We start from the raw sequence: 57,671 nt of genomic DNA on the forward strand, positions 1-57,671 counted from the left end.
TCTTACTGCCTGTCATTATTTGCTTTGATCTGTCCGATTGACTTTTATATGATTACTCTTAGCCGTAATGAGTCTATAACACACTCTTATCTGCACTAGAATAAAAAAAAGTGAATCATTTTCGACGCTCACTTGTCTATAATATATCCCAACAAGAAAGGAGTACCGGAAGTGACCGAGCATGAACTCTTCAATACTTATAACAAAGATGTATATCGCACCTGCTTGTATATGCTCAAAAACATCCAAGATGCCGAGGATGTATGCCATGATGTGTTTGTAACTGTATTTCGGCAGGACTGGAGAAATGTCACACATTTAAAGACCTGGATTATGCGGATCGCCATGAACCATTGCCTTAACATTATTCGTAAAAACAAAGTCAAAAGTGATAAGCAAGATCAACTACAGAACTTACATGAACACGAGGCTCTTGCCAAAGGTTCAGTTGATGGAATCGTTATGGCTAAGCTATCTTTCGCGGAATTGGAGAAACAACTGCAAAAATTGCCGGACAAGCTGCTAAGTGTTGTAACCCTGCGGTACATTGGTGATCTCTCTGTTGCTGAGATCGCAGGAATCCTAAACATACGTCAGGGCACCGTTCGAACAAGGTTACACAAGGCCCTTAAACTGATGCGAAAGAAACTGGAGTACTACGAAAAGGTTAAAACGAGAGGAGAGAATCATTTTGAATACAGTAGAATCCAAGGTTAAGAACCACATGAATCATTCAGACCACATCGAATATCCGGATTTTGATAAGATGTTTAACAGCATTCAAAAGGACGAGCTGAGGGTAGTCCATGAGATCAAGCCTAACGCTCAGCGCGGTAAAACGAAAGTCGCCATTGTTCTGGGTGTATCTGTGGCAGTCATGGCCACGCCGGTATATGCTGCCTTTCAATATGATTGGAGCGACATTCTTTCCCACAAGTCAGGAATTGAGTCGGCTCTTCAAGCCGGGTATGGCCAGTCCATTGAACAAAGTGTCACGGCTCACGGAGTTACCCTAACAGTGCACAATGCTTTTGTGGATGATAACCGAACGGTTCTTCTCTACACGATTAAACCTGGCATGGAAACAGACGGAAAAGAAATCAGATATGATCAGATGGTTTTGAAAGACAGCGATGGAGAGCCTATTGAAGGCCATTATTATCAAAAATGGAACGAAGAGCAAGGTGTTTATCAGGGATACTTCGAAACGGACTGGGTAATGCCACAGAACCACCAATCAGGACTTCAATTCTCCATTACAGGTGTTCGTTATTTGCAAGACATTCAGGAGGACATTACACTCGATCCCCAAGATACTAATACTCAGAAATTCAATATTCAAAAGGACGGCATCGAAGCGGTAGAAGTACAATCCTTCCAGCACACGGAAGATCAAATCATGATTCGTTCCAACGTGACTTTTACAGATAAGGATTTGAAGGAACAGACTTGGGCCAGAATCACGGCTTATGATCAAAATGGGAACATCATTAAGGAAACGGAAAGCCCTGTCTATGGCACGGAGGGAGCAACGGGAGCCTACTCCAGCATGCAAATATTTAACGGGCAGCAGTTCAAAGAAAAGGCCAATCGTTTTACCTTCACTTATACACATGAGAAAGAACGAACTGATGGAACATGGAACCTCGATCTCTCCTTGTCTCAACAGCAGATGAAAACGGGAACGGTTAAGAAAGAAATGGACATTCCATTGAATTCTATGGGTGGAGAGGCTAGCATTCGTGGGATTGTAGTGACGCCAACACAGATTCGAGTAACCATTAATCACCAAGAAGACTATTTTAGAATTCCTTACCGGACCTATCAGCTGGATGTCGACGGAAAAACGATGGAAGGTTATGTTTCCCTTGAAGGTACAGTTAATCCTAACCAAACAGAACTGCGATTTGAGCAGACGGACTCACTCCTGATGGATGTTGGCTCTTTGGCCAACAAACCCATGACCTTGATCGCGAAGGATCGAGTAGATGAACATTCTGGAAGCCAGGCTTCTATTCGTCTAACGGATATCTCTACTCAGCCACAAACAATAGCGAGTGATTACGAAGGATTCCGTTTGAGTTGGACGTATTATCTCAAGGACGGTAACCTGTATGTTGAGTCGTTCAGCCCGGACACTACATTTGGCGGAATTAATCAATCCTATTTCCTTGATCAGGGAGAAAAGCATTACTTAACGCCGCTATATTTTAATGATTCGGATAATAAACATACGGAAGTGTACAAAGATTTTAAGGGTGAAAATATAGATCTGTATGTATGGAACTATACAACCAAAAAGCCGGATGAAGAATTACGAATTCCACTGACAAGCAATAAGTAGTTTCTAAAAAAACTTTATATAAAAATACAATTACACATGAAAACTAAAATGCCCTAGTACAAGGGCATTTTTAATTTTCATGTTCGAGCAAGGCGAAAGCCCAGGTCATCAATGCCAAAGGTAGGGTGGCTTCGACGTCGGCACGTCGAGCCGCAACCTCTGGCCTCTTCTGCCCAGCTGCCACCACGGAACACACGGTAGGAACCATACACTTCTTCATCATACTGATCCCAGCACCACTCCCAGACGTTCCCAAGCATATCGTAGAGCCCCCACGCATTCGCTTCCTTTGTACCGACCTCGTGAACACTTCCTTGCGAATTCTCCTCAAACCAGGCGATGTCATTCAGCTCTCCATAACGATAACTGCTGGTGCCAGCCTTACACGCATACTGCCACTCCGCTTCCGTAGGGAGACGATAGCCATCTGCTCCCAAGTTACGGCTAACTCTCTCCCCGTCTTGGCTGACTTCGTAATATTCTTGTAGCCCTGATTGCTGGGATAACAAATTACAAAAGAGTATCGCTTCATTCCATGAAACATTGGTAACCGGTGAGAGGGGATGATTATCTCGCTCAGCGTTCCTCTGCACAATGGAGTGGTATAACTCATTCGTCACTGGAATCGAGGCAAGCCAAAAGGAATCGACATCCACCGTCCATGTCTTTTTAACCCGATCGTCTCGTAATTCAACACTACCTGCTGGGATCAGAACCATTGGATAACGTGCAGCATGATGACCTTCTTTGAACACGATGCTTCCTCCCCTCTATGCTCTAAATTCTTCCACTTTTCTGTAGTTAAATTCCCGATGTAGCTCTCAGTCATATAACGGTTGTCCACATCCAGTAATCGTGGGTACGCCGGCTTCTGGAAAAAAACATACCAACAACCATTGCCATCAGTCCATAAGTGGTACTGTATGTATTCTTAACGCAGAATTATACTGTCATGTTACCGTAATCAAAAATTCAGCTATAACCCTGAAGATCACGGTTTAACTTTTCGTTATCACTTCATGCAAACGTGGGTCCACTGCTGAGATTTCCTAAGGATGTTATGAGCAAATTCTCCACGTTCAGGACTTCAGTTCTAAACGATCATCTATGTTTGATCACCGAACTGAAGTCCGCAATAATGAACAGGGACGCCTTCTTCTCGGCCGCAAGGAATGCTGCTACATTTGAATCAAAATGTTATCTAGCCCTTGTGTACCCTGCCGGAGTGATACTTTGTGGATTATTGAACACATTTTTCGGGTCATATTTGGCTTTTACTCTCCGTAATCTGGCATAGTTAGCTCCATAGTAAACCGGTCCGGAGTTTTTAATTCCCTGGTCTGGAACGTTAATATAGGACCCGACGATATAAGGTTGTAATTTCTTGCGTGTTGTACGAACGATGGCGATATTTTTGGTGGCTTCCGATGGTTTGATCCATGAACTGTTCCATTCCACATAAAATTTCGCTTTACGCCAGTAGAATGCCGTCGACTTAGGTGACTTGCGGCTTACTGCACCGCCCCAGTTAAGGAAGAAGAAGCCTGCATCTTCCCCTTCTACGTTCTCCAAAAATTCTCGCATGGACTTAATCGCTTTGTCCGGAAACGGACGCTTACCAAATCCGGAAGAAAATTGGTTGCTGTATTTTTGGGTTAGCACTGGATCGGGAGGTAATAAGAACTTCACTGCTTCAGTGTACGGTAATAGCCGGATGATAGAAGTTGTGGGTGTCCCAACACTCGTGATGGGCTTTAGCAGGCGAAGGGCCTCTGTTTTGGAGCCCAGGAACAGCCCCTCCATGCTGACATTACCGCCCTTTTTGGGTCCGATCGTTAGTTCACTGCCTAATTTGAAATTAACGGAAGGAGCCCATTTTTGCCATACTTTGAGTACTTTTACGAATTGGCTCCAGGGCCAAGTTATGCGGAATACGGTGGCCTTAGCTGGAGCACGATGTACTTTGAATTTGTACTTGGTGTACACTCCGAAATTACCGCCGCCACCCCCTCGGGAAGCCCAGAAAAGATCTGAATTACAGTTTTTGTTGGCACGAATCACTTTCCCGTTCGCATCAACCATTTCGACTTCAAGAAGATTATCACTGATGAGACCAATCGACCGCTGGAGAGGTCCAATTCCCCCACCTAGTGTAATCCCACCAATCCCGACAGTAGGGCTATCACCGAAGGGAGCGATGAACCCTTGTCTTGCCAGCGTATTTGCGATTCTTCCTACACGGTTACCCGTCCCCACAACAACCGTTCCATTTTTTTTATCCAGCTTAATACTATTCATATCACTTACATCGATGACCATTCCACCGTTAACCTGTGAAAGATTAATTTCCAGGGAGTGTCTTCCACTCCTTGGTCGGATGGGTACCTTGTTTTCCCGAGCCCATTTGATCGCATTGGAAACATCTTTTGTTTTCTGAGCAAACACAAATACTTTAGGAAATCTGTCGGTATGAGGATCCCAGTTCTTGCGTGCTGCTTCATAGCCCGGATCTCCTTTAAAAATAACTCGCCCCGTAAGCGCCGTTTTCGATTTCAATATATCCCTCTCCCCATCAAGCAAATGTTGTTCTGTCATTCGACATCAGGCACCTTATAGTGTATGAGGGACATTCGCGGAGGGAATGGGCTAATGAGGCGAAAACTTTATGTATGAAATGAGATTGTTTATACAAAAAAAGCCGATCTTTTCAGATCGGCTTTTTCATACTCTATGGAGCCTAGGGGGATCGAACCCCTGACCTCATCGCTGCCAGCGATGCGCTCTCCCAGCTGAGCTAAGGCCCCACATTATATATAAGACGCTTGTCCTTCTGCAGCTGCTTCGCAGGCGACTCCTATATCATATAAAATGCAGCATTAGCTGTCAACATCTTTTTAAGAACGCAAAGTGTTGGAGAAGAACAACCTCTGGACTGGCTACTCGTGTCAAAAGCTCAGACTGCTCTTCTCCCATGATCCACTTCTCTAATCTTCGAGATCCTCTTTGGACAACAACGATTTCAATTCCTTCATGAACATATTGATGTCTTTGAATTGGCGATACACGGATGCAAAACGCACGTAGGCCACTTCATCAACCGGAAACAGTTGTTCCATCAACAGTTCACCAATCTGACGACTCTCAACTTCAGCTTCAGCTGTGTTGCGCAGTGACTTCTCCACCTCGGAAACCATCATCTCCAGCTTCTCTACAGAGACTGGTCGTTTCTCACAAGCCCGAATCAGACCACGGAGAATCTTGTCACGACTAAACTCTTCCCGGCTGCCGTCTTTCTTGATGACGATCAGCGGTGTCTCTTCCACCATTTCAAATGTTGTAAAGCGGCGACTGCACTGCTCGCATTCACGACGACGGCGGATTGATTTGGATTCATTGGCTGGCCGTGAATCCAGCACCTTTGTGCCTAGGTAGGCGCAATAAGGACATTTCAATTCAGATCACTTCCCATGTTTTACTTTTACCATAAATTCCCTGAAACATCTAGTTATGAAAATCGCATTGAAGACACATAATACTTTTACCAACCGCGAGGAGGTGAACAGCAATGGCCCAAAACAGCAACGGTAACTCCAACAACTTGGTAGTAACTCGCGCTTCCGCAGCACTGGAGCAATTGAAATATGAAGTTGCTCAAGAACTCGGAATCAGCATCCCACAAGACGGATACCAAGGTAACATGACTTCTTACGAGAACGGTTCGATCGGTGGATACATCACGAAACGTCTGGTAACAATTGCAGAACAGCAATTGGCTGGTCAATACCAATAATATCTGCATCGTAATATGTTACACAGAGGAGCATGGAGCGGCCGGTGAATTACCGGCCTGCTCTGTGCTTCTGCTTTTCAATTCAGCTACAGACATGGATATAGAAGATAATCGATTCAGATAGAAAACTTTTGACTACTGCGACAAATGCAAGCTGTCCGTCTTTAGAACGTATTATAGATCTTTACATATTGATTATAATAATAAATCACTCGTTGTACATAGTGCCGGGTTTCTCCAAAAGGAATATCCTTGACCGTTTCGAAGGAACCGTCCCATACTCCATCTCTAAGCCACCCGCTGACTTTGCCCGGTCCGGCATTATATGCGGCAATCATTGCCGTCTCATTGCCGTCAAACTGTTCTGAGAGGCTACGGAGGTACCATGTTCCAAGCTGGATGTTCCTTTCAGGTTCGTGCTTAAGTTCCTCCAGCGATGTCCCCGGAATTTTAGCCTGCTCCATGATCCAGTTTGCTGTATCCGGCATCAGCTGCATCAGCCCGATGGCACCTCTTCTGGATTCCTTGCTGGTCTTAAAATTGGTTTCCACCTTAATTATGGAAGCGATAAGAAAAGGGTCGACCTCATAGCTCTGAGATTGGGCACGAATCTCTTCCTTATAATGAATCGGATAAAACCACGCCATCCAGTTTGTATTCAGGAACAGCACCAATACAAATGAAACAAACATCAACAGGAGTACCCGTTTCTTGCGCAGTAACTTCATATCAGACCCTTACGATGCAAAAATGAAATAACCTGCTGCTCCGTATCCGACCATAAGCCGCTGTTATCAATGACCACATCTGCACGCTGCTTCTTATGTTCAATATCCATCTGTGCATTAATGCGGGCGTCCGCCTGTTCCCCTGTCATTCCATCCCGGTTCATCAATCGTTCCCGCTGCACGGATCTGGGTACATATACAACCATAACCTCGTCAAATCCACTTTCCAGCCCTGATTCAAACAATAAAGGAATATCCGATACCACAAGCTTGTCCGGATATGCTTGCTCGTATGCAGCAGCACGCTCCCGCATCTCCTGCCGAATAGCTGGATGTGTAATCGCCTCAAGCGCTTTACGTTCCTCCGGATTCTGAAACACAATGCTTCCCAGCCTTTTCCGATCCAGTGTCCCATCCTCATTCAGTATGGCTTGTCCAAACCGCTCTACAGCAGCAGCTAAGACGGGATGCCCGGGCTTCATGACCTCCCGGGCAATCACGTCTGCATCGATCAGCAGCGCTCCCTTACTGGCAAGTAGGGCGGAAACACTGCTCTTTCCCGTTGCGATCCCGCCGGTTAAGCCAATATTCATCGTTTCACCTCATAACAGCTTCATTATTCCCATAATCATTAACAACAACGCAGGCAGCACGGACAGCCTCTTCATCCAGCGCAGAGCTGCAAAACGCAATCCGACTTTCATGCCCAGTAACAGAAATGCACCACTGAACAATGCGATGACAAGCGCAGTCCACAATGTGGGAAAACCCAGCAAAGCAGCTCCAAGTCCTGCACCGAAAGCGTCCAGTGACAGAGCAATCCCCAGCCACATCGCCTCCTGGGCAGAGATGCTGCCCGAATTGTCCATATCCGCTTTGGAAGGACTGCGTAAGATTTGAATAACGACACCTAACTTCCGCAGCTCCAGTGTAAACACCATTCGTTCCAGCGATCCGCCAGATTCAGATTGTTCAAGCTCAAGCGCTAGCACCTGATTTTTCCCTTTGACCAGTCTATCGTCTGTCGCCTGCCCTTTGACCCCGCTTCCTTCCGTCCCATCATCCGATTCAAGCCGATCCTTCCCTTGCTTTCGGATCAGCTGTATCAATGACCACGCGCCGATACCAATCAGAATAACTGCACCAACGATCGAAGCCACATCAGGAGATACCACATGGGATAGTAGAACGCCAACCTGCATGGACAGGGCAATGACCAATCCCGAACAAATGGAGATTACAGCAATGGATAACAGCGGGATCTTCGTCCTGCGCAGCCCGTATGTAATCCCGACACCAAAACCATCTAAACTAAGCGCCAAAGCAAGCGCCAGCAATGAAATAAAATGATGCAGCACCCCGGATTCCTCCCCTGTGCGGGAACTCATTTCAACCTACCGTTTCAAGTAGGTATTCGCCCGCTTATTTCTGCCATATCAGTATATGGAGGGAGTAATCCATGGGTGCTACGGTTTAATCATTTCGTTCATTTGATACAAATTCAAGCCGTTAGTGTGTAAACGACAATTTCAATTTGTATCTTCATTGGTTTTAGTTTAATGGTTGGCACTTCGGACAGTAATGCGTCCCGCGACCACCAACAACGCTTTTCTCAATTAATGTACCGCATGTTGTACAAGGCTCGGATTTGCGTCCATAGATTTTCAGTTGGTGCTGAAACATGCCCATCTCACCTTGTCCATTAACATACGATTTGATGGAAGATCCACCTGCATTCACGGCATCCTGCAGCGTAGCTACAATCGCCTCGTGCAGCACCGTCAATTGGGCTTCGGTCAACGTCTTGGCAATGGTTTCAGGGTGAATACCTGCGCGAAAAAGGGCTTCGTCCACATAAATATTCCCGATGCCAACGACATATGCCTGATTTAACAACACAGCCTTGATTTTGGTTGTCCGTTTGCCAACAGCATCACGGAAGGCTGCTACTGTAAATGCCGGATCCAACGGTTCCAAACCAAGCTTGAGCAAGGGTTTAGATACCAGTTCTTCACCCGCAGTAAACAGATGCATGGTCCCAAACTGACGTACATCCTTATAACGCAATTCAGTACCGTCCGTGAAGTGAAAGATAACATGGGTATGCTTCTCCACTTCTTCGTGCTGCTGGTATACGCCGTATCTTCCTTCCATCCGCAGATGGGAGACCAGTACCAGCCCGTCCAACAAAATCCGTAAAAATTTGCCTCTTCGTTCCACGCCGGTTATGGTGTGTCCTGTGAGTTCCAGTGCAAATGCATCTATATCGTCCGGCCGCTGAATGATGCGCGGCAAGCTAACGGTTACGCGTTCAATGGTCTTGCCTACAACAAGTTGATTCAATGTTCTTCTGACTGTTTCGACTTCCGGTAATTCCGGCATGATGTTCTCACCTCCCCTATATTATAACGGAAGATGAGCTTCAGCGGGACCCCTTCTTGTGTCGAATCCTTGTGAAGAAACGTTTGTAAAATAACGGAAACCCGCATGGGGCCTGCTATTTGGCTTCGTACCAGTTTTCCCCGAAGCTGACTTCCGCTTTCAGCGGTACAGAAAGCTCCAATGCTTTTTCCATAACGGATGGTACAAGCTCCTTCATCAGCTCCAGTTCATCCGCTGGCACTTCGAATACAAGTTCGTCATGCACCTGCAGCAGCATACGGCTCTTCAATTTACGTTCACGCAGTGCTTCATCCATCTGTACCATGGCAAGCTTGATAATATCTGCGGCTGTACCCTGGATAGGGGTATTCATCGCCGTACGCTCAGCGAAGGAACGCAGATTAAAGTTGCTTGCATTGATCTCAGGCAGATAGCGACGGCGCTCCAGCAGCGTTTTGACAAAGCCGTCCTGACGGGCTTCCTTCACAATATCGTCCATATATCGGCGAACACCCTGGAAAACTTCAAAGTACTGATCGATAAATTGAGCAGCCTCTTTTCGTGTAATGTTCAGATTTTGGGACAAACCGTAGTCACTAATGCCATATACGATTCCGAAGTTAACTGCCTTGGCTGAACGACGCATGTCGCTGTCCACCTCTTCGGCCTTAACCCCAAATACGTCAGACGCTGTCTTGGTGTGAATATCCATATCATGAACAAACGCTTCCTTCAGCCGCTCATCATCCGAGATGTGGGCAAGTACACGCAATTCAATCTGGGAATAGTCTGCCGCCAAAATGGACCAACCGGGCTCGGAAGGAACAAATACCTTCCGAATTTTGCGCCCTTCTTCCAGTCGAATCGGAATGTTCTGCAAGTTCGGAAACTGGCTGCTGAGACGCCCCGTTGCAGCTATTGTTTGACGGTAGAACGTATGCACCTTGCCGTCCCGGTCCGAAATCTCTTTCAGGAGACCCTCTACATAAGTGGACTGCAGCTTGGCAAGCTGGCGGTATTGCAGAATCAGCTGTACCACATCATGATACGGAGCCAGCTTCTCCAACACTTCAGCATCTGTGGAGTAGCCCGTTTTGGTTTTCTTCACTACAGGCAGGCCAAGCTTATCGAATAAAATCTCACCCAATTGTTTCGGGGAGTTCAGATTGAATTCCGTACCGGAAAGTTGGTAGATCTCCGCCATCAGCCTGCTGATCTGTTCTTCAAACTCACGACCGAGTGCCTGCAGATCCGCTGTATTGGCCTTGATCCCCTGTTTCTCCATATCAGCCAGAATTCGTGATAACGGCATCTCCAACTCATGAAAGAGCGCGTTCATCTCATCATTCTCAAGTGCCTTCTCCTGAAGAGGAATGATGGCAGCCACGGCAGCCGCCTTACGGCACAGGAAATCGCCCAGGACCTCGACATCAGGTACCTTGTATTTTGCTCCTTTACCCATAACGGTATCGTCCTCAGCCAGAGAAGGCAGACCATACTTCGAAGTCAGTCCGCTAATCGTCTGATTGGATTCCGTGGGATCAAGCAGGTAGGCTGCGAGCTGCACATCGAAGGATGCTCCGGCGAACTCAATACCATGCGCGTGCAGGGCAAGATCGATTCGATGCAGGTCATAACCACGTTTGGGCTTGTCCGGATTGCCAAGCCATTCGCGTACCGGAGCCGCTGCTTCGGATTGAAGCAACTCGGGAGACAGGAAGGTATATGTTCCTGCCGAACCCACAGCAAGTCCAATCAATTTTGCTTGATGCGGATTATCACCATGAGTCTCCACATGAAGCACGTCAATGGAATCCAGCGACTGGAACAGTTCACCAATCGTTTCTTCCGTAGCAATGGTGGATTCCACCTCGGCAGCGGGTACGGCTTCTGCTTCAGAACCTGCAGTGCCGCTGAACGACAAGCGTTCCAGCAAGGACTTGAATTCAAGCTTGGCCAGTGCTGGCCCTGCCTGTTCTTCTTTTAACCCCGCGAACTGCATGTCATCCCAAGTTTGCTCGAGCGGCACTTCGCGATGAATGGTTGCCAATTGTTTGCTCATCCGTGCATCTTCGGCGTGCGCCTCAATCTTCTCTTTCATTTTCCCCTTCAACTCACCTGTGCCGTTCAGTACTTCCTCCACAGAACCGAATTGATGCAGAAGTTTCAGTGCTGTCTTCTCACCGACTCCAGGAATCCCCGGAATGTTGTCTGAAGTATCGCCCATCAGACCTTTGAGATCGATAATCTGCAATGGCGTCAAGCCATAACGTTCCTGAATCTGAGCAGGGTCATACAGTTCGATTTCGGTTACCCCTTTGCGCGTGAGTCCGATATGTACATGTTCGGAGGCAAGCTGAAGCATGTCCTTGTCACCCGATACAACCAATACCTGTCTTCCCGCCTCGTCTGCGCGTTTGGTTAACGTTCCGATGATGTCATCCGCTTCAAACCCTGCCAGCTCAAACTGGGCAATCCCAAGTCCCTGCAGCAATTCTTTGAGTAACGGGAACTGTTCCGACAGCTCGGGTGGTGTTTTTTCCCGGCCGCCCTTATATTCCTGATATCCTTCGTGACGGAAGGTAACTTTACCAGCATCAAATGCCACCATGACATGTGTCGGCTTATGCTCTTCCAGCAATCGAAGTAACATGGTTGTAAAGCCATACACTGCATTGGTGTGCAGACCTTTCGAATTGGTCAGAGGAGGCATTGCAAAAAATGCTCTGTAGATAATGCTATTTCCATCTATGAGAATAAACTTTTCCATTCCAGCACCTCACGTATCGTATGGTCAAACCCTCAAGTACATCTACTCTCATGATAACATACACACCTGTTACAACAAAAAAGATTGGACATCTTTTTACACATTTCATCCAGCAAAAAAAGAACTCTCTCCATAGACAGCCTGATCTTGCAGGCTGCCGGGAGAAAGTCCCTTATTTTCGTTGCAAATAGTCCCCAATTCCAAATATTTGCTGTTTATTACTGGTTTAGATCCGGACGCTTGCCTGTGACCAGATAGACCGTGCTCTCTCCAATGTTGGTTGCATGATCACCTATACGTTCGATATAACGACCTACCAACATGAGCAGCATGGCCTGAGAGGCCTGATTCGGATGAGACGTCATGAAACTGTATAGATCGCCAATCATATGACTGTACAGTTGGTCAACCTGGTCATCCGTCTGTGCCATTTTGTAAGCCAGATCCGTATTTTCTTTCAGGAACGACTCAATGGACTCCTCAATCATCTCTTTGACGATTTCCGCCATACGCGGGATATCCACAAGCGGTTTAATCAGCTCCTGCCCTTCCATACGAAGCGTTACTTTGGCAACGTCCAAGGCGAGATCACCCATACGCTCCAAGTCACTCGAAATTTTGAACGCCACAATAATGCGACGCAGATCCTTCGCGACTGGCTGCTGGGTAATAATCAGCTTGGAACCAAGTTCCATGATTTTGTCTTCCAGGGCATTCAGATTCGCATCATTCTTGATGATGACCTGAGCTTTCTCGGCATCCAATGTCCGTAAACTTTCAATAGCACCATCCAGCGCCGTTCCTACATGCTCACCCATTTGCCGAAGCAAAATGCGCAGCTCTTCAAGCTCCTGATCAAATTCTTTCCTGCGAATCATAGCTTTTCACGTCCCCCTTGTCCATCATCTCCGGATATGCCGGGTTTGTTCGACTTCAGCTTGCTTAACCGAACCGGCCGGATATATAATCCTCGGTTCGGGAATCCTGGGGCGTGGAGAACAGCGTTTCGGTCTCAGCAGCCTCCACCACTTCTCCATTCAGGAAAAATACAGTTTTACCCGATACGCGTGCAGCCTGGTGCATGTTGTGGGTTACCATGACAATCGTGTACTTGTTGTGCAGTTCCTTAACCAATTCTTCGATCTTCAATGTGGAGATTGGGTCTAGGGCCGAAGTTGCTTCATCCATCAGCAACACATCAGGCTGGACCGCGAGTGCTCGTGCAATACACAAACGCTGCTGTTGTCCACCAGACAAACTAAGAGCCGATTTCTTGAGCACATCTTTTACTTCATCCCACAATGCAGCGTGAACAAGACTTTGCTCGACCAACTGGTCCAGCTCGGCCTTCTGGGTTACACCATGCAAACGCGGGCCATAAGCGACGTTATCATAAATTGATTTTGGAAACGGATTGGGCTGTTGAAACACCATTCCTACCCGTTTGCGCAGTGTCTCCACTTCGATTTCATTACTGTAAATGTCCGACCCATCGAGCAAAACTTGTCCTTCTACACGCACACCCGGAATCATGTCATTCATCCGGTTTAATGTGCGAAGCAACGTGGATTTCCCGCAACCTGACGGTCCGATGAACGCAGTAACGGTCCGCTCCGGCAGATCCATTGATATATTTTTAAGCGCATGGTGCGTATCATAGTATAGATTAAGTCCTTCAATGTGAATGAGTTCCTTCATGGATGTTCACTTCTCCTTCGCTGGAGGGACAAACCAAGCTCCCTTTACGTTGAGACCGGAGGCTAATCATTATTGTAAGCTTCTCGGTCATCCTTAATATCCTACCTTCTCATTGTAAAAACAGTATCACTTTCATGTTAACGGAATGTAAAAAGACATCTTTCACAAGCTATGACCTTCCCGGGACGGTCATAGATGGTAAATGATGTCTTGGTTCGTTTAAATTTCGTCTCCAGAGACCATGGCCTCAAGTTTTCTCCGAATGTACTCGGCCACTTCCCCAGCCTGCTTGCCTTCCTGTGCAATATTGGCAGCATTGCGAGACATGCCTTCTACAGCGGCGTTTAACTGGCTGAATGCTTCGCCACCTTCGGAGACATGTAAGGCGCTGTCTTCGATCTCTGCCGCACTGGCCCGAACCAGTTCAACGGTCTGTCTGGTTAATTCTCCGATCCCTTCAAGCAATGAAGTTATATCACCCGCAACCTCCCGGGTTTGCTTGGCCAGAGCACGAATCTCACTGGCTACCACCTGAAATCCTCGTCCATAGTCGCCTGCGTGGGCTGCCTCAATTGATGCATTCATGGCAAGCAATGCACTTTGATCCGCCAGAGAACGTATGGAACGTGCCATTCCGGCTCCGGTTTCGATTGAAGTCAGCATATCATTCGCATGTTGGCGTTGACCTCCCATGTGCTGATGCACGCGGTTATAGGAAGCCTTAACTTGCATGAGACTGCTCTCGCCCTGTTCAGACAAGTGAATAATCTGTTTTGCTTCTTCTCCAGTACTTCCGGCTGACACAACCAGTTTCGTAATCGATTCATGAATCCGGGATATCTCTTGCCGGCTCTCTGTAATGGTGTGAACACGCTCTTCTCCAGCCTCATGCTGAAGCCTTCTGGACAAAGACATGAGATCTCGCATCGTAAGCACACCAAGCAGTCTTTGCTCCTCTGTTATAATGATACAATCATAGAAGTGCTGCTCCGTTCGGGATAATGCTACATCTATAATCCCTGGGGCAGCTGCATGTACATCCACCACAACCGGGGAAGAATCAGCGACATGCGAAATGGGCTTGCGGTAGAACAGGTCGGCGGCAAAACGTCCATTCAGTATCCGGTATAATGTCTCCCGCATTAATAAACCCAGCGGGCGATTTTGATCATCACCCAGCACAACACATGGATAACTCTGATCCTGATTCAGCATACTTGCGGCTTCCCCACAAGTGGTATGTATCCCGACCATAGGAACCTCACGACAGTAGTCGCGGATGGACACCTGATTTTTGAGGGCAATATCTGCCGCATCCGCATCCTTCTGATTCAAATGGCTTGTGTCATCCTCATGCGTATATGTATCTTCTACGGGTAGGTCAGGCTTCACTTCGAGCAACATGGGCATAAATGCGCAATCTCCTTTACGTATGAGCTCCGTCCTGAGATGGGTTATATAGGTCCTAAGAATCAATCGGACAAGTTCATGCTACTCCCTCTATGTAAAGGAATATTTAGGTTTATGTAAAATGAACGTAAAATAAAACTCCCCGATCATTGCTAACTCGAATGATGGGGAGTTTTTCTTTTTACAACCAGCTTATAACCTACACCTCGAATGGAATCAATATGAACAGATTCCGGATCCAGCTCCAGCTTTTTACGCAAAGAACTGACATGGACGTCTACCGTGCGCTGACCTCCGATATAATCAAAGCCCCAGACTGCATTCATCAGGTCATCCCGTGTAAGCACAACGCCTGGCTTCTTGGCCAGATAAAGCAGTACTTCGAATTCTTTCGGACGCAGACTGATGGATTGTCCACCCAGTGTCACTTCATACTTCAATGGATAGATCTCAAGTTCACCGAGTACAATGCGGGAACCGTCCTTGTCCTCTGGCTGCGGCAAGTCATCGCCATTGGAATATCGTCTCAATACGGCATCCACTCTGGCAAGCAACTCTGACACTCCGAAGGGCTTCGTGATGTAATCGTCAGCTCCAGATTTCAGACCCTGTACAACTTCGGCTTCACCGTTCTTCGCCGTAAGAATGATGACGGGTGTAGTCACGCCCTGAACTCTTAATTTGTTTAAAATGTCGAGACCGTTCATTCCTGGAAGCATCAGATCCAGCAGAATCAGATCAAAATCCTGGGAAACTGCCCGGTCATATCCTGAAGATCCATGATCCTCAGCTGTAACGTCATAACCTTCTTGTGTCAGGTTATACGTAAGCAATCTTGATAATGTAGGCTCATCTTCAATAACAAGCAAACGCTGTGCCATGATACCCCTTCTCTCCTTATAGGTTGTCTGTTGCCACAACACTTTATCTATCATAGCACTTATTTGTTAACGCTGTGTAAAGCAAGTTGTTCGTTTTTACAATTCACTTCTCGAGGCCTAGATCTCTTCATCCTGAATTAATGGAAGGATAACCCGGAAGGTTGTCCCCATGCCGAGTTCACTTTCAACGGACAACTTGCCGTGATGCAGCTCAACCAGATGTTTTACAATGGACAATCCGAGCCCGGTTCCACCCGAGTTGCGCGACCTTCCTTTATCTACCCGATAGAAACGTTCAAAAATGCGCGGCAGGTCTTTCTTCGGGATGCCAATCCCGGTATCAGACACGGCAAACACAACCTGTTCCTCATCCTCACCATGTTCGACGGTTACCTGCAATTTCACACGTCCACCTTCTGGGGTGTAATTAATTCCGTTGGAGAGCAGATTGATGAAAATCTGTTTCATCTTATCCTCGTCAGCTTCGATATACAGTTCCTCCGGAACATGCATCTGCAGGCGAATCTGCTTCTTCTCGGCCACTTTGGATAGTGTGCCCAGGACCATCTCAAAGAAGGAGTGGACATGAACAGGCGAACATTGCAGCGGCGCCCGTTTGGATTCAATTTTGGATAACTCCAGAATATCCCCGATTAACCGGTTCAATCGATCACCTTCATCATAAATGATCTGCAAGAATGATCGTTCTGTCTCCTTGTCCTGAACCCCGCCACTCAGCAACGTCTCAGCAAACCCTTTGACCGCAGCTACAGGTGTCTTCAATTCATGGGATACATTCGCCACAAACTCGCTGCGCATCGACTCCAGTCTCCGTATCGCTGTAACATCCTGCAAAAGGAACAGCATCCCACGGTATCCGCCATCATCTTCTGACATTGGAACACCGTCAATACGAATGAGTCGTTCCTCCGGATTAAATATACTTACTTCTTCATGCATCCGTTCCTGAATAGCTACACTTTCTTCAATTGTACGAGTCAATTCATAATGTTTCTTCAGATCGATATACGGTTTACCCGTCACACGCTCGGCCTGAATACCCAGCATCCGCTCCGCTTCCCGGTTCACCAGTGCAATGGATTGACCCGCATCAATCATGACAATACCGCCCGCCATATTCGCCAGGACACTCTGAAGCAGTGCCTCATTGTCTCTAATTGTCTTCAGCTGGGTTTGAAGGCTGTCAGCCATCCCGTTAATGGCCAGTCCAAGCTGTCCGATCTCATCTCTGCGCGTCACTTCTACCCTGGCGTCATAATCCAGTTTGGTAATCTGGTGGGCCACCTTCGTAATGTGCTCGATCGGTGATGTCAGTCCTCGCGCAACCCGGTAGCTGACCAGAGCCACAATCAGGAACAACAGTCCCAGCGCTACAAACATAATCAACCAGCCACGCTGCAGTCCCTGGTCTACCGCAGCCAAACTCATTGACAATCTGATGTAACCATCGAATTCACCACCAGGCACTTCGACCATGTCGCTTTGATCCGAGTTCACGGGCAGAGCCACATATAACATATCCTGCCCCAGGGTCTCACTGTAACGGATGGACCGGCCATAACCATCGCCAACTGCACCCTTAATCTCTTCCCGATCCGAGTGATTATCCATCGTAGCAGGATCCGTCTCCGAATCTCCAATAACTGTTCCATCTCGATTAATGAACGTTACCCTTGAGTCGGTCAGCTTCTCCAGCTCTCCTGCACGTTCAGAATAATATCTTCTGGTTTCCGCTGCGTTTGGATCGGTTGCATCATGGAAAGGGAACGTCGCCTTCAGCAAGTTGATTTCACGCACCATCGTTTGTTCCAGTGCAGTGGTATGTGTCGTTTTAAATACTCTGCCCATCGTATATCCAGCCACAATGACAGATACACCTATCAGTATCATCATGATGATGGAGAGGCGAACTCGAAACGGTCTCATTGATCTCTTCCTTTTTATATAATCTCAATTACAGGTCATTCAGCTCTATTCGGTCGCCACGTGTACTTGGCAATGAAACGACCAGAAACTCCACTTCTTCTGAGCTATTATTTTGCATTTGATGAGGCACACCCGGCGGAATTTCCATTCCTTCATGTGGCTCAAGAGTATACTCTATTCCATCAAGTTCCATACAAGCCACCCCGCTAAGAATGAAGAAGAATTGGCGGCTTACGGAATGGTAATGGCGTATTTCAGCTGTACCTGCCGGCATTCGCTCGTGGATAATGCTTAATCCCTCGTTCTGGACGAGATGCCATCCATCACATTGTGCTCCCCATATGTAGTGCGCTGCATTTTGTTTGCTAATCTTCATGTTGTATCCCCCCGATGCTTATGTTCCGTCTATCATATCACAGATGCCTTCGGGACAAATCCTTTTTCCATTGAAATAAGATTGGGCTACCTTTGCTGCAGGGGTCAAGGAGAGCATTCATTTAAAATATCATGTAACTATCATTTCTGATCCTGACTTTTGTAAACAGAGCATAGAATTTTGGGTTGATTGTTAAAATCAAAAAGACGTATCGCCCAGCAGCAGCCGGAACGATACGCCTGATTTATTGAATTTGGAACACTGCACTTGTGTTATCCGTTTACGACTTCGCCGCCATTAATATGCATGACTTGTCCACTCACATAAGATGAATCATCCGATGCCAGATACACGTAAGCTGGGGCCAGCTCATCCGGTTGACCGGGACGTTTCATTGGCTGAGTTGCGCCAAACTCGCTCACCTTTTTCTCATCAAAGGTTGAAGGGATCAACGGTGTCCAGATTGGACCAGGAGCTACTGCATTTACACGAATACCCTTCTCAACTACATTCATGGATAGGGATCGCGTAAAGGATGTGATTGCTCCTTTGGTTGACGAGTAATCGATCAGGGTCGGATTACCGCGATAAGCTGTGATGGATGTCGTATTGATGATCGTGCTGCCTTTCTTCAGATGTGGCAGGGCTGCCTGTGTGACATAAAACATCCCGAATATGTTGGTACGGAACGTCCGCTCCAGCTGTTCAGGCGTAATATCCTCCAATTGCTGCTGCGGATGCTGCTCGGCAGCATTGTTTACCACAATATCCAGCTTGCCCAGCTGCTCCACCGTCTGCTGAACGGCTTTCTTGGCAAATGCGACGTCACCAATGTCCCCAGCAATCAGAATACACTTGCGTCCTTCCTGCTCCACTTGCCGCTTCGTCTCTTCGGCATCCTTGTGCTCACTCAGGTATACAATGGCCACATCCGCACCCTCTTTGGCATACGTAACGGCAACAGCACGTCCAATTCCACTGTCACCCCCGGTAATAAGGGCAACCTTGTCCAACAATTTGTCAGCCGCCTTATACTGCGGTTTCTCGAATTCCGGCTTTGGGTGCATCTCCGATTCAATTCCGGGACGCTGATCCTGATGTTGTGCCGGCATCGTTTTTTGCGTTTGTGTATTGGTTGACATTTCACATTCTCCTCTCAAAATGAATTGCTGTACAAGTTCTCATTCTGTAGGATGGCATGAACAGAACAGATTATTCCTCTGTAACTGACATCATCCAAGTCCACTACTGCTGTCTCGATACTTACTTACCACTCTCTTTCGGAGGTCAAACAGAAAATATGATTTAATTAAATTGGATTAAAATCCACTTTTTTTCGGAGATACACCGTTTCTAAATTCAATTTGTAATTCCTATGATGCTTGGGCTGATGTACAATGTACAGTATACAAATGTGTTTTTTTGTTCCTTTTATCGGTATAAACCAGCGTTCAACCAGGCATTTCAAATAACAGATTTTCAATCTGACATGGAGATCAAACAATGGAATCGCACATTAATGCATACATATCCCTTGTAGCCACTTCAGCCGTTCTGAATGTTTTTTTGTGTGTCTACACGTATTTTAGAAGAGCGGAAATTTCAAGAGCCAAAGTATTTATTCTCTATACGGCTGCATTATCCGTTTACACCTTTGGGTATGCCATTGAGCTCGCCAGCAATACACTGGAACAAATGAAATTTTGGACGGTAGTGGAGTACATGGGCATGCCTTTTTCGGCCTCCCTCGGTTTGATCCTGATGATCCAGTACACGGGAAAGTCTTTATCGAAAAAGGCGACTGCTGCGCTGTTTATCATTCCGACGATTACACTCTTTATGGTTGCTACCAATGACTATCACCATCTGTTCTACAAAAAAGTATGGCTTCGAACGGATAGTTCTGTTCCTCTGATGGATATTGCCGCTGGTCAATGGTATGTGGTTCACGGAGCATTTACGTTTTCATGTCTGTTATGTGCCTGTCTAATCCTGATTGCGCAATGGAAACACACGAAGAAAATGTATCACCGTCAGCTGCTCACATTGATTACCTCTCAGTTGATTCCGATGACGGGTGCATTTCTTTACTTAATGGGACTGACGCCAGGAGGAATGGATCCCGTTCCGGTGCTCATGTGTATCACTTCATCCATGTACATCTGGGCAATCCTCTCTTCGCGTCTTTTGACTATCGTCCCTATTGCCAAAGACAGTATCTTTGAGAGTATGCGCGAAGGTGTTATTGTTCTGGATGGTTCGAATCGTCTGGTCGATTACAACAAGGCCTTACGTAATATGCTGCCTGAACTTGAGCTGAGCATGGTTGGACAGCCCCTGAATGATATCTGGCTTACACTTGCCGGTGAGACTTTTCCTGTGGAATACGGGAAGGAAGGCCTGCAGACCGATCTGTATTGGCAGCTGCATGGACAGACGGTCTGTTACCAGGTCAGAACATCGTATGTGTACAACAAAAATGGAGAGGCCGTTGGCAGCCTGATCATGCTGATCGATATAACGGAGCAGCGGTTTCTGCAAGAACAATTGAAGCAACTCGCTTATTTCGATGGTCTGACCAAAATATACAATCGAACGCATTTTCTGCATAAAGGCCGGGAAATGCTGAACGAGGCTCAGCTTAATCATCAGCCTGCATCCTTTATTTTATTTGATATTGATTATTTCAAACGAATAAACGATACCTACGGACACGATGTTGGCGATCAGGCGATTGTTCATGTCGTTTCTGTATGTAATCGTTATCTGAATTCCGAAATGCTGTTTGCCCGGTATGGCGGAGAGGAATTTGTCATCGCACTCCCGAATGCCACTCTTCAGGAGGGTAAGCGATTAGCCGAGCAGTTACGTGTGGCATTGCTGAACGATCCGCTTGATGTGGAAGGCACTCTTATACCCATTACATCAAGCTTCGGCGTTGCCCAATACAGTGGTGTTACGGACTCACTGGAGTCATTGCTTCGAGATGCAGACAGTGCACTATACGAGTCAAAACGCAATGGCCGAAACGCCGTATTTGCTCATTCAGTCAGCCTCGCCTAATTAAAAAAGAATGCAAACAAAAAATAGACAGCCCTTTGGGGTTGTCTATTTTTTATGCCGACCTATTTACCCAGCAGGGCTTGTCCTATCCAATTTGCAAGCGTTTTAAGTTCAGGTTAGAACCTGCCTTAGATCGCATTCTTGCGTTAACCTCTTAGATTACAGTTCGATCAACCATAAGATAAATCATGATGAGCAGTAGCACAGCCAGCACTGTACTAAACGTGCGGATCTTGCTTTGCTCAGGGCTCACGTCACGGTTGCTTTTCACACCTTCTGCAGCCAACCGCAGCGGTTTACCCATAATGCCCCCAATGGCAGCGATTGCGAGCAATAAAACAACCACTACACCCATCCAAAGGTAGGAATATTCCCCCTTCGTCATCAGGTACCCCCCTGTGAGAAGCTGGATAACCAATCCATACTGGGCAAAACGGTTCAATGAACGAACCGACGTAAATGCGCCTTCTTGTGCCGCAGCATTCAGCGTGCGAATCTTACCAACGACAAACGGCAAGATCAGATAGAATCCCATCGACAGCGCTCCGATAATATGGAGCAAATACATAATCATTGTCAAAACTTCCATCCTCCTCAACATTTTCAATGTGCTATACATCACATCCCATTATACTGGGGAACTTATCCAAAGAAAAGAAAACCTCCGGGTTTTCCGGAGGTTTTCTCACTGTTTATGTTCAAGAAGTTTTCAAACTTAGATGGTTACGACAGAAATGACGTTTCGAACTGAGTCAGCGGATTTATCGAGTCCCGCCTTTTCCTCAGGCGTTAGTTCGAGTTCGAACACTTTTTCAATTCCGTTTCCGCCCAGAATGGTTGGTACTCCCAGGAACAAATCATTATAACCGTATTCACCCTCAAGGTAAGCAATCACTGGAATGATCCGTTTTTTGTCTTTCAGAATTGCTTCGGTCATCTGAACCAGTGAAGCTGCTGGCGCATAATACGCGCTTCCGTTACCAAGCAGATTGACAATCTCGCCACCACCAACACGAGTGCGCTGTACGATGGATTCGATGCGATCTGCCGGAATTAGTGTATCAATTGGAATACCACCCACGCTCGAATAACGAACAAGAGGTACCATATCGTCTCCGTGGCCACCAAGAACGAAACCACGGACATCCTCAACCGATACATTCAGCTCTTGCGCGATGAACGTGCAATAACGAGCTGTATCCAGGACACCGGATTGACCGATCACTCGGTTTTTAGGGAATCCTAGTGTCTTATATGCTGCATAAGTCATCGCATCTACCGGGTTGCTCAGAATAATGACGATGGAATCAGGGCAATATTTTTTCACATTTTCACACACGGACTTCACGATTCCTGCGTTGGTGTTCACCAGATCATCACGGCTCATTCCCGGTTTGCGGGCAATCCCAGCAGTGATAATCACAATGTCCGAACCTGCAGCGTCTTCGTAATTGGAAGTTCCGATGATATTGCTGTCAAAGCCTTGTACCGGGCTGGCCTCCAGCATATCGAGTGCTTTACCTTTAGTCGGGTTCTCCAATTGAGGAATATCAACCAGTACAACATCTCCGAGTTCCTTTTGGGCGAGCATCAGAGCTGTTGTCGCTCCGGTAAACCCGGCGCCGACTACTGTGATTTTTTTGCGCTGAATAGTCATGCTTCTCAACTCCCTTTACAGGTTTTTAATGATTTGATCAGCGAATTCAGAGCATTTCACTTCAGTAGCGCCATCCATCAGACGTGCAAAGTCATATGTTACCGTTTTGTTGTTGATGGAAGTTTCCATCCCTTTGTAGATCAGGTTTGCAGCTTCTTGCCATCCCAGGTGCTCAAGCAACATAACGCCGGACAGAATAACGGAACCAGGGTTCACGACATCTTTGTCCGCATATTTAGGTGCAGTACCGTGAGTAGCTTCGAAAATGGCATGGCCTGTTACATAGTTGATGTTAGCTCCTGGTGCAATACCAATACCACCAACTTGTGCTGCGAGTGCATCGGACAGGTAGTCACCGTTCAGGTTCAATGTAGCAATGACATCGAACTCGCCTGGACGAGTCAATACTTGTTGCAGAGCAATGTCGGCAATTGCATCTTTAACGATGATTTTACCCGCATCTTCAGCTGCTTTTTGTGCTGCATTCGCTGCATCCGTACCATCTTTTTCCTTGATGATATCGTATTGTGCCCAAGTGAACACTTTATCGCCGAATTCATCCTCAGCTACTTCATAACCCCAGTTTTTGAAGGCACCTTCAGTGAACTTCATGATGTTGCCTTTGTGTACCAATGTCACGCTCTTACGGTTGTGATCGATGGCATACTGAACGGCTGCACGTACCAAACGTTTGGAACCTTCGGAAGATACTGGCTTGATACCGATACCTGATGTTTCAGGGAAACGGATTTTGTTAACGCCCATTTCCTGTTGCAGGAACTGGATCACTTTTTTCACTTCATCCGAGCCTTCAGCATACTCGATACCTGCATAGATATCTTCCGTATTTTCACGGAAAATGACCATGTCTACCAGCTCAGGACGTTTCACCGGGGAAGGTACACCGTCGAAGTAACGTACAGGACGCAAGCAAGTGTACAGGTCAAGCTCTTGACGCAATGCTACGTTCAGGGAACGAATTCCGCCACCGATAGGCGTCGTCAGAGGTCCTTTGATGGCTACAATATACTCACGAATCGCTTCAAGCGTATCGTTTGGCAACCATTCACCGTATGTATTGAATGCTTTCTCACCAGCAAACACTTCATACCATGCAATTTTTTTGCTGCCATCATATGCTTTTTCTACAGCTGCATCCAATACACGTTTGGAAGCTTTCCAGATATCACGGCCTGTACCGTCACCTTCGATGAATGGAATGATTGGGTTATTGGGTACTTGCAGTGTACCGTTATCAATCTGAATTTTTTCCCCTTCAGTTGGATGAGCGAATTTTTCTAATTTCATAGTCATAATTCCTCCTTGAGTGTTGGTAGTATCCGGTATCATGATACCGCTTGTCTTATTGAAGGAAGGGTCTTGATCCTCTGACCGTATTGCTGCCAGATCTCGGGACCCTTCACCCCATCCCTGTTTATTATACTGGTTTTGAGGTCATTAGCGAAGTTCAACTGAAATGTAACGCTGATCCGTTGGACCTGTATATTCAGCACGCGGACGAATAATACGGTTATCGGAGAGTTGTTCCAGAATATGAGCTGTCCATCCGGACACCCGGCTGATGGCAAAGATCGGTGTAAACAGTTCCTGTTCAATCCCCAGTTGGGTATACACGGAAGCGGAATAGAAATCCACGTTCGGTTTCAACCCTTTTTGCCCGGTAACCAGCTCTTCGATCTTCACAGACATCTCATAGAGACGGGTATCATTGTTCATGCTGCCCAGTTCCTTGGACATCTTCTGCAGGTGTTTGGCACGCGGATCTCCATTTTTGTATACACGATGTCCGAAGCCCATGATTTTCTCACGGTTGTTCAGTTTCTCCTGAATTGCTGCTTCCAGACGATCCGGTGTACCAATTTCATTCAGCATTTTCATTACGGCTTCATTCGCACCGCCATGCAACGGTCCCTTCAGCGCGCCAATAGCGGAAGTTACACCTGAATAAATGTCGGAGAGCGTTGCTACGGTTACACGTGCTGCAAACGTGGACGCATTCAGCTCGTGATCGGCGTGCAGAACCAGAGCCTGATCCAGCGCTTTAACTGCCGTTTCGGAAGGTTCCTCACCTGTCATCATATACAGGAAGTTCTCTGCAATGGAAGCGCCTTCTTTAGGAGCCACAGGTTCCTTACCCTGACGAATACGGGCGATGGCTGCCACAATGGTTGGCAATTGAGCTTGCAATTTGACCGCTTTATTTTCATTGGCTTCAGCTGTCATCTCGTCAGCCTGCTCATCGTACAGTCCCAGAGCGGAAACTGCAGAACGCAGTGCTGCCATGGTACTCATGTTTTTCGGATACAATTGGATTTGTGCAATCAACTCGCTCGGAATCGGCGCGTAATCGCTCAGGCTTTTACGAAGGGATTTCAATTCATCCGTATTGGGCAATTTGCCAAACCACAGCAAATAAGCAACTTCTTCAAAGCTTGCATGTTCAGCCAAATCGTCAATATTGTAGCCACGGTATGTAAGCACACCGTCTACAATGGAACTGATCGAAGAGGTTGTTGCAACGATGCCTTCCAGACCTTTGGTAGCTGTCATATTACATCTCTCCTTTAATAAACGAAATCAAGAAACCACAAAGCATGATGAAGCTCTCTCAGAAACGCAAAATTGGTGTTGAAAACATTTACAATTCATTAAATAGTAAAACCGTCAAATTTCGGGTTTCTTATCTGTCAATCGGTATTTCCTTATATCATCATACTGGATTTTGTCGGTTATGTGAACATCACGAAAGCTCATTCGCACATCAAACTTCTTTATCACACCTATAAATCATTTTTGAAAGCCTTTACAAAAACAAGGTTGACATTTTATCCTATTTATATAATTCTGTGCGCTGACTCCATGATTATTGCTATAAATCACACCGATCTGGCATACTCTAGGCAAAAGAAAATAAATGATTCCCAGCAGGCCAATCCAACGTTTCAAAACGCTGCAATTGCTCTATATTAACTAGATAGCTTCCATGCTGTTCGAAATTGTTAGAAGGAGACGTGACGTTTGGACAGAATTATTATGAAACGCCTGCTGCGCGGCTTATGGGTCATTATTGCAACCGTTCTGATTGCCTTTGCCATATACTTGCTGTTCCCGCTTCTGTATCCTTTTGTGATTGCATGGATTATCGCCTATGCCATGAATCCGCTGGTGAAGCTGCTTCAGGACAAAGCCCGCTTTCCACGCTGGTTAGCCGTAACTCTCTCATTGATTGTTTATTTCGGGGCTATTGTAGTGGTGCTATCCGCCGCAGTGACCCGTATGGTAAAAGAAGTGATTTCACTCACCACAAGTTTTGACCTGCATGTGGATGAGATCAAGGAAACATTTGTCCGCTGGACTCAAAATGATTCGATTCAGAATCTGATCAGCGAGATTAACGAATTTTATAAGGAAAATCCCAATTATCAAGAAACGATTAACAGCAATATCAGTAAAACTACCGAGTCGGTAGGTACGGCAGTTAGCGATCTGGTTACTGGATTTTTCAACATGATCCTTGGCTTACTGTCTTCACTGCCTAATATGGGCGCTGTATTAATTGTCGTCCTGCTCTCCACCTTTTTTATTAGCAAAAGCTGGACACGGCATGGTATCACGGTGTCGGGATGGGTGCCTTCTTCGATTCGCAAACCGATCGCGGACATATGGAACGATCTGAAAAAGGCCTTGTTCGGTTACGCCAGAGCTCAGTTGATCATGATTTCCATTACCGCAGTGTTTGTCATGATCGGGTTGCTGATTTTGCAAGTAAAGTCCGCTTTTACCATCGCTTTGCTGATCGGTCTGGTTGATCTTCTGCCTTATCTTGGCGTTGGATTGGTCATGGTTCCCTGGGCGGCGTACCTGTTCATGAACGGTGACCTCTATCTGGGGATTGGTATTTCAGTTGTCTATCTCATCGTACTAATTGCCCGGCAGATCATTGAACCGAAGGTGCTGGCAAGCAGTGTTGGTTTGGATCCGCTTGCGACACTTGTGGGCATGTTTGTCGGATTGAAGCTCTTTGGTGTACTTGGACTAATCATCGGTCCTGTCAGCCTAGTCATCCTCGATGCATTCAACCGGGCGAATGTGCTGCGTGATCTTAGGACTTATATCATCAATGGTCGTGTCCGATAGCTTTAGTACAAGTTCATATGACAAAAGGCTCCGCCCCGCAGGAAATGATCTGCCAGGTGGAGCCTTTATAATGAGCCAACCATAAGATTACGGACGGCGGTAGAAGGTGATGCTGCCGTTTTTCATTTTTTTCTCAAGCCAACCCAGGAAAAATAAACGGTACACTGCACGTGTTAACGGAAACACCAGGGTAAATCCAATGATATCCGTCACAAACCCTGGAATCAGTAGCAGGAAACCACCCACAAAAATAAAAAGTCCGTCTACCATTTTCCGTCCAGGCACTTTACCGCGCTCCATCTCGGTTCTGGCATCGACGAGTACTTTTCGCCCTTCAAACTGCAGCATCGCTATACCAATCAAGGACGTGAGAATCATGAGAAGCAATGTCTTCCCGGCTCCGATCCAGTCACTCATCAAAATAAATCCAAACAACTCAATAACCGGAACGAATAATAGTATAGCCCACATCCATTTTCGCATTACCAATTACTCCTTTCCTGAGAGCCACACGTTCTCAAGTGCGCTGTAGAGCTCAGGGGCGGCCTTATCCAGCCTAACGGGTTTCCAGTTCCCATTCACCCACACATGTTGGGTAGAGCCTGTAACCAGTCGTTCTCCCGGAAGTGGTTCATCAGAAGTCCATACCTGTTCTCCAATGCCGATCTGTTTAGCAAGGTCTTCGGTCGTGCGTCTTACGTCGTACTCATAATTCAATCGCAGACCACTAAATGCAACAATTCGGGTGAATATCATAATCTCATCATCATACCTTGCAGGCTTATGATATTTCACATCCAGTCCGGTTACGGGAAGCAATAACCCCTGTTCCTCCATTTTACGATATGTATACCCCATTTGGCGAATCATCTCGGTTCGACCGATTTCAAACCAATTCAAATAATTGGCGTGATAAACCACACCCATCTGATCGCTCTCCTGATAGCGCACACGCAGACGTGCCGCGTACCAGTTTCCTTGGCTCTGTTCTTGCATGTTATCGGCCTCCTTGGTCTACCATTCATACGTACTCGTCAGGTAAAAAGTGTCATAAAGATGGAAAAAAGCAACGGGACAAATGCCCCATTGCTTCATTCCTGTTCATTTTCCAGCTAAAGCTTAATGCAATTAAGCGTTGTTTGGAATTTGGCTAACTTTGATCAGGTTAGTGGAACCGGAGCGTCCAAGAGGTACACCCGCAGTAATGACAACCAGATCTCCTTCTTTGACGATTCCGGATTTCACTCCGCCTTCGATAGCATTCTCAAACAAGGAATCCGTTGAATCGCAACGTCTGCCTTTGACCGGTGTAACACCCCAAGCTAGTGCAAGACGACGGGAAGTTCTATCTTCCGTTGTCACGGCAATGATTGGAGCTTCCGGACGATATTTGGAAACCATACGAGCCGTATGGCCAGATTCAGTCGAAGTAATAATCGCTTTTGCGTTCAAATCCTGAGCGGACAGGGCAACGGATTGGCTGATTGCTTCTGTAACGGTTGTTTGTTGTGCAACACGTTGTTTCAGATACAGCTCTTGGTAAGGCAGAGCAGACTCTGCTTTTTCCGCAATACGGGACATCGTCAGAACGGATTCCACAGGATATTTACCCGCAGCTGTCTCACCGGACAACATGATTGCATCTGTTCCGTCGAAGATCGCATTCGCTACGTCACTTGCTTCCGCACGTGTTGGACGCGGGTTGCGTTGCATGGAATCCAGCATTTGTGTTGCTGTGATAACCGGTTTGCCTGCAACATTACATTTTTCAATCATGCGTTTTTGTACCAATGGTACTTCTTCAGCAGGAATTTCTACGCCCAGGTCTCCACGAGCTACCATCAGGCCATCAGACACTTCAAGGATCTCATCCAGGTTGTCTACACCTTGTTGGTTCTCAATTTTGGAGATGATTTGGATATGTCCGGCATTGTGTTTTTCAAGCAGTTCACGAATTTCAAGCACGTCACTTGCTTTACGAACAAAAGAAGCCGCGATGAAATCGATACCTTGCTCAATACCAAATACGATATCGTTCGCATCTTTTTCAGTGATACCCGGCAGAGAAATGGCAACGCCCGGAACGTTAACACCTTTTTTGCTTTTGATCGTACCACCGTTAACGATACGGCATTTGATCTCGGTGCCTTGCACTTCCACCACAGTCAGTCCGATCAGACCGTCGTCGATCAGAATTGTAGATCCCGGCTCAACATCATTCGGCAGATCTGCATACGTAATGGAAAGACGTTCTTTGGTGCCCAGAATTTCTTCTGTTGTCAAAGTGATGTACTCGTCCTGAACCAATTCAATCGGTTCAACTTCAAGTTTACCTGTCCGAATTTCCGGTCCTTTGGTGTCCAAAAGGATTGCTACGGTTTTGTTCAACTCTTCGCATGCTTGGCGAATCGCTTTGATCCGTCCGCCGTGCTCATCGAAATCACCGTGGGAGAAGTTCAGACGGGCCACGTTCATACCGGCCATAATCAATTTTTTGGTATTCTCCAGTGATTCACTGGATGGACCGATTGTACATACAATTTTCGTTTTGCGCATTTTGGGTTTCCTCCGATTTTAAAAGGTCTCTCTGTATATGTCTTTTTTCTTTTTCCAACTATTAAATTTACTATACTTTCGTTCATTTGTATAGGAAATTCGTCACATCATTCTGCATTTACCGACAAATTATTCACTGCATCGGTTCGAACGGGTTCCTCAGGGGCTTCAACTGGGGCCGGTGGCGTTGACGATTCGAACGTAACGGATCCGATTTTGCGGAATTTTTCGTAACGATCCTGCTTCAGCTGATCCCCACTCCAGTCTTTCATCTCTTCCAGATGACGAACGAGAGCTTCGCTGATCGCTGATGCAGTACCTTCGTAATCCCGGTGTGCACCACCACGTGGTTCAGGAACAATTTCCTCAATCACTTCCATTTCAAGCAGATCCTTGGCTGTAATTTTCATCGCTTCAGCTGCCTGATCTGCCTTGGACGCATCCTTCCACAGAATAGATGCAGCACCATTAGGAGAGATCGCTGAATAAATGGCATGCTCCAGCATGAGTACACGATTGCCTACAGCCAGGGCGAGTGCGCCGCCGCTTCCACCTTCGCCAATGACCACAACAATAACAGGCACCGTGAGCTTCGCCATTTCAATCAGGTTACGGGCGATTGCTTCCGATTGACCTCTCTCTTCTGCAGTATTACCCGGATAGGCTCCTTTAGTATCAACAAATGTAATAATTGGACGACCAAATTTATTGGCCTGCTTCATCAGCCGCAGTCCTTTGCGGAAACCTTCCGGATGCGCGCTCCCGAAAAAGCGGGCGATATTATCTTTCGTATCTTTCCCCCGCTGTTGTCCGATGACGGTTACCGTTTTTCCATTCAGCTTCGCAAGGCCGCCAACGACAGCCAGATCGTCACCAAACATCCGATCACCGTGGAGTTCGATAAAATCGGTGAAAATCAGCTGGATCAGGTCCAGTGCAGTCGGACGCTGTTGATGACGCGCCAGATGCATTTTCTGAGCCGCTGTTATGCCGGAATAGATCTCTTCTTCAAGTCTATGATAACGTTCCTCCAGGCGGGCAATCTCATCCGTGAAATCAATGCCCTTTTCCTGTCCGAACTGTACAAGCTCCTCAATCTTTTTGCGCATCTCAACCAGAGGCGCTTCATATGGCAACTCACCCGCCATTTAGACCCCTCCTTTTTCGCTGTGCATATCCAGAAGCTTGGCAAGGGTCGTACGAAGTTCCTTCCGGTGAATCACCAAGTCCAACTGACCATGCTGCATATTAAATTCTGCCGTCTGGAAATCATCAGGCAGCTTCTGACGGATGGTTTGTTCGATGACAATTCGGCCGGCAAAGCCAAATACGGCGCCTGGCTCAGCAATATTGATATCGCCCAGACTGGCAAAACTCGCCGATACCCCGCCTGTTGTCGGATCCGTGATGACCGAAATATAAAGCCCTCCCTGTTCATCCAAACGAGACAGGGCCGCACTTGTTTTGGCCATCTGCATCAAACTGAGGATGCTCTCCTGCATCCGGGCTCCACCTGAAGTGGAGAATATAATCAGGGGAAGATGCTTTTCGGTCGCGTGCTCTACAGCACGGGTAATTTTCTCACCAACAACAGAACCCATGCTGCCTGTGAAGAAGTCAAAACTCATGACAGCAACAACCACAGGTAAACCTTCAATCGTTCCTTCACCCGTGATGACTGCTTCCTTCAGGCCCGATTTCAGGCGCTGCTGCTCCAGCTTGCTGCTGTATCCTGGAAAACCAAGCGGATCCACCGATACCATGTCGGCATCCAGTTCAACAAAGCCTTGCTCGTCCAAAACCATGGCAATACGCTCCATGGCATTCAAGCGCATGTGGTAGCCGCAAGCAGGACATACTTTCAGATTTTTCTCCAATTCCTTGCTATATTGAATCGTGCCGCATTTGCTGCACTTGTTCATAAGCCCTTCAGGGATTTCACGCTTTGGACGTTCTCCGGCTTCCTGGCCTTCGCCACGAACCGCACGCTCGGAAGGTATGGTAGCGTACTTCCGTTTTTTTTGGAATATATCTTTGAACACAACTACACCTCTCCAGCCGTTGATTTGATAGCCGCACCCTGCAGTACGTCGCTTAAAAGCCACTTCTACACAGGTACTGCGGTAAACCGCTTACGACCCACACGCTATAATGGGCCTTGTCCAGGCATTCACAACAAAAAAATCCGCCGGTATAAGGCAAGAATCAGCGGCTTCTGTCAGCACAATTGATGTTACCTGCAATAACCGAAAGATTGTTGCGCGGAAATGCTTGAACTTGTCTCGGTAGGGTCTCCGGGAGCAGCCTGGTCAGTCCATAGCCTAACAAAAAAAGAAGGAAGGACAGCAGCATACAATACATGCAAGTCGATTCCTCTCTCCGCTTGCGCGGTCAGCCCCTTATGTACCGATGGTACTTACTCATTCGCCAAGGCACCTCTGATGTCGAAACAAATCAGGAATGCAGAATCGAATTCAGCACTTCCTGGACTTCTTCCAATTCCCCAGAAGGGACGCGAATCTCAAATTGCTGCTTGGATAAACTGATGGGACGGGTCTGTACCAGAAAACCTTCTTCCGAAAGCTTGGTCTTAATCTTGTCCGCAACCTTTGCTGTCGGTGCAATGTAAATCACCGTCCACATGCCATGTCCGCCCCCTAAGCTAATGTTCAGAGCCCGTATATTGGACTAATGATACCATACCTCACTTTTTTTCTGCAAGGAAGGGTTCGGGACCTAACGGGAGAAAACGGGAACTTGAGGGACATTTGTCCCACTAGGATAACCGATATGGTTAACACTTTGTTCCTGTATTCTGGCAAATAGATTCAGGCTTTCAGGTTCTTCAGGGCAGCACAGCCGCCCTGAAATGTCCTGCAGCTAGGAGGGAATTATATATCCTTGGGGTATTTTTTGGCATTAAGATTCTTGTGCGCTATTCGGGCGGAAGCCGCGGCAGCGAGACCGGCAACCAGGTCGTCCAGGAAAACATGAATGCCTGATCCATCTTCATTCAAATCGTGAATGACGCCTATTTTTTCTTTATCGAGGTAACCAAAACTGGTTAAACCAATCATGCCATACACATGGGTGATGCCAAGGGCCAGAGTCTCGTCCACTCCATACAGGGATTCATCCGCTTCCATAATCGCTTGCAGAGGCTGCGGCAGGAGACGTTTCTCTGCCAGCTCGTCTAGAGCAATGCCTGTATACAAGGTATACTGAACCTCTCTTTTTTGCAGCACTGATTTCACACTCGTTACACAGTCATCCATGGTCAGTTCCGGGTGGTACCCTTTTTGCAGACGATATACAATTTCAGCGATTGCATCAATCTGTACACCCCGCCGGGCCAGCATGGCTTCTACGATTTCATATGACATATCTCGACCTCCCGCATCGCTCCCCCGAGGACCGCCAGGTCCTTCGGTGTTCTCAAGTGTATGCGGCAAACTTGCAAAACGTTCATAAAAATCGCTAATGTCTCTTCTTTCAAGGCGGACAAATATTATTCCAGCAACAGCTCTTCCCGCTGTGGGCAAACAGAAGAACCTGCCCCATGCAACGGACAGGTTCTCACTAAATGTTATTGGCTCCAATCAAGCCATTACTTAATTTTGACCGTACCTTCGCCCAGCATCCGTTCCATCTCAGAGAACAGCGTTGGCGACGGTTTGATCCGGTAAGCATCACTTAATGCAAGCAGCTTCTGCTGCTGCTCATAGAAGAGCACCGTTGCAACCGGTCCGGGATGCTGCTGTAGGAGCTGCTTCAGGCGTGCCAGCAGCTCCGGCTTCTCGGACTGAGGAGTAATCTTCACGAACACCCGCTGCTGAGCAGCCTGAGACCGGCGGCTTTGCTCGGTTCCACCAGTAGCAGCGGTGCGGCCTGCCGATGATCCTATCGCCACCTCGGCCATGCCTGTCCCTTCCCCGCTGCGCGCTGCTGCGGGGCCTCCGCCTGTGCTGCTGTGCTGCGCTCCGGCTCCCGCACCGGCTGGCTGCCGTGCCGGAGCTGCCGGGCGGGAAGGGCTGCCGCTGCCGGGCTTGCCGCGCCGTTCACGGCTGCGCAGCTGCTGTTCCAGTGCCGCCTGTGTGAGCGGCGCCACCTCCTCAGCCAGCAGCTTAAACCCTTCGTCCTGCTGCTGCACCTTGGCACGCACGACGAGCAGTTCACCTTTCCCGACATGCTGCTGGCTGCGCCGCCATACTTCGGGAAAGAGAACCACTTCGCAGCGTTCGATCTGGTCTTCCAGCTCCATGAACGCCATGGCCTTGCCCTGTTTCGTCGTAATCGACTTCACGGACACCACCATCCCGGCAGCGACGGCCATCGTATCGTCGGCTGCTTCCGTGAGCTCCATGATCCGGTCCGCTCCGCTTGATTCGAGCACATCTTCATAATCATCCAGCGGATGCCCGGAGAGATACAGGCCCAGCAGTTCTCGTTCAAGCTCCAGCTGCTGACTGGCTGAATAAGCCGGGATCTGGGGATATTCAATCTCCCAGTTCGGTGTCTCAACGAAATCAAACAGCTGAATTTGCAGATCCTCGCGCTCCTTCCGCCACTTCAGAGCTGCCTCTACCGTTTCGTCCAGCATCGCGAGCAGCTGTGCACGGTGACCAGGCAAGGTGTCAAAGGCCCCCGCCTGAATCAGCGATTCAATGACACGTTTGTTGCAGACACGCAGATCAACACGGCGACAAAAATCGAGCAGACTGTCGAATGGACGTTCCTTGCGAACCATCATAATGCTTTCCATCGCTTGCGTGCCAACGTTCTTGACAGCCGCAAGTCCAAAACGGATGGATCCGGAAGCAGACGCCTCAGCCTGAATCTGGTCAGAAGCACCGGACTCTCCCATATCACTTCGGTTCAAACGTTCTCCTGCTGGCAGTGCATTATCTTCTCCATGAGTCCCCTCATCCTGCATGCCTTCAGGCATCACGGTCGCGGCCTCCCAGCCATAAGAAGGGTCACCCTCTTCGGGCATTGGACCCGGGTCATCCGGCAGTGGTGCTTCGCCATAGTCAGCCTGACCGGCATGATCATAAGCCTCATTCCGAGTGCCATCCTCGTTATCCGCAAGGGACTCGTCAGACTGATGCTTCTCCGCTTGGCCGGATATTGCGAAGGCCGGAGTAAACAGAATGCCACTCTCGTTCACATCAGGCGGTAATACTTCAATCCCCATACGCCGACATTCCACGACGTATTCCGCAACTTTGCGGTGACTGCCCATAACGGCTGTCAGCATGGATGCCATAAAATGAACCGGGTAATGGGCCTTCAGGTATGCCGTCTGGAATGCCAATACACCATATGCCGCGGCATGGGCACGCGGAAAACCATAGTTAGCGAATTTGACAATCATGTCGTAGACCAGGTCCGCCTCTTCTTCACTATAACCTTGTTTGAGACTGCCCTGAACAAAATGTCCACGTTCCAGATCGAGCACTTCCCGTTTTTTCTTGGAGACCGCTCGGCGCAGCAAATCCGCTTCACCCAGTGAGAAACCCGCCATGCGAGAAGCAATCTGCATAATCTGTTCCTGGTACACAATGATGCCATACGTATCCTTGAGAATGGATTCCAGATCAGCATGGGGATAATCGACCTCAATCTGTCCATGCTTGCCCTGAATGTACTTGGATATAAACTCCATCGGTCCTGGGCGATACAAAGCGAGAACGGAAATGATGTCTTCAAATACACTTGGCTTCAGATCCTTCAATACACGCCGCATGCCTGCGGACTCCAGCTGAAATACACCCATCGTGTCACCACGGCCAAGCATCTCATACGTCAGTGCATCGTCATCCGCTATATCACGGAAATCCGGAACTTCGCCCTCATCTCCGATCCAGCGCAGGCAGCGCTCAATAATGGAGAGGGTACGCAAACCTAGAAAGTCCATTTTGAGCAGCCCGATCGACTCCAGGTTTTCCATTGAATACTGGGTTAACGCGGTTCCTTCACTTCCTTCCTGAAGCGGAACGGCATCGGTCAGCGGATCGCGGGATATAACGACCCCGGCAGCATGCGTGGAAGCATGACGCGGCATGCCTTCCACCTTCATGGCCATGTCCAGCAATTCACGGGTTTTGGGCTTTGTTTCATATAAAACCTTCAGTTCAGGCGTTGCTTCCATGGCACGCTGTATGTTGATTCCAAGCTGTGCAGGAATCAGCTTCGCCGCTTTATCCACCTCACCATAAGGGACATTCAGTGCCCGTCCAACATCCCGCACGGCTGCACGCGCAGCCATCGTACCAAAGGTGATAATCTGCGCCACGTGTGCTTTACCGTATTTGTCTGCAACATAGTCAATAACCTCATCCCGCCGCTCATCGCTGAAGTCGATATCAATATCCGGCATGGAAATACGTTCGGGATTCAGGAACCGCTCAAAGAGCAGATTATATTTCATCGGATCGACATCGGTAATACGCAGTGTGTAGGCAACGAGACTTCCCGCCGAGGAGCCCCGGCCCGGTCCGGTAACGATTCCCTGCCTGTGGGCATATGCGATAAAATCCCATACGATCAGGAAATAATCCGAGAAGCCCATACTGTCGATGACCTGAAGCTCATAGTTCAGTCGCTGTTCGAGTTCGGCACGGAGCTCCGAATCCGTCCAACGTTCAGTATCCGCATAGCGGTCTTTCATGCCTTCTTCACAGAGTTGTCGCAGGTAGTTTGAAGGACTCTGTCCCTCGGGCAGCGGTCTGTACTCGGGCAAGATCGACTTGCCGAATTCCAGCTGCAGCTCACAGGAATCAGCAATGCGAACGGTGTTCTTCAACGCCTCTTCCACATGAGGGAACAAGCGGGCCATCTCCTGCTCACTTTTCAAATATAGCTGGTTGGTCCCAATCCGAAGGCGACTCTCATCATCTACGGTTTTTCCGGTACCGATGCAGATCAATACATCCTGAAGTTCGGCGTCCGCTTCCGACAGGTAATGCACATCATTTGTCGCCACAAGCGGAATATCCAGTTCCTCAGCCAGACGGATTAATTGGGGGTTAACTCTTTTTTGCTCTGCCAAACCGTGATCCTGAAGCTCCAGATAGAAATCAGGGCCAAAAATATGTTTGTAACGCAGCGCTGCACGCCGTGCCTCTTCCTCTCGACCATGCAACAAATGCTGGGGCACTTCTCCTCCCAGACAAGCACTAAGACAGATGATGCCCTCGTGATGGGCGGCCAGGCTCTCCATATCGATACGTGGCTTGTAATGAAAACCTTCCAGATGCCCAATGGAGCATAATTTCATCAGGTTGCGGTAACCCGTCATGTTTTTGGCCAGCAAAATCAGGTGATGAATCGGCTGATCCTTGCGGCTTCCCCGTTCCTTCCGGGACCCTGCGGTCATGTAAGCCTCACATCCGATAATCGGCTTGATGCCCCGCTCGATACAGGCTTTATAAAAGGGAACAGCGCCATACATGACGCCGTGATCGGTCAATGCGAGTGTAGTCATTCCAAGATCTGCGGCCTGGTTCACGAGATCCGGAATACGCGCAGCGCCGTCCAGCAAACTATATTCACTATGAACGTGCAAGTGCACAAAAGAACTCATGTTCGTTTCTTCCTTTCGCCGCGGATAGCTGCAGCATCTGTCTTCCGAGCCCATCTGCTGCCTATCTTTCTTCTATATGAATACAATAAATGAATAAAAATTCATCAGGTAAAACGGGACTTTATTATTCTATTTTATCATAACGCCCGGGGGCACGCCCATACAATAGAAGTACAAGCCGCTCCCCCTGTTTCGGACCAGTGACAGGAGGTGTGCTGCTGGGTCTGAAAGGGGTGTTTGCCGATGAGCACATTTTTGTCCAAAGCCATTCTTGATTTCTTTATTGCGTTTGGAATCGTGCTGGGCGGCGCGATGATCGGGGGGATTGGCGCCGTTATCTCTCTCCAGCCTCCGACTCAGACGATGCTTGATATTTCCGGGAAAATAAAAATATGGGCGCTTGCAGCAGCGGTGGGTGGCACCATTGACCCCATGCGTGTCATTGAGAGCAACTTCCTCGACGGCAATCTGTCTCCGGCGGTCAAGCAGATTTTATACCTGATCTCAGCCTTTATGGGAGCTCATATGGGAACCGAACTCGTAAAATGGGTATGCGGTGGAGGCCGGGGTTAATATGAAACCGGGACAGCGCCCATGAGGATCCCACCATTTTCACGCTACCGCCCGCTTATGCGCATGACCGCTGTGTTTGTCCTGGGAATGATTGCAGGAAGCATCGTATATAACGGTATATTTCACCTGAGTTATAACGAACTGTGGCTCAACAATCAAGAATTGCAGCTTCAGCTGCATCAGAATGAGGAGGATATCAAAACGCTGAAAAAATACAGTAAACGGCAAACCGTCATCAAGGAAATCAAGGTCCGTGCCGAAGAGTCGGACAAAGGTCCGGACGAGGCTTCTCTAAAAATCATGCTGCAGAAGCTCGGAGATGAGCTGGAGGTTCTGAGGGGACGTGATGTATTTAATATTGATGAGTACAGCAAAATGACACGCATTATGCTAAACCAGAAAGTTTACAGAGTAAGAGAAAAAGAATACACCGTTCAGGTTAAAACGATGCTCGTTATGGAAGGCGTACTGCAGGTTTGGGTACAAATTCGGATGCATGTCCCCGCTTAACCCCGGGGAAGCAGCTAGAAAAAACTGCCCTTGTCCTCTGTCCGCGTGGTACAATAAGGGCAGTAAATGCTTTCCAGAAAAGGAGCTGCTGATTCGTGTTGATCGATGTACTCAAGTATGCCCTAATCGCCATTTTTGCCATAGCCATGGTCTGCTCAGCTCTGAACAGCATTCGTTCACATCGGGCCACCAATACCGCTGATGCCGGTCTCTATCGTTCGTGGACCAACATCTGGATGGGGGGCATGCTGGTTGTTCTGTCCGTAATCCTCATGTTTGTCTTCACCGGCTCCAGTCTTTCCATTGTTGTGGAAGCGCTCTTTCTGATTATCGGTGCCTACAATCTGTTTGCCGGTTTGCGCAACCGCAGTTACTACGTCCGTCTTCAGGAACACAGTAGAGATCAGGCAGGCAGCACATCCAGACAATCCGTCTGATGCACATCTTAATCATGGATTGCAGCAAAAAGAGGTTATCCCCATCCATCAATGCATGTCTGAAATCCGGCTGTGGAACAGCGGTTCGACAATGCTGGCAGGAGGATATCCTCTTTTTTTATGCGTATTGAAGCAGCGACATCTGAATTAGGCATGATCAATGGACTGCAGCGTCATTACTGCTTTGCATACCACGTTTCCTTCACGGGTAATGACAATGTCCATTTTGCAGGTCCGGCGGCTGGTCTCCAGAATGACCGGACGAACCAGAATCTGATCTTCAATCTGCACCGGATGGACAAAATACGTCGTCACATTATCCACGACATAATCGTTCCCTGTGACGTCCCAGGCTGCCCGCCGACCTGCCTGTGTCATGACGTTCAGAAGCACCCCTTCCGAGATCGTGCCCAGGTCGGTCGCCATCTGCGGAATAATGAACCCGTGGAACATCAGCTCATTCTGTTCACCACGTTCCTCGGCAAACCCGTTCCAGATCAGATGATCAAAAGTTTCTCCAAGCTGCGGCTGCTTTTGCGCGTCACGCATCGCCTGCAGCACTTCCTTACGTGTGACCGAGGCAATCAACTTGCGATTCCGATCCACGATGGGCAGAAAGTCAATGCCTTCCCATGTCATAATTTGTGCAGCGGAAGCCAGAGAAGTTTGCAGCGAAGCCGTGATCGGGCGGCGAACAACGCATTTCTCAATGCTCTGCTCTTCCTGAAGCTCACTCACATCTTTCAGGCTGACAATACCGATAACACGATTCCATTCGTCAACCACCGGGAAGCGATGTTCTCCCGTTTCGGCTACCAGCTTGTGAAAATCAGCCGCAGAGCTGGTGACTTTAAGTACTTGAAGACGCGGCTTCTGACCGATGATGTCCTCTACTAGCATTATTTTTTTCTTGATCAGCCGGTCGAAAATCGCCCTGTTAATCATGGAAGCCACGGTAAACGTATCATGTCTGGAGGAAATAATCGGAAGTCCTAGTTCATCAGCCAGCAATCTGACTTCACGGCTTGTGCCGAATCCACCAGTTATAAGCACACCTGCTCCCTGCTCAAGGGCAAGGGAATGAGCGTTGTCCCGGTTACCAACAATCAATAAACTTCCGGCATCAATATAACGGGCCATGGCCTGCTCTTTCATCGCGCCAATTACATACTTGTGCAGCGGTTTGGCCAGGCCATCACTACCCCCGAGCACGTGGCCTTCCACGATGGTAACCACATCGGCAAAGGTCAGTTGTTCTGACATGCCGCGTGGCCTCTTCTCAATACGCACCGTACCAATCCGTTCCTTGGTCACCACCAGCCCAAAGTTCTCTGCTTCTTTTACAGCACGATAAGCTGTACCCTCACTTACACCAAGTTCTTTTGCAAGGCCGCGAACCGATATTTTACTGCCCACTTTTAATTGCTCTATATGTTGCAGCAGCTGTTCGTGCTTCGTCACGTTTTCTTCCTGTCCGTCCATCTGTACCACCCCCGGAGTTGCATCTGTACTATTCTGTATCTATTATAACACGGCCTGAGGAAAATAACCCCATTCCCAACTCTTCGTTTATCAACCTAAAAAAGACCGAATATCCTTCAACATGAAGGATATTCGGTCTAAATATCTCGACTTGGCCAGTGAATCAAACCTTATACAGACTTGCTCTGCTCCTGCTTGTCCACCAGCTTCATCTCCCACTGCCGCAGCTTGGCCCGCCGGACAGCTTCCAGTGCACGCTTCTTCTCTTCATCTACACCGAGAATGAAATGAAGGTGTGCACCAACGATTAATAGTGAGAACAGCACCCATACGATGCCAAAGATATTAACCCAGTCCATTCCACCAGCGAATGAAATTCGCGGCAGCGCGATCACCAGCATGGCCAGTGCGATAAGCAGATAGATCACATGTTTTGCCTTTTTTAACCTTTTCACCATTCACAGCTCCTTCGTTCTTGATCGACTCTATATGTCTAGTCTATGAACGGGAACCATGTAATATGAAAGGTTTAGACAAATAACCTGTACAATGATCTAGGCTTCAGCGCCGCCATACAGATGGCCCAGGCTGTCTGCAATAATTTTGTTCACATCTTCAATGATAACGCTCAGACGACGCTCGGCGTCAAACAGACGACGGATGTTAAGATTCAGGCTCAGCACCTCAAACAGCTTCTCCATTTTCTCCATCTCGTCCGGAGCCGGCATGTCACCACTCATCATGCGCTGTTGCAATTCCATCTGTTGATCGCGGAAACTGTCCAGCATACGCTTCGCCTCCGGATCAGCTTCAATCAGCTTCATCGCGGAAGTAATTTCTTCCACCTCGCTGCTTTCTCTCAGTGCTTTGGCCAAATCATTGGCTTTGTCATAAATGTTCACTATTATTCCTCCTCAAAATTGGATCGTTCTGCTGCTATTCATCAGTTCCTCATCATTCTCGTCGTAACGTTCATCCGTGTTAATACACGTATTTCTCTTCCGTCAAACAATGGCTGGCCCAGACAGGTCATCGATTACGATGCCAAATCAATTGCATTTAATCCAAATGGGTCAATCACCAAGGGGTATATGTCCTCATATGATGAAGCACATGCCATGTTCAGATGCCGTTCAACTTCGAGATCAGACATCAAGTTGCCGCCCGGAAGGAGATCCGTGATGTCCACTAAAAAAGTAACGATTCAGGTTACCGGCTCGGGCATCCTGCAGGACGACGTCATCATGCTGGGCGAAGGGGTGCTCAAAGCACTTAAGATCCCTTCGGGAAGGCCGCTTCAACTACAATTCGGCTCTTACCGTCGTGAAGTCACTGTTATCCCGGTTCCCAGGTATGACGGTCTTCGCATCAATCAGACGGTAGCCAGCAAGACCGGCCTGGTTCCCCGTTCGGTCCTGAGTGTATCCTATCGTTCAGCCAGCCGTACGCTGCGCCTTGGACCCTTTATCAGTGTGCTGGTAAGCCAGGACTATCCCGATCAGCCCGATCGGCCCTTTGGCTCCATCACGATGTTCTGTCATGAACTGGTGAACGCCTGCCGTAAGCGAGGCGCCTATGTATCCTTTTTTACACCGGAGGATATCGGAGCGGTAACGGGTCATATTCAAGGCTGGGTGTATGATGACGGCTGGAAAAAGACGGTTCTGCCCATTGCAGACGTCGTCAATAACAGGCTGACATCCCGTAAGCTTGAGAACAAACCTAGCGTACAGCATTTCATGAAAGAAGTAAAATCTCTCTACGGCACACAAACCTTTAATGAAAAATTCCTGGACAAAAATGAAGTGTTTGATGCCTTGAAGTCCATTACTACACTCAAAAGGGTCCTGCCCGAATCCCATCTGCTGAAGTCATCAGCCACGCTCAAAACGATGTGCACCCGGCATCCGGTTGTATTTCTCAAACCTGTGCGAGGTTCACTTGGCAAAGGGATCATCCGGGTTTCCCGTCAAATTGACGGCAGTTTCCTTACACTCGCTACAAGCGTCGGGGGCACCCGTAAACAAACGTATGCTTCATTGGATAAACTCTATGCGAGTCTGTCTGGAAAAATGAAAACGACGCGTTATCAGATCCAGCAAGGGCTGTCTCTCATCGACAACAGCGGCCGGCCTGTCGACTTCCGTGCTCTGGTGCAAAAAAATCGTACCGGCAAATGGAGTGTCACCTCCATTGTGGCCCGCATTGCCGGAGGCAGCCACTACGTATCCAATCTGGCTCGCGGCGGAAGCCTCAGTACAGTGAAGGACGCTGTGGCCAAAACCCAGCTGTCGGCATCTGCCAAAGCCTCCGCTTATGCGGGGCTCCATACGGCGGCGCTCGATATTGCCAAAGGGATTGAAAGTGCCATTCCCGCCCATTTCGGTGAACTTGGTATCGATCTCGCGATGGACACCACTGGACGTGTCTGGCTGCTGGAGGTTAATTCAAAACCATCCAAGAATGACAATACGCCACTGAGCGAGAGTAAAATTAGACCTTCAGTCAAAGCCATGCTGGAATACTCCACCTATCTGGCGGGATTCTGAAGAGTTGTCCAACACAGGAGGTGCATTCCAATGCGATCATCGCCGCAAACAAAAACCTTAGCGGTACTAGTCCGTGGAGCAGAAGGGGCACCACCCTTCTCGGATGAACTCTTTTGCCGCCGTCTCAGTTTGGAGAGCCATCATTTTGACCTGAATATTATCGTACTGCCCATATCCAGTGACCGAGATGATCCTCTGCCGCAAAAGGGATACATTTACCGTAACGGGCTATGGAAAACAGCACCTATTCACGGAGTGCAGATGCTGATGGACCGGTGTCTGCTGCCACTTCCAAAAAAATGGAGACAGCAGCTTCAGAAGCTTACTATATCCAGTAGTGTGCACGTAAGACCTTATTGGTCTGCTTCCTTGCCTGGTAAATGGAAAGTCCATCGGGTATTGTCTCGTGAACCACAGTTGCGCAAACTTCTTATCCCTACCGTTCTCCTTCAGCCTGGTGCTCCATGGGAGAAATGGCTGGAACGATGGCCTAAGGGGCTTTTCTTCAAGCCTGTATCAGGGACCCATGGCAAGGAAACGTTTCGTCTCACCCATGAAAACGCTAAGTCTTCATGGACTATGGAAGGCCGAGATAAGAATAACGAACGTTTTTACCGTACTTTCTACACTCGTCATACGCTCTCGGCCTGGCTTGAATCCCAGATCGCCGATCGCCAATGGATCATGCAGCCCTATCTGGATTTGAGTCATGATCGTCATCCATTTGACATTCGGGCCCTGGTTCAAAAAAACGGACATGGGCAATGGACCTTGACCGGCTGTATGGTGCGTGAGGGCGCAGAAGGTTCCCTCACTTCCAATTTGCACGGCGGGGGAAAAGCGCATCCTGCCCGCCCTTATCTGCTGAATCGATACGGGGACATTCGTACCGACATCCTTCTAGAATCGATCAGCCGGGCTGCTGCTCTGATTCCCCCCTTGCTGGAGAGTCAATTCGGCAGACTTGCTGAACTCGGACTGGATTTCGGAGTGGATTCCAAAGGTCGTCTCTGGCTGCTGGAGGTCAATTCGAAGCCGGGGCGTTCTTCATTCGCAGAGGCAGGTGACCGACAGATGCAGACACTGACCTACACCAAGCCGCTTGCCTATGCACGTTATTTGCTGCAACAACATGTTCTCTCGGACGTCGTTCGTCCAATGAAAATGCCGAATACATCCAGCACAGCTGGCCTGAAACCCATCCCGATTCACGGCGGCTAGGCCCGCAGCGCCCGCTTGCCATGGAGCCGAAGGATTTTTTCAGGATAGGAGGATAAATCATGAGTTTGACCTTTTGCAATCTGCATTTTACGCAGCAACCGGATAAAGTGGTTTATGTATCCAACGCATTAATGAAAAGTCTGAATCTATCCGGCAAAAAAACGATACATCTGCGGTTTGGGCGAGACCGGGTGCCGGCTACCATCAAACCGATCAAAAAGGCAGGGAAACATCTCTATCTCGCCTCGGGCATACGCAATCTGATGAACGTTCCCAAGCGGGGCAGCATCTATCTGCGCAATCTGCAAAATGATGAAGTCCAGCTCGGACCGCTGATCGGGGTATTGTCCGACGGACCTGCGACGAGCTCCAATCCGTTTGGCTCCCGTACCGGGTTTATCAAGCAATTGCTCCGCGAAGGAAGCCGCAAATCGTATATATTTGCGTTCACACCGAGAGATATCAACTGGCAGAATGAAACAGTATCCGGTTTTTTTCTGAACGAAAACGGAAGCTTTGTTCGCAAAACGGTACCCTTGCCAGACGTTGTCTACAATCGTTTACCCAGCCGCCGCTCCGATTTCTCGCCTGCCATCAATCAACTGCGGGAACGGTTTGTCCGGCGCAAAATACCCTTTTTCAACTGGAGCTTTTTCAATAAATCGGATATCTACCACCTCCTTGAGAATGATCCTGAAGCAGGTCGGTATATTCCCGAATCCATCACCAATCCGAACGTGGAACAAATGAGAGAAATGCTGGAACGACACCAGTTTGTATACTATAAGCCCACTGCTGGAAGTCTCGGCAACGGCATCTATCGCTTGACCTATTCGCCCAAACGCGGATATTTCGCACGTTACCGCAAAAAAGGTGGCAATGCCCTCCTGCGCTTCGGCTCATTCAACAGCCTGATGCGCATGCTTCAGGGGAGACACGGCAAACAGCTCCGTGGATATGTCGTTCAGCAGGGAATACGCCTGATTGAGATTGACGAATGTCCAATTGATTTTCGTTTTCACATGCACAAAAATGGTAGCAATCAATGGGTCGTCGTCGGCATCGGCGCCAAAAAGGCTGGTCGGGGCAGCGTGACCACGCACATTAAAAACGGCGGCTCCCTGATGACCCCCGAACAGGCGCTTAGCCGCAACTTCGGGGACCGTGCGGGAGAAGTGCTTCAGCAGGCCAAATCCGTCGCTATTACACTGGCCCAGGCGATTGAAACCCAGCACCAGCATCTGATTGGTGAGATTGGCTTTGATCTGGGCATTGATCAGGAGGAACATGTATGGATGTTCGAAGCGAACGCCAAACCCGGGCGCTCCATTTTCCGTCACCCTTCACTCCGGGTGGAGGGAAAATCGTCAGTGGAGCACATTTTGGAACACTGCCTGTATTTGAGCAAATTCCGGAAGAGGGACGGCATTTGATGAGCCTTCATGATGATTTCAAACCTGTCATTGCCGTGTTGACCATGCACGACAACCAGCGGGGTTTCAGGGGAAACCATCAAAATTTTCTGGACATTATACAGACAGGCGAAAACATGGGTTATCAGGTGTATATCGTAACTGTAAAAGATTTGAATGTGACTGGTCCAACCGTTAAGGGCTACACATATAACAAAGGGAGTGGAAAATGGACTTCGCAGTCCTTCCCTCTCCCTCATGTACTGTATAATCGCATTCCTTACCGGGAGGATGAGCGAAAATCTTCCGTTCAGCGCAAAATCGAGGAATGCATGCAATCGGGGATCGAACTGTATAACCCTTTTTTCTTCAATAAATGGGATCTGTTCGAATGGCTTAAGAAGTCCAAATCCACCCAGCGCCTGATCCCTCATACACGCCGGATGCGCAGTGCCTCTACGCTCGGTACGGTGCTTCGGACCTATCCCTATTTGTATCTGAAACCGGAGAGCGGCAAGGCAGGCAAGGGCATCATGATGTTGAAGTTTCAGGAAAAGGAACGCCTTCCATTTCGGCTAAAAATTCAAAGTTCCCGAAAGAGCACCACGTACAAGGCAGCTACACTTGCCAAGTTGTGGACTCGAATTCGCAGGGAAACGGGGCATACCCCTTATATCATGCAGCAAGGAATAGAACTCGCTTCCTCCCACAAACGCCCCTTCGATCTGCGTGTTCTTGTGCAGAAGAACGGCAAAGGGCAGTGGAGCGTAACGGGTATCGGTGCCAGACTGGCTGGCTCGCGAAGCATTACAACCCACGTTCCACGCGGAGGCAGTGTAGAGGATCCGGAGCAGCTTCTTACAGAACTGTTTGGAGAAGAAACAACAGCATCTCTCATGAAAAGAGTCAAGTCCACTTCATTAATGATTGCAAGACAGGTTGAACGGGGGTCCGGACATACGCTTGGCGAGATGTCTATGGATCTGGGCATCGATGATCTGGGAGAGATCTGGTTCTTCGAAGCCAATGCCAAACCAATGAAATTCGATGAACCCCAGATTCGGAAAAAATCATTGGAACGCATTTTTCAATACAGTGCCTATCTTGCACGCCAGTCCAAACGATAATGGAAAGGAATAACAGCTAAAGAAGGTGATTGTTTGTGTCCTCACCTGTTCTAGGCATTATGACGTTGTACTTAAACGAACATCGCGCCTTGGAAGAACGGAACATCTACCGCAGAATGATCCTCGAGGGACGCAAGCGGGGACTCGACATCTATGTGTTCACACCTGCGGATGTACATCCCGGAGGCAAACAGATCGAGGCCATGGTCTTCCACTCGGAAAAGGGATGGTCCAGGGAAAGGCGTTCCTTTCCGGATCTGATCTTTGACCGCTGCCGCATACAGCGAAACCGCAGATTTCAGCAGCTGCTCGCCTTTCGTGAAAAATATGGGCATCTACTCTTCCTAAACAGGCCGCTTCGAAATAAATGGACCATACATCAGACCCTTTCAGCCAAATCCGCTTTTCGCGAACATCTTCCAGAAACCGTTCTGTTTCATGATATGTCTGATGTCAATCGAATGCTTAAAGCCTCCTCGTTGATCTATCTGAAGCCCATAAACGGAACAGGTGGACGTGGTATCTTGCGGATCGAACGAATCAGTGGAGAAGCCAACATGGTCCTGGTCCAGGGACGTGACCAAAAACGGCGTATCATTACCCCGCGCAAAGTGCATTTATCACGCCTTGGTTCGCTGCTCCAGCATTGGAACATGAAGGATAAATATCTGGTTCAGGAAGGCATCCAGCTCCAGCTTCCGAATGGACGTGTACATGATTACCGCATGCTCGTCCAGAAAAATGGCGAGGGAGAATGGGAGCTTACCGGTTGTGCTGGACGTATGGGAGCAGAGAAAAGTGTGACTTCGAATCTGCATGGCGGCGGTCAGGCCGTTGCCATGCACCGTTTGATGAAACAATGGATTCCTGATGAAGAGCTGAGAACAGAAATTAATGCTACCGCAGAGAAATTCGGCATTTCAGTCGCCTCATTTCTGGAAGACACGTACGGTGATCTATGTGAGCTCGCTTTGGATTTGGCGATCGACAAGGATGGCCGCATCTTCCTGCTTGAAGTGAATCCCAAACCTGCACGTGAAGTATTTGCACGGATTGGCGAGCGGGATATTTATTACAAAGCGATCACTCAGCCGTTGGAATATGCGCTATGGGTGTATCGCAACCGTCCCGTAAGTACTCCGGTTAGAGAGAAAGTTACCAAACCTTTAACAGGTAAATCAACCGCAACCCGAAGGTCACGAAAGTCAAAATTAAAGTAGCGGATCCACTTAAAACATGGGCCTCCTGTTGCAACCTCTAATGGATATTCATTCTATATAAAAAAGCCTTCATCTCCAGGGTCATGACAGGCACTGGAGATGAAGGCTTTTCCATTTTCACTCGCGATTCAGAGCAATCCGTATGGCAATGATCTATTCCGCTTCCCGATATAGCCGAGTCAGTTCCGTAAAGTCAGAGATTAATACATCCGATCCGGCGAGTTCTTCATCCCGACCGAAGCCGGCATACGCACAGCCGATAACGGTCTGACCGTTCATTTTCCCTGCTTCCACATCGGACGAACGGTCTCCAACCATCCAGGCATCCTGAATCCGGTGTTTTTCGAGCAATAGTTGCACCAGGTTGACCTTGGAAGGTGTTTTGTATTGTCCCGCACTGTATACCCCTTCAAATAGAGGCATGATCTCATGGGCAAACGCCACCCCTTTGACGTAGTCCTCCAGCCCGTTGCTGGCTACAAATAACCTCACACCTTGCTCCTTTAATGCCTCCAGCGTCTCTTTTACATGTGGGTACAGCTGGGAGCCCCCTTGATCGAGTCCCTCGATCTCCAATTGAAGCAGCAATTCATCCGCACGACGATGTGCCGCTTCAGAGCCTTCCGGCATGACCACTTTCCATATATCTTCAAGCAGCATACCCAGACTTCCGAGCATCCGTTCCTCTGGAGGTGTCTCCCCTTCAAAGTGTCCTTCGGCACGAAGTGTATCAAACAGCTTTTGATAAGCCGGCAGCAGCAAGGTCTCTGTCTGAAACAACGTTCCATCCATATCAAAAATCATCGCTTCCGGTTTCTTTAATACAATCTCTTTACTCATTTCCAAGGTTCGTTCCTTTCGGATTGAAATATGTAATCGGCATCATTCCCTTTCCATGATAAACAAAAACGCTCGGCAGTGTAAACCGAACACTGTAAAAGGTTTGTATGATAAGGTCTCACAACACAATACTAAGTTTATACAAAAATTAAACAATCTATATACAAAGACACTTTCTTAACGTATAATACTGAAAAATAGTTCTTAATACCCCTGATCCACAAGTCCCGTAATCAGCCTTTTTTCAAGGTTTTTCGACAAATACATATACCCAAAAGAGAGGAAAAGGAATCATGAAGAAACGGAGAACATTCAAAATTTTTTATAAAATTGGGCTGGGCTATTTATTCGTACTGGCCGTACTGGCAGGAAGCATCCTGTTGATTCAGAACAGTATTGGTCAGCTTCAGCAGGAGCTTGACTATCTGGTGGATCACGACATGAAAGTACACGCTCTGACGTATGAATTGGAAAAAAACATGGTGGATATGGAGACAGGACAGCGAGGCTATGTTATCACAGGACAGGAAAGTTATCTTGAGCCTTATACGAATGGGAAAGAGCAGCTTGTAAAGCTCAAGGACCAGTTAGCAGGGCTTATCTCCAATAACCCAGCGCAATTGACACTACTGCAAGATATACATAGCTCCATGGAACATTGGATTCAAGTGGCTGGAGAACCCGTTATCGTCCTGCGTCAGGCCAATGATCTCGATGCTATCCGGCAGTTTTTTGCAACGGATCCGGGCAAAAGAGACATGGACGAGATCCGCAGTTCCCTTATTACTTTTCGAAATAACGAACTGGCTTTAACGGATATACGTACAGAAGCATTAAAACAGAAAAACATGATTTTGAACTGGGAACTATATGGTGCGCTCATCTTTGTCGCCCTGATTTCGGTCTTTGCTGCACTGATTTTGTCCCGTGCCATTGTAAAAAACATTCGTACAGTTACCCATGCGCTGAATGATATCGGTTCATCCAATGGAGATCTGACTCTGCGCATTGCCACCCCAATGAAGGACGAAACGAGAGAACTCGCCGAAGCTGCGAATACGATGCTATTGGGTTTGCAACAGATGATGTTGGATATCCAACGTAATTCCACAGTTCTCAGTACAGCATCGGACCGAATGGATAAAGGTGTGGCAGATAATCACCTGGCCGGAAAAGAAGTAGCCGCAGCGATGGAGCGTGTAGCCGAAGGGGCAGATGAACAGGTAGCCCTTACCCAGACGATGGTGGCTGCCATGGAACAATCCCAGACTGGGCTTAGCCGGGTGGCTGCATCCGCAGCAGAAGTGGCTGAACGGGCGGTACGCACCGAATCCATTGCACTTGATGGACAACAGCGAGTTGACAATGCGGTTGGCAAAATGGGAGTTATTGAGCAATCCTTCCTGTCTGTGCAGGAAGCCATTAATGACATTTCCAAAATGTCCGATCAGGTCATCAACATTGCAGATGCCATGTCAGGAATCGCGAGACAAACCAATCTGCTTGCACTCAATGCAGGAATTGAGGCTGCACGCGCTGGAGAAAATGGACGAGGTTTCGCAGTTGTCGCTGCCGAGATTCGTAATCTTGCCGACCAGAGCGCCACATCAGCCAAAGAAATTACGAGCATTCTGGAAACCGTGGTGGCAGGTGTACATAGCACGGTTGATGTTGTGGATGAAAGTACGGCGCATGTTAACGAGGGATTGCGGACCATTGAAGATGCCGGTCATGCCTTTGCGAATATCACGCAGCATATCCATGACCTCAGCGGTCAAATGATGGATGTATCTGCTGTAGTTGAAGAGCTCACTTCAGGTAGTGAAGCTGTCATGAATTCCATTAACGAAGTATCGATTGTTGTGGAGGATACCGCATCGGCCACGGAGGAAGTATCCGCCATGACAGAAGAGCAGCTTGCCTCCTTGCAGGAAATGAGTGACACTTCTAAACAGTTGAATCAAATGTCCGATGCACTGGACGAATTGGTGAAACGATTTAAGCTGGCTTAAGGCAATAATTAGAAGACCTGAAAGCAAAGAGAAGCAGCTACCACATAAGGTAACTGCTTCTCTTTCTGTTTTATTGAGATGCCAAGTTCACAATTCCTTCTTCATTCCGGTTGGCTGCGGATTACGAAGAGCTTCCAGCACCAATTGTGCACGATATCCATCGTTAAAATCATATATCTTGGCCGGCTTATCCTGAATACGAGCAATTACATGTTTGAGGACAGGCAGTTCCCCCATGGATTCATCCACCTCGACTGGTACAAGCGGCTGCCCAACTGGCCCCATCATCAGTTCTTCCCAATTTTCCAGGGCTATGGTTCCTTTTGTCCCGTAAACCACCATGGATACCCGTTCCTCACCTGCAAAATGCGAAATCCCGTTCAGTTGAATTCGGGTTCCGTCTTCCAGCATCATGGCAGCCTGCACCTCATGCTCACACTCTTCCGCATCGTCGGGATACTGGACCTGGCTGCTTACCTCCGTGATTGGACCAAACACGTGCTGGATCATATGAATCCAGTGGATGCCCACTTCAAGGATAAAGCCCCCCTGTTCCCGGCTTGAAATCCATGAATTCTGCTGCCATGCCCTTGGCCACTGGGGAAATTGCAGAATCAGCTCTATTTTGCGAATCGAACCTATACGTTCCTGCCCCACCAACCCTTGCAGTTTCAACACGGAAGGTTCATGAGGCATGGAGAAATGAATGGCATGAACTACACCTGCCTGCTTCGCTGCCTCCAGCATCTTTTGGGCTTCTTCTGCACTGTTCGCCAGCGGCTTCTCGCAAAACACATGGATTTTCCGTTTTAAGGCTTCCATGACGACAGGATAATGATATTTGGGCGGAACGGCAATGTACAACAGATCCACTTTGTGTTCGTCAAGTAACTGCTTATAATCGCTATATATGCTCGTTTCCGGATAAGATTCGGCAAATGCATTCAGCGTTTCCTCATTCGCCTCACATACAGCTATTAGCTCAATACTTCCGTCTATTTCTGCTTGCTTAACTTGTTGAATCATATGTAAACCCATTTTTCCTAACCCTATAACTGCCATCTTTAACTTGGTCATATTCTCACTCCAATCCAAATCCCATTATAACAGAAAGTTAAACATTACCAGTCCTTTGCATTAACATGCAAACCAAAACATCATTAGTTACTCTATGATGAATTAACAGATAAGTCTACGATTTCAGTCACCATTTTACATAAAATGTTATTAAAATCGATTAGGTCGTTTGTTACGGGAATATATTACTAATTTCATTTCTTATATTCCACAAGCGCTTAAGCGTTACCAACCTAAGAATCAGGTATTTTTACTCATAAAAATGAGTTGACAAAAAACCGCAAAAAAAGATACCCTTCCTATTAACAAGGATTTATTTCCTTTTACAACCTTAGACAATCACTTGCATTCGAACAAAATCGGATTATGCCCTACGGGTCTTAAAACCTATTTTATGAAGCGAGGTGTCCCGCATGAGAACCGTTGCGGACTATTTGGCAGAAACTCTGCACAAACTTGGTGTTACTCACGTCTTTGGTATTATCGGAAAGTCCATTTGCCCTGCTGTCCTGAAGATGGTGGATCATGGCCTCGAGTTCATTCCGGGCCGCCACGAATCCAGTTCGGGATTTGCAGCTGCAGGCTATGCTCTTCAAACCGGGAAACTTGGTGTTGCATTTGCCACTTCGGGCCCTGGTGGAACCAACCTCTTAACCGCTGCGGCCCATGCCAAAGCGAACAACCTTCCCGTTTTGTTTATTACCGGACATCAATCCATTCAGGAGCTGGGCATTCCCCAGTGCCAGGATTCCTCTTCTTACCTGGCAGATCTCGCAGAGATGTTCAGACCGGCTACATTGTTTAGCAAACTGGTTGAGCGTGGGGATCACTTCGGCACACTGCTCAATCATGCCCTTTCCATTGCACTTGGTCCGAACAAAGGCCCGGTTCATCTCTGTCTTCCCTTTGATGTTCAGACTGAAAGGCTCTCTGAATGGCGAGTTGTCATTCCTGAACCCGAGCCTCGGATTAGCGTGTCCAATCTGAATCGCATCCTCCCACTGCTTCAAAAGTCCAGTCATCCATTAATTATTGCAGGTAAAGGTGTCAATCGAGCGAAAGCTCATGACGAGCTGATGCAATTTGCAGAACAATTTCATATTCCTGTGATCACCACTCCTGGAGGGAAAGGTGCCATCGCCTGGGATCATCCGCTATATCACGGTCCTTGTGGTGTTGGAGGGTTCCCCCATGCAGATGAATTGCTCAACCGAAGTGACCTCTATATCGTTCTCGGTTCACGTCTGAGTGACATGACGATCTGTAATCTCAAACCGGAGAATCATCCCGCACACCTCATTCAGTTCGATGCCGATCCTGCCTTTGTCGGTAAAATCCTCAACTCACAAACCTTACATATTACGGGCGATTTAAAAGACAATATGCAGTTTTTGCTTGACAGTCTGACCGAACAAGCAGTCCCCGAAAGAGAAATGTCAGCAGTTGATTACCGTGTTGCTCTGCCCGATCTGCCCAACCTCTCCCTTGCATCAGTGTTGGATAAGCTGAGCGACATGCTGCCGTATGATCACACCCTGTTTGTTGATGATGGGAGTCATGGCTTCCATGCTGTTCAGCGATATAAAGTGAAGAAACCAGGCAGCTTTGTGTTTGATGCCTACTTCGCCTGCATGGGTAATGCCATCGGTATGGCGATTGGGGCCAAGGCAGCCGCTCCGGACGAAACGATCGTTTGTATTACAGGCGACGGGTGCTTTATGATGCTCGGATCTGAAATCAATACTGCCGTATGCAACGATTTGCCAGTCATCTTCATCGTCGTGAATAATAAACAGCTCGACATGGCGCTCAAAGGCATGCAGAAAACAACAGGCCGGATCGATGGAACGTTGTTTGAAGTACCTATGGATGCGGCGAAGTTTGCCGAATCCCTTGGTGCTCTCGCGTTTCGGTCAGAAACACATGCCGAGTTCAACACTGCCCTGAAGACAGCACAGGAACTGAAGCAGGTTGCGGTGATTGAGCTCATGACGGACCGTGACGAGATTCCGCCTACGGCCCACCGTACCGTGAATTTGAACTAGGAGGCATACAAATGAGTGAACAAGTTGCTCAGGGGATGGAGCGTTTCGCAAATCTTTCAGGAAAGTACGGGGCTGCAGCCTTGGCACCCATCAAGGAACAATTTCCTGAATTGGCTGAGTTCATTATGGGAACGGCTTACGGAGATATTTTTCAGCGCAATACCATTCCGGATCAATGGAAAGAAGTTGCTGTGATCTCCTCACTGATTACGCAGGGACAATTCGAGCAGTTAGGAGTGCATTACGTGATGGCACTGCGTGTCGGTGTAACCGTCGATCAACTCAAGGGAATCCTGCTGCATCTGGCACCCTGTGTGGGGGCTCCGCGTATAATTAGTGCTTTTAATGTACTGCTCGCGACACTGGATGAAATCCAATAATTCACTATTCTACATATTTATACACGATTCGACTTTTTTTATTGATCTTCTTACATCCTCGCCTTTATAATATGGGTAAAATTATCCTCCAACTCAGCTCACATCTCAGAAGCCTTTAACGATGGCGATGATGGCTGTGTCCTTGGTAGCAGGATAGCCTTAACTCACTTAAAGGAGAGAGAACAATCATGGGAAGTTTTATACTCAAGACTGATGTTCCAAACAAGGTGCTTAACATTGAACTGGAGGGCTCTTTTTCTCAAGAAGACGGATTGCGTTCCATCTCGGCTTATCAGGATACGATCGCTCCCATTAACACCACAGAGTATGACCTGCGTATTGACTGCAAAAAGTTGAATGTCACTGCTCCGGAAATTGTACCTCTTCTTGAAGGCTGCTTGGCGCTATTTAAAAAAGACGGCTTCAAAAAAGTTGTACTAATACTCGAAAACAATGCCATTTTAAAAATGCAGTTGTCCAGACTTGGACGTGCTGTCGGTCTGGATAACCTCGAAATTATATCTACCGTTACCACCTAATAAATCAGGCGGACAAGCTGTGGATTCACCCATCCGCTCAAGAGGAGAATGAAGATGGCCGGAATTCGTATTGTGGATATCGATATTTATCACCCAGCACACCAGGTGGGCAATGATTATTACATTGAACATTTTGATGCGAGGGGGATCGATATTCGGGGCTTGTTAAAGGCACTTGGACGTGATACACGTTACAAAATTGACAACGAAGATGAAAACTCATTAAGCATGGCCTATGAGGCAGCCAGTAACCTGCTGGAAAAGACCGGGCTTACCGGTGCGGATATCGATCTGATTGCTTACGCAAGTCAAACGCCGGAGTACATTTTCCCTACGAATTCCTTAATGATTCATCGCTTGATAAACGGAGCTTCCCACACGATCTGTATTGACAGCAATGCCAACTGTGCGGGTATGACTGCAGCCTTTGAACAGGTCAGTCGTCAGATGCTGGGTAACTCCAGAATTCGACGCGCTCTGATTATTGGCTCGGATTACGTGGCCCCACATGCCAGTCCGGATGATCCTGTTTACTATGCCAACTTCGGCGATGCAGCGGCGGCTGTCATTGTGGAACGGGACGAACACGCGGTTGGATTCATCGACTCGATTTATCAGACAGATACGTGCGTATATAACAATTCACTCTTTCCGGCTGAGGGTATGGCGAAATTGGGCAGAACCGGTGTGGATGCAGGAGCCTTCCATGTCAAATTCACACCATTTGATGATTCCATCTGTGTCGATGCAGCATCCGAATCCATTCGCACACTGCTGAGCCGTAACGAAATCGGTGCACATGAAATCAAAGCAGCCTGTTTCTCCCAGCTGTCCATCGGTAATATCCGCGCAGTGTCTGAGAATATTGGCATTGCCGATGATACTGCCGTCTATATCGGAGACGAATTCGGCTACACTTCAACCAGCAGTCCTTTTATTGCCCTGCATCGAGCGATAACCTCAGGGCAGATTCAGCGCGGAGATAAAGTCCTGTTCTGGACAGTCGGAGCCGGGTGGCAAAATGTTGCCATGGTCGTCGAATTTTAAGTACGGGCTTCTCTCAAACGAAAAGAAGGATGTCCTTTTTCAATTCAAAGGGGCATCCTTCTTTGTTTATATTTATAAGCGTTGGCACGATCAAAAAATCTTCTTCGTTTCCCGATCATCCTTCAGGATCTCGACCGCCTCACGGAAACGCAGCGAGTGCACGATCTCCCGTTCCCGCAGGAACTTCAGGCTGTCCTGCAGATCCACGTCATCGGTCAAGTCAATCAACCATTGATATGTAGCCCTGGCCTTCTCTTCCGCAGCTATGTCTTCATACAAATCCGCAATCGGATCTCCCTTGGCCTGAATATAGGTGGCAGTGAACGGTACACCAGCAGCATTACTGTAAAAGAGCGCCTTATCATGATTCACATAGTGAGCATCCAGCCCCGCCTGCTCCAGCTGCTCTACTGTGGCATCTTTGGTAAGCTTGTAGATCATCGTTGCAATCATTTCAAGATGTGCAAATTCCTCTGTGCCGATGTCATTTAGCAGACCGATAATTTTGTCCGGAATCGTGTAGCGCTGGTTCAGATATCTTAGGGCGGCAGCGAGCTCCCCATCTGCTCCGCCGTACTGTTCCATCAGCAATTTGGCCATATGAGGATCACATTTACTTACTCGAACGGGATATTGCAGTTTTTTCTCGTATACCCACATGTTGGTCTCTTCCCCCTTCAACCATTTTGATCTGAGTATGATCCGATTCAGAGTGCGTTCTTTCTTTTACTTCCCGGGTATGCCAGACCCATAATTTCCTGGAAACCCGGGTGCTATATTCTTTTTTCAAAATCAACTCGACGGCCACTACACCTGCCAGGGCCAAGGCGCTTCAGACCACTGCCAAGGATATTTGGAGAATGCATGACCAAAGTTCTGCAGCGGACCGTACAGCTGTTGGAACTCTTGAGCTACCCTCATACGCTCCTGGGTAAATTTGTTATACTGCTCGATGCTCTGATAGTCTCCCGGGTGGGTATCCAAATACAGATTCAGCTCCACCAGCACAAAATCCAAGGCTTGCAGTTCCTCCAGCAACTCATAGTATCTGGCGTCACAGGCTTTCGCTGCTTCAGGTTCCATCTGTCCCTACCTCCCTCCCCTTTGTTTTTTTGGATGTATACGGGCTGTATAATGCAGGCCACAATGTTCCCAGTCTCAGTGCTTCTGCCGGACTGTATTGAGGCCAGCCCATCGGCTGAAAAGGGATAAATAACTGCGGAGGAACAAGGTATGTCTTGATTTCAATCGGCTTACACGGATCAAACGGCCCCACAAAAGGGGCGTATGCACGAACCTGTGGATCTACCACTTTTAAACTCCTCCCTTCACAGAAGATTTTGTTACTCGTCAATCAACAACCAAGCCCTTGCTGTCCCGTCTCTCTATCCATATGTCATCGTTCCGTAAGTTAAACCCAATTCAACTGAAACAGACCACAGAATTTCTCAAACCTTCTTTTTTACAAAAAAAGACCCCTGAAACACTCCCCACAAGGAATGTTCCAAAGGTCACATTTATTACAATATGCTGATCAGTTTTACAACGAATTGTCCGATTTAGACTTGTCCCGTCCTTCTTCCAAGGCCGCGGCCTCTTCTTCAGAGACAGGGCTCTTGTATACCTTGACTCGGGTGATCCGCAAACGGGTGGATTCCTCCACTTCAAAAATATAACCGTTTTGCTCCCGTGTTTTACCTTTGGCTGGACTGCCTTCAAGCTCTTTGAACAACCAACCGCCAATGGTATCCACTTCTTCGTCATCAATAATTGCCCCTGTCCACTCATGGACCTCTTCAATCAGGGACCGTCCATCAATGGAGAAAGAATCACCGCTGCGTTCCATATGAGGACG

54 protein-coding genes and 1 tRNA gene (1 of these 55 cut by a window edge) are annotated in these 57,671 nt (G+C 47.9%); 18 read left to right on the forward strand and 37 right to left on the reverse strand.

Annotated features, from left to right (window positions below):
- The first annotated feature begins 171 nt into the window (after positions 1-171).
- Positions 172-717 carry an RNA polymerase sigma factor gene (locus AB3N00_RS08750; RefSeq protein WP_413034190.1) on the forward strand — a complete coding sequence of 182 codons (546 nt, stop codon included), beginning with the start codon at positions 172-174 and terminating at the stop codon, positions 715-717.
- On the forward strand, positions 692-2,344 hold the full coding sequence (locus AB3N00_RS08755; protein ID WP_413034191.1) for a DUF4179 domain-containing protein: 1,653 nt from the start codon (positions 692-694) through the stop codon (positions 2,342-2,344). The genes AB3N00_RS08750 and AB3N00_RS08755 overlap by 26 nt, the downstream gene beginning before the upstream one ends.
- Before the next feature lie 77 nt (positions 2,345-2,421).
- Here the strand turns inward: AB3N00_RS08755 and AB3N00_RS08760 are convergent, their stop codons facing one another.
- The 4 genes from AB3N00_RS08760 to nrdR form a co-directional block, all read right to left on the reverse strand.
- The gene (locus AB3N00_RS08760; protein WP_413035230.1) at positions 2,422-3,063 is read right to left on the reverse strand and encodes a formylglycine-generating enzyme family protein; all 642 of its coding nucleotides are present in this window, start codon (positions 3,061-3,063) and stop codon (positions 2,422-2,424) included.
- A gap of 478 nt (positions 3,064-3,541) precedes the next feature.
- Entirely contained in the window at positions 3,542-4,900 is a 1,359-nt protein-coding gene (locus AB3N00_RS08765; protein ID WP_413034192.1) for an FAD-binding oxidoreductase, read from the reverse strand.
- Positions 4,901-5,075: 175 nt separating this feature from the next.
- Positions 5,076-5,148: transfer RNA gene (locus tag AB3N00_RS08770), tRNA-Ala, on the reverse strand.
- Between the two features lie 180 nt (positions 5,149-5,328).
- Complete coding sequence (gene nrdR / locus AB3N00_RS08775; protein WP_175399660.1) at positions 5,329-5,796, reverse strand: transcriptional regulator NrdR; 468 nt, start codon at positions 5,794-5,796, stop codon at positions 5,329-5,331.
- A gap of 113 nt (positions 5,797-5,909) precedes the next feature.
- Here nrdR and AB3N00_RS08780 point away from each other — a divergent pair, with 113 nt between their 5' ends.
- Positions 5,910-6,134: an alpha/beta-type small acid-soluble spore protein gene (locus AB3N00_RS08780; RefSeq protein WP_095288108.1), complete on the forward strand. Its 225-nt coding sequence runs from the start codon at positions 5,910-5,912 to the stop codon at positions 6,132-6,134.
- Between the two features lie 164 nt (positions 6,135-6,298).
- Here AB3N00_RS08780 and AB3N00_RS08785 read toward each other — a convergent pair whose 3' ends face one another.
- The 12 genes from AB3N00_RS08785 to AB3N00_RS08840 form a co-directional block, all read right to left on the reverse strand.
- Positions 6,299-6,862 (reverse strand): lytic transglycosylase domain-containing protein, encoded by a 564-nt coding sequence (locus tag AB3N00_RS08785; RefSeq protein ID WP_413034193.1) that lies wholly within the window; start codon positions 6,860-6,862, stop codon positions 6,299-6,301.
- Complete coding sequence (coaE, locus tag AB3N00_RS08790) at positions 6,859-7,455, reverse strand: dephospho-CoA kinase (RefSeq protein ID WP_413034194.1); 597 nt, start codon at positions 7,453-7,455, stop codon at positions 6,859-6,861. The genes AB3N00_RS08785 and coaE overlap by 4 nt, the downstream gene beginning before the upstream one ends.
- A gap of 9 nt (positions 7,456-7,464) precedes the next feature.
- Positions 7,465-8,220: a manganese efflux pump gene (locus AB3N00_RS08795; protein ID WP_413034195.1), complete on the reverse strand. Its 756-nt coding sequence runs from the start codon at positions 8,218-8,220 to the stop codon at positions 7,465-7,467.
- A gap of 193 nt (positions 8,221-8,413) precedes the next feature.
- On the reverse strand, positions 8,414-9,244 hold the full coding sequence (mutM, locus tag AB3N00_RS08800) for a DNA-formamidopyrimidine glycosylase (protein WP_413034196.1): 831 nt from the start codon (positions 9,242-9,244) through the stop codon (positions 8,414-8,416).
- A 115-nt stretch (positions 9,245-9,359) separates the two neighbouring features.
- Positions 9,360-12,014: a DNA polymerase I gene (gene polA, locus AB3N00_RS08805; RefSeq protein ID WP_413034197.1), complete on the reverse strand. Its 2,655-nt coding sequence runs from the start codon at positions 12,012-12,014 to the stop codon at positions 9,360-9,362.
- Positions 12,015-12,232: 218 nt separating this feature from the next.
- Positions 12,233-12,892, reverse strand: a complete 660-nt coding sequence (gene phoU / locus AB3N00_RS08810; protein WP_413034198.1) for a phosphate signaling complex protein PhoU — start codon at positions 12,890-12,892, stop codon at positions 12,233-12,235.
- 64 nt (positions 12,893-12,956) lie between these two features.
- Positions 12,957-13,712 carry a phosphate ABC transporter ATP-binding protein PstB gene (gene pstB / locus AB3N00_RS08815; RefSeq protein WP_413034199.1) on the reverse strand — a complete coding sequence of 252 codons (756 nt, stop codon included), beginning with the start codon at positions 13,710-13,712 and terminating at the stop codon, positions 12,957-12,959.
- Between the two features lie 219 nt (positions 13,713-13,931).
- Positions 13,932-15,122, reverse strand: coding sequence for a methyl-accepting chemotaxis protein (locus AB3N00_RS08820; protein ID WP_413034200.1), 1,191 nt, complete (start codon positions 15,120-15,122; stop codon positions 13,932-13,934).
- Positions 15,123-15,274: 152 nt separating this feature from the next.
- Complete coding sequence (locus AB3N00_RS08825) at positions 15,275-16,003, reverse strand: response regulator transcription factor (protein ID WP_413034201.1); 729 nt, start codon at positions 16,001-16,003, stop codon at positions 15,275-15,277.
- Between the two features lie 117 nt (positions 16,004-16,120).
- A complete protein-coding gene (pnpS, locus tag AB3N00_RS08830) occupies positions 16,121-17,950 on the reverse strand; it encodes a two-component system histidine kinase PnpS (protein WP_413034202.1) in 1,830 nt (609 codons plus the stop codon).
- 28 nt (positions 17,951-17,978) lie between these two features.
- The gene (locus AB3N00_RS08835) at positions 17,979-18,326 is read right to left on the reverse strand and encodes a cupin domain-containing protein (protein ID WP_413034203.1); all 348 of its coding nucleotides are present in this window, start codon (positions 18,324-18,326) and stop codon (positions 17,979-17,981) included.
- A 272-nt stretch (positions 18,327-18,598) separates the two neighbouring features.
- Positions 18,599-19,468, reverse strand: a complete 870-nt coding sequence (locus AB3N00_RS08840; RefSeq protein ID WP_413034204.1) for an SDR family oxidoreductase — start codon at positions 19,466-19,468, stop codon at positions 18,599-18,601.
- Positions 19,469-19,829: 361 nt separating this feature from the next.
- On the opposite strand from AB3N00_RS08840, the gene AB3N00_RS08845 reads away from it, so the two are divergent.
- Positions 19,830-21,389 (forward strand): histidine kinase N-terminal 7TM domain-containing protein, encoded by a 1,560-nt coding sequence (locus AB3N00_RS08845; protein ID WP_413034205.1) that lies wholly within the window; start codon positions 19,830-19,832, stop codon positions 21,387-21,389.
- Between the two features lie 154 nt (positions 21,390-21,543).
- Here AB3N00_RS08845 and AB3N00_RS08850 read toward each other — a convergent pair whose 3' ends face one another.
- The 4 genes from AB3N00_RS08850 to citZ form a co-directional block, all read right to left on the reverse strand.
- Complete coding sequence (locus AB3N00_RS08850) at positions 21,544-21,969, reverse strand: hypothetical protein (protein ID WP_413034206.1); 426 nt, start codon at positions 21,967-21,969, stop codon at positions 21,544-21,546.
- 135 nt (positions 21,970-22,104) lie between these two features.
- Complete coding sequence (gene mdh / locus AB3N00_RS08855; protein WP_175399646.1) at positions 22,105-23,046, reverse strand: malate dehydrogenase; 942 nt, start codon at positions 23,044-23,046, stop codon at positions 22,105-22,107.
- Between the two features lie 15 nt (positions 23,047-23,061).
- Positions 23,062-24,354: an NADP-dependent isocitrate dehydrogenase gene (gene icd, locus AB3N00_RS08860; protein ID WP_175399645.1), complete on the reverse strand. Its 1,293-nt coding sequence runs from the start codon at positions 24,352-24,354 to the stop codon at positions 23,062-23,064.
- 150 nt (positions 24,355-24,504) lie between these two features.
- Positions 24,505-25,617, reverse strand: coding sequence for a citrate synthase (citZ, locus tag AB3N00_RS08865; RefSeq protein WP_413034207.1), 1,113 nt, complete (start codon positions 25,615-25,617; stop codon positions 24,505-24,507).
- 468 nt (positions 25,618-26,085) lie between these two features.
- On the opposite strand from citZ, the gene ytvI reads away from it, so the two are divergent.
- Entirely contained in the window at positions 26,086-27,204 is a 1,119-nt protein-coding gene (ytvI, locus tag AB3N00_RS08870; protein ID WP_413034208.1) for a sporulation integral membrane protein YtvI, read from the forward strand.
- Between the two features lie 87 nt (positions 27,205-27,291).
- Here ytvI and AB3N00_RS08875 read toward each other — a convergent pair whose 3' ends face one another.
- The 8 genes from AB3N00_RS08875 to AB3N00_RS08910 form a co-directional block, all read right to left on the reverse strand.
- On the reverse strand, positions 27,292-27,687 hold the full coding sequence (locus tag AB3N00_RS08875; protein WP_413034209.1) for an FxsA family protein: 396 nt from the start codon (positions 27,685-27,687) through the stop codon (positions 27,292-27,294).
- A gap of 6 nt (positions 27,688-27,693) precedes the next feature.
- Entirely contained in the window at positions 27,694-28,200 is a 507-nt protein-coding gene (locus AB3N00_RS08880) for an acyl-CoA thioesterase (protein ID WP_413034210.1), read from the reverse strand.
- 132 nt (positions 28,201-28,332) lie between these two features.
- Entirely contained in the window at positions 28,333-29,760 is a 1,428-nt protein-coding gene (pyk, locus tag AB3N00_RS08885; RefSeq protein WP_175399641.1) for a pyruvate kinase, read from the reverse strand.
- A gap of 107 nt (positions 29,761-29,867) precedes the next feature.
- Positions 29,868-30,908: an acetyl-CoA carboxylase carboxyltransferase subunit alpha gene (locus AB3N00_RS08890; protein ID WP_413034211.1), complete on the reverse strand. Its 1,041-nt coding sequence runs from the start codon at positions 30,906-30,908 to the stop codon at positions 29,868-29,870.
- Entirely contained in the window at positions 30,909-31,802 is an 894-nt protein-coding gene (gene accD, locus AB3N00_RS08895) for an acetyl-CoA carboxylase, carboxyltransferase subunit beta (protein WP_413035231.1), read from the reverse strand.
- 412 nt (positions 31,803-32,214) lie between these two features.
- A complete protein-coding gene (locus AB3N00_RS08900) occupies positions 32,215-32,403 on the reverse strand; it encodes a hypothetical protein (RefSeq protein WP_017689496.1) in 189 nt (62 codons plus the stop codon).
- Positions 32,404-32,651: 248 nt separating this feature from the next.
- Complete coding sequence (locus tag AB3N00_RS08905) at positions 32,652-33,143, reverse strand: phosphatidylglycerophosphatase A (protein WP_413034212.1); 492 nt, start codon at positions 33,141-33,143, stop codon at positions 32,652-32,654.
- Positions 33,144-33,367: 224 nt separating this feature from the next.
- Positions 33,368-37,345: a DNA polymerase III subunit alpha gene (locus tag AB3N00_RS08910; RefSeq protein WP_413034213.1), complete on the reverse strand. Its 3,978-nt coding sequence runs from the start codon at positions 37,343-37,345 to the stop codon at positions 33,368-33,370.
- Positions 37,346-37,588: 243 nt separating this feature from the next.
- Between AB3N00_RS08910 and AB3N00_RS08915 the strand changes: the two genes are divergently transcribed.
- The 3 genes from AB3N00_RS08915 (at position 37,589) to AB3N00_RS08925 (ending at position 38,865) form a co-directional block, all read left to right on the forward strand.
- Positions 37,589-37,918, forward strand: coding sequence for a YtrH family sporulation protein (locus AB3N00_RS08915; protein WP_090920214.1), 330 nt, complete (start codon positions 37,589-37,591; stop codon positions 37,916-37,918).
- 21 nt (positions 37,919-37,939) lie between these two features.
- Positions 37,940-38,428: a hypothetical protein gene (locus tag AB3N00_RS08920; RefSeq protein WP_413034214.1), complete on the forward strand. Its 489-nt coding sequence runs from the start codon at positions 37,940-37,942 to the stop codon at positions 38,426-38,428.
- A 95-nt stretch (positions 38,429-38,523) separates the two neighbouring features.
- A complete protein-coding gene (locus tag AB3N00_RS08925) occupies positions 38,524-38,865 on the forward strand; it encodes a YtpI family protein (protein WP_413034215.1) in 342 nt (113 codons plus the stop codon).
- Between the two features lie 147 nt (positions 38,866-39,012).
- Here the strand turns inward: AB3N00_RS08925 and AB3N00_RS08930 are convergent, their stop codons facing one another.
- The 3 genes from AB3N00_RS08930 to AB3N00_RS08940 all read right to left on the reverse strand — a co-directional run bounded on the left by AB3N00_RS08930 (position 39,013) and on the right by AB3N00_RS08940 (position 41,249).
- Positions 39,013-40,347 carry a DRTGG domain-containing protein gene (locus AB3N00_RS08930; protein WP_413034216.1) on the reverse strand — a complete coding sequence of 445 codons (1,335 nt, stop codon included), beginning with the start codon at positions 40,345-40,347 and terminating at the stop codon, positions 39,013-39,015.
- A 170-nt stretch (positions 40,348-40,517) separates the two neighbouring features.
- Complete coding sequence (locus AB3N00_RS08935) at positions 40,518-40,805, reverse strand: hypothetical protein (RefSeq protein ID WP_413034217.1); 288 nt, start codon at positions 40,803-40,805, stop codon at positions 40,518-40,520.
- 96 nt (positions 40,806-40,901) lie between these two features.
- Complete coding sequence (locus tag AB3N00_RS08940; RefSeq protein ID WP_095288137.1) at positions 40,902-41,249, reverse strand: YlbF family regulator; 348 nt, start codon at positions 41,247-41,249, stop codon at positions 40,902-40,904.
- Between the two features lie 279 nt (positions 41,250-41,528).
- Between AB3N00_RS08940 and AB3N00_RS08945 the strand changes: the two genes are divergently transcribed.
- From AB3N00_RS08945 to AB3N00_RS08965, 5 genes are read left to right on the forward strand one after another with little or no spacing between them, the layout of a single operon-like run.
- Positions 41,529-42,896, forward strand: a complete 1,368-nt coding sequence (locus AB3N00_RS08945; protein WP_413034218.1) for a YheC/YheD family protein — start codon at positions 41,529-41,531, stop codon at positions 42,894-42,896.
- A 30-nt stretch (positions 42,897-42,926) separates the two neighbouring features.
- A complete protein-coding gene (locus AB3N00_RS08950; RefSeq protein ID WP_413034219.1) occupies positions 42,927-44,117 on the forward strand; it encodes a YheC/YheD family protein in 1,191 nt (396 codons plus the stop codon).
- Positions 44,118-44,176: 59 nt separating this feature from the next.
- Complete coding sequence (locus AB3N00_RS08955) at positions 44,177-45,550, forward strand: YheC/YheD family protein (RefSeq protein ID WP_413034220.1); 1,374 nt, start codon at positions 44,177-44,179, stop codon at positions 45,548-45,550.
- Positions 45,550-46,656, forward strand: coding sequence for a YheC/YheD family protein (locus AB3N00_RS08960; protein WP_413034221.1), 1,107 nt, complete (start codon positions 45,550-45,552; stop codon positions 46,654-46,656). Before AB3N00_RS08955 ends, AB3N00_RS08960 begins: the two co-directional genes overlap by 1 nt.
- 35 nt (positions 46,657-46,691) lie before the next feature.
- On the forward strand, positions 46,692-47,876 hold the full coding sequence (locus AB3N00_RS08965; protein ID WP_413034222.1) for a YheC/YheD family protein: 1,185 nt from the start codon (positions 46,692-46,694) through the stop codon (positions 47,874-47,876).
- Between the two features lie 153 nt (positions 47,877-48,029).
- Here the strand turns inward: AB3N00_RS08965 and AB3N00_RS08970 are convergent, their stop codons facing one another.
- A complete protein-coding gene (locus tag AB3N00_RS08970) occupies positions 48,030-48,716 on the reverse strand; it encodes an HAD family hydrolase (RefSeq protein WP_413034223.1) in 687 nt (228 codons plus the stop codon).
- A gap of 293 nt (positions 48,717-49,009) precedes the next feature.
- Here AB3N00_RS08970 and AB3N00_RS08975 point away from each other — a divergent pair, with 293 nt between their 5' ends.
- On the forward strand, positions 49,010-50,728 hold the full coding sequence (locus tag AB3N00_RS08975; protein ID WP_413034224.1) for a methyl-accepting chemotaxis protein: 1,719 nt from the start codon (positions 49,010-49,012) through the stop codon (positions 50,726-50,728).
- A gap of 87 nt (positions 50,729-50,815) precedes the next feature.
- Here AB3N00_RS08975 and AB3N00_RS08980 read toward each other — a convergent pair whose 3' ends face one another.
- Complete coding sequence (locus AB3N00_RS08980) at positions 50,816-51,805, reverse strand: Gfo/Idh/MocA family protein (protein ID WP_413034225.1); 990 nt, start codon at positions 51,803-51,805, stop codon at positions 50,816-50,818.
- A 413-nt stretch (positions 51,806-52,218) separates the two neighbouring features.
- Here AB3N00_RS08980 and AB3N00_RS08985 point away from each other — a divergent pair, with 413 nt between their 5' ends.
- From AB3N00_RS08985 to AB3N00_RS09000, 4 genes are all read left to right on the forward strand, one after another.
- Positions 52,219-53,850: a thiamine pyrophosphate-binding protein gene (locus AB3N00_RS08985; protein ID WP_413034226.1), complete on the forward strand. Its 1,632-nt coding sequence runs from the start codon at positions 52,219-52,221 to the stop codon at positions 53,848-53,850.
- Positions 53,851-53,861: 11 nt separating this feature from the next.
- A complete protein-coding gene (locus AB3N00_RS08990) occupies positions 53,862-54,230 on the forward strand; it encodes a carboxymuconolactone decarboxylase family protein (protein ID WP_413034227.1) in 369 nt (122 codons plus the stop codon).
- Positions 54,231-54,418: 188 nt separating this feature from the next.
- Positions 54,419-54,769 carry a hypothetical protein gene (locus AB3N00_RS08995; RefSeq protein ID WP_413034228.1) on the forward strand — a complete coding sequence of 117 codons (351 nt, stop codon included), beginning with the start codon at positions 54,419-54,421 and terminating at the stop codon, positions 54,767-54,769.
- Between the two features lie 54 nt (positions 54,770-54,823).
- Positions 54,824-55,816, forward strand: coding sequence for a 3-oxoacyl-[acyl-carrier-protein] synthase III C-terminal domain-containing protein (locus AB3N00_RS09000; RefSeq protein ID WP_413034229.1), 993 nt, complete (start codon positions 54,824-54,826; stop codon positions 55,814-55,816).
- A gap of 90 nt (positions 55,817-55,906) precedes the next feature.
- Here AB3N00_RS09000 and AB3N00_RS09005 read toward each other — a convergent pair whose 3' ends face one another.
- The 4 genes from AB3N00_RS09005 to AB3N00_RS09020 form a co-directional block, all read right to left on the reverse strand.
- Positions 55,907-56,476 carry a manganese catalase family protein gene (locus AB3N00_RS09005; RefSeq protein ID WP_076209122.1) on the reverse strand — a complete coding sequence of 190 codons (570 nt, stop codon included), beginning with the start codon at positions 56,474-56,476 and terminating at the stop codon, positions 55,907-55,909.
- 147 nt (positions 56,477-56,623) lie between these two features.
- Positions 56,624-56,899, reverse strand: a complete 276-nt coding sequence (locus AB3N00_RS09010) for a spore coat protein CotJB (protein WP_413034230.1) — start codon at positions 56,897-56,899, stop codon at positions 56,624-56,626.
- A complete protein-coding gene (locus tag AB3N00_RS09015; protein ID WP_413034231.1) occupies positions 56,889-57,128 on the reverse strand; it encodes a spore coat associated protein CotJA in 240 nt (79 codons plus the stop codon). Before AB3N00_RS09015 ends, AB3N00_RS09010 begins: the two co-directional genes overlap by 11 nt.
- 228 nt (positions 57,129-57,356) lie before the next feature.
- Positions 57,357-57,671, reverse strand: partial view of a hemolysin family protein gene (locus AB3N00_RS09020; protein ID WP_413034232.1) — the end only. The gene runs 1,065 nt beyond the window's last position; only the last 315 of its 1,380 coding nucleotides appear in the window; its start codon lies off the right edge, out of view — the gene reads right to left on this strand; its stop codon occupies positions 57,357-57,359.

The sequence above is a fragment of the Paenibacillus xylanilyticus genome (genome assembly GCF_047246825.1).
Classification (GTDB): Bacteria; Bacillota; Bacilli; order Paenibacillales; family Paenibacillaceae; genus Paenibacillus; species Paenibacillus xylanilyticus_B.

Coding starts and splice junctions, on each gene's coding strand:
- mdh (WP_175399646.1), bottom strand. CDS start 23,046: ATGACTATTCAGCGCAAAAAAATCACAGTAGTCGGCGCCGGGTTTACC.
- icd (WP_175399645.1), bottom strand. CDS start 24,354: ATGAAATTAGAAAAATTCGCTCATCCAACTGAAGGGGAAAAAATTCAG.
- mutM (WP_413034196.1), bottom strand. CDS start 9,244: ATGCCGGAATTACCGGAAGTCGAAACAGTCAGAAGAACATTGAATCAA.
- pnpS (WP_413034202.1), bottom strand. CDS start 17,950: ATGAGACCGTTTCGAGTTCGCCTCTCCATCATCATGATGATACTGATA.
- AB3N00_RS08915 (WP_090920214.1), top strand. CDS start 37,589: ATGAGCACATTTTTGTCCAAAGCCATTCTTGATTTCTTTATTGCGTTT.
- AB3N00_RS09000 (WP_413034229.1), top strand. CDS start 54,824: ATGGCCGGAATTCGTATTGTGGATATCGATATTTATCACCCAGCACAC.
- AB3N00_RS08960 (WP_413034221.1), top strand. CDS start 45,550: ATGAGCCTTCATGATGATTTCAAACCTGTCATTGCCGTGTTGACCATG.
- citZ (WP_413034207.1), bottom strand. CDS start 25,617: ATGACAGCTACCAAAGGTCTGGAAGGCATCGTTGCAACAACCTCTTCG.
- phoU (WP_413034198.1), bottom strand. CDS start 12,892: ATGATTCGCAGGAAAGAATTTGATCAGGAGCTTGAAGAGCTGCGCATT.
- AB3N00_RS08880 (WP_413034210.1), bottom strand. CDS start 28,200: ATGCAAGAACAGAGCCAAGGAAACTGGTACGCGGCACGTCTGCGTGTG.
- AB3N00_RS08975 (WP_413034224.1), top strand. CDS start 49,010: ATGAAGAAACGGAGAACATTCAAAATTTTTTATAAAATTGGGCTGGGC.
- pyk (WP_175399641.1), bottom strand. CDS start 29,760: ATGCGCAAAACGAAAATTGTATGTACAATCGGTCCATCCAGTGAATCA.
- AB3N00_RS08985 (WP_413034226.1), top strand. CDS start 52,219: ATGAGAACCGTTGCGGACTATTTGGCAGAAACTCTGCACAAACTTGGT.
- polA (WP_413034197.1), bottom strand. CDS start 12,014: ATGGAAAAGTTTATTCTCATAGATGGAAATAGCATTATCTACAGAGCA.
- AB3N00_RS08950 (WP_413034219.1), top strand. CDS start 42,927: ATGCGATCATCGCCGCAAACAAAAACCTTAGCGGTACTAGTCCGTGGA.
- AB3N00_RS08945 (WP_413034218.1), top strand. CDS start 41,529: ATGTCCACTAAAAAAGTAACGATTCAGGTTACCGGCTCGGGCATCCTG.
- AB3N00_RS08990 (WP_413034227.1), top strand. CDS start 53,862: ATGAGTGAACAAGTTGCTCAGGGGATGGAGCGTTTCGCAAATCTTTCA.
- AB3N00_RS08995 (WP_413034228.1), top strand. CDS start 54,419: ATGGGAAGTTTTATACTCAAGACTGATGTTCCAAACAAGGTGCTTAAC.
- AB3N00_RS08920 (WP_413034214.1), top strand. CDS start 37,940: ATGAGGATCCCACCATTTTCACGCTACCGCCCGCTTATGCGCATGACC.
- AB3N00_RS08820 (WP_413034200.1), bottom strand. CDS start 15,122: ATGCCCATGTTGCTCGAAGTGAAGCCTGACCTACCCGTAGAAGATACA.
- AB3N00_RS08760 (WP_413035230.1), bottom strand. CDS start 3,063: ATGGTTCTGATCCCAGCAGGTAGTGTTGAATTACGAGACGATCGGGTT.
- pstB (WP_413034199.1), bottom strand. CDS start 13,712: ATGAAGGAACTCATTCACATTGAAGGACTTAATCTATACTATGATACG.
- AB3N00_RS08935 (WP_413034217.1), bottom strand. CDS start 40,805: ATGGTGAAAAGGTTAAAAAAGGCAAAACATGTGATCTATCTGCTTATC.
- AB3N00_RS08900 (WP_017689496.1), bottom strand. CDS start 32,403: ATGTGGACGGTGATTTACATTGCACCGACAGCAAAGGTTGCGGACAAG.
- coaE (WP_413034194.1), bottom strand. CDS start 7,455: ATGAATATTGGCTTAACCGGCGGGATCGCAACGGGAAAGAGCAGTGTT.
- AB3N00_RS09010 (WP_413034230.1), bottom strand. CDS start 56,899: ATGGAACCTGAAGCAGCGAAAGCCTGTGACGCCAGATACTATGAGTTG.
- AB3N00_RS08845 (WP_413034205.1), top strand. CDS start 19,830: ATGGAATCGCACATTAATGCATACATATCCCTTGTAGCCACTTCAGCC.
- AB3N00_RS08955 (WP_413034220.1), top strand. CDS start 44,177: ATGAGTTTGACCTTTTGCAATCTGCATTTTACGCAGCAACCGGATAAA.
- AB3N00_RS08825 (WP_413034201.1), bottom strand. CDS start 16,003: ATGGCACAGCGTTTGCTTGTTATTGAAGATGAGCCTACATTATCAAGA.
- AB3N00_RS08930 (WP_413034216.1), bottom strand. CDS start 40,347: ATGGACGGACAGGAAGAAAACGTGACGAAGCACGAACAGCTGCTGCAA.
- AB3N00_RS08785 (WP_413034193.1), bottom strand. CDS start 6,862: ATGAAGTTACTGCGCAAGAAACGGGTACTCCTGTTGATGTTTGTTTCA.
- AB3N00_RS08905 (WP_413034212.1), bottom strand. CDS start 33,143: ATGTCATATGAAATCGTAGAAGCCATGCTGGCCCGGCGGGGTGTACAG.
- AB3N00_RS09005 (WP_076209122.1), bottom strand. CDS start 56,476: ATGTGGGTATACGAGAAAAAACTGCAATATCCCGTTCGAGTAAGTAAA.
- AB3N00_RS08840 (WP_413034204.1), bottom strand. CDS start 19,468: ATGTCAACCAATACACAAACGCAAAAAACGATGCCGGCACAACATCAG.
- AB3N00_RS08890 (WP_413034211.1), bottom strand. CDS start 30,908: ATGGCGGGTGAGTTGCCATATGAAGCGCCTCTGGTTGAGATGCGCAAA.
- AB3N00_RS08835 (WP_413034203.1), bottom strand. CDS start 18,326: ATGAAGATTAGCAAACAAAATGCAGCGCACTACATATGGGGAGCACAA.
- AB3N00_RS08875 (WP_413034209.1), bottom strand. CDS start 27,687: ATGCGAAAATGGATGTGGGCTATACTATTATTCGTTCCGGTTATTGAG.
- AB3N00_RS08970 (WP_413034223.1), bottom strand. CDS start 48,716: ATGAGTAAAGAGATTGTATTAAAGAAACCGGAAGCGATGATTTTTGAT.
- AB3N00_RS08780 (WP_095288108.1), top strand. CDS start 5,910: ATGGCCCAAAACAGCAACGGTAACTCCAACAACTTGGTAGTAACTCGC.
- AB3N00_RS08910 (WP_413034213.1), bottom strand. CDS start 37,345: ATGAGTTCTTTTGTGCACTTGCACGTTCATAGTGAATATAGTTTGCTG.
- AB3N00_RS08980 (WP_413034225.1), bottom strand. CDS start 51,805: ATGACCAAGTTAAAGATGGCAGTTATAGGGTTAGGAAAAATGGGTTTA.